At 63.5% G+C, this 53,687-nt stretch carries 64 protein-coding genes (1 of these 64 cut by a window edge); 31 read left to right on the top strand and 33 right to left on the bottom strand.

From position 1 onward, the window contains the following. Nucleotides 1-1,295: the 3' portion of a cisplatin damage response ATP-dependent DNA ligase gene (locus K3152_RS10980; RefSeq protein ID WP_221574144.1), read on the top strand. 298 nt of this gene lie to the left of the window's left edge; 1,295 of the gene's 1,593 nt are visible here — the last part of the coding sequence; its start codon lies beyond the left edge, outside the window; the stop codon is at nt 1,293-1,295. A gap of 45 nt (nt 1,296-1,340) precedes the next feature. Further along, on the top strand, nt 1,341-1,856 hold the full coding sequence (locus tag K3152_RS10975) for a DUF1993 family protein (protein ID WP_221574143.1): 516 nt from the start codon (nt 1,341-1,343) through the stop codon (nt 1,854-1,856). On the opposite strand, the gene K3152_RS10970 is transcribed toward K3152_RS10975, so the two are convergent. The 6 genes from K3152_RS10970 to K3152_RS10945 are packed head-to-tail and all read right to left on the bottom strand — an operon-like array spanning nt 1,853 to nt 6,423. After that, a complete protein-coding gene (locus tag K3152_RS10970; RefSeq protein ID WP_221574142.1) occupies nt 1,853-2,134 on the bottom strand; it encodes a DUF167 domain-containing protein in 282 nt (93 codons plus the stop codon). The two genes, K3152_RS10975 and K3152_RS10970, sit on opposite strands and share 4 nt — an antisense overlap. 3 nt (nt 2,135-2,137) lie before the next feature. Continuing rightward, nucleotides 2,138-2,701, bottom strand: coding sequence for a gamma carbonic anhydrase family protein (locus K3152_RS10965; protein ID WP_221574141.1), 564 nt, complete (start codon nt 2,699-2,701; stop codon nt 2,138-2,140). Next, nucleotides 2,698-3,255: a GNAT family N-acetyltransferase gene (locus K3152_RS10960; protein WP_221574140.1), complete on the bottom strand. Its 558-nt coding sequence runs from the start codon at nt 3,253-3,255 to the stop codon at nt 2,698-2,700. Before K3152_RS10960 ends, K3152_RS10965 begins: the two co-directional genes overlap by 4 nt. Continuing rightward, a complete protein-coding gene (locus K3152_RS10955) occupies nt 3,248-3,799 on the bottom strand; it encodes a GNAT family N-acetyltransferase (RefSeq protein ID WP_221574139.1) in 552 nt (183 codons plus the stop codon). Before K3152_RS10955 ends, K3152_RS10960 begins: the two co-directional genes overlap by 8 nt. Then, nucleotides 3,792-4,790: a porphobilinogen synthase gene (gene hemB, locus K3152_RS10950; protein WP_221574138.1), complete on the bottom strand. Its 999-nt coding sequence runs from the start codon at nt 4,788-4,790 to the stop codon at nt 3,792-3,794. The genes K3152_RS10955 and hemB overlap by 8 nt, the downstream gene beginning before the upstream one ends. A gap of 49 nt (nt 4,791-4,839) precedes the next feature. Beyond that, nucleotides 4,840-6,423, bottom strand: a complete 1,584-nt coding sequence (locus tag K3152_RS10945) for a M23 family metallopeptidase (protein WP_221574137.1) — start codon at nt 6,421-6,423, stop codon at nt 4,840-4,842. A 193-nt stretch (nt 6,424-6,616) separates the two neighbouring features. Here K3152_RS10945 and K3152_RS10940 point away from each other — a divergent pair, with 193 nt between their 5' ends. The 7 genes from K3152_RS10940 to K3152_RS10910 all read left to right on the top strand — a co-directional run bounded on the left by K3152_RS10940 (nt 6,617) and on the right by K3152_RS10910 (nt 12,660). Next, entirely contained in the window at nt 6,617-9,130 is a 2,514-nt protein-coding gene (locus tag K3152_RS10940) for a helicase-related protein (RefSeq protein ID WP_221574136.1), read from the top strand. Nucleotide 9,131: 1 nt separating this feature from the next. Further along, entirely contained in the window at nt 9,132-9,389 is a 258-nt protein-coding gene (locus K3152_RS10935; protein WP_221574135.1) for an RNA-binding S4 domain-containing protein, read from the top strand. Nucleotides 9,390-9,438: 49 nt separating this feature from the next. Further along, a complete protein-coding gene (fdxA, locus tag K3152_RS10930) occupies nt 9,439-9,777 on the top strand; it encodes a ferredoxin FdxA (RefSeq protein ID WP_040964444.1) in 339 nt (112 codons plus the stop codon). Between the two features lie 13 nt (nt 9,778-9,790). Continuing rightward, the gene (locus tag K3152_RS10925; RefSeq protein ID WP_345719801.1) at nt 9,791-10,615 is read left to right on the top strand and encodes a YihY/virulence factor BrkB family protein; all 825 of its coding nucleotides are present in this window, start codon (nt 9,791-9,793) and stop codon (nt 10,613-10,615) included. 179 nt (nt 10,616-10,794) lie between these two features. Further along, a complete protein-coding gene (locus K3152_RS10920; protein ID WP_221538178.1) occupies nt 10,795-11,328 on the top strand; it encodes a CarD family transcriptional regulator in 534 nt (177 codons plus the stop codon). Nucleotides 11,329-11,465: 137 nt separating this feature from the next. Next, nucleotides 11,466-12,269 (top strand): head GIN domain-containing protein, encoded by an 804-nt coding sequence (locus K3152_RS10915; protein ID WP_221574133.1) that lies wholly within the window; start codon nt 11,466-11,468, stop codon nt 12,267-12,269. A gap of 61 nt (nt 12,270-12,330) precedes the next feature. Continuing rightward, a complete protein-coding gene (locus K3152_RS10910; RefSeq protein WP_221574132.1) occupies nt 12,331-12,660 on the top strand; it encodes a hypothetical protein in 330 nt (109 codons plus the stop codon). Here the strand turns inward: K3152_RS10910 and K3152_RS10905 are convergent. Beyond that, entirely contained in the window at nt 12,657-13,595 is a 939-nt protein-coding gene (locus tag K3152_RS10905) for an L-threonylcarbamoyladenylate synthase (protein ID WP_221574131.1), read from the bottom strand. The genes K3152_RS10910 and K3152_RS10905 overlap by 4 nt on opposite strands. A 47-nt stretch (nt 13,596-13,642) precedes the next feature. Between K3152_RS10905 and K3152_RS10900 the strand changes: the two genes are divergently transcribed. Then, a complete protein-coding gene (locus K3152_RS10900; protein WP_221574130.1) occupies nt 13,643-15,382 on the top strand; it encodes an acyl-CoA dehydrogenase family protein in 1,740 nt (579 codons plus the stop codon). Between the two features lie 9 nt (nt 15,383-15,391). On the opposite strand, the gene K3152_RS10895 is transcribed toward K3152_RS10900, so the two are convergent. Continuing rightward, entirely contained in the window at nt 15,392-16,852 is a 1,461-nt protein-coding gene (locus K3152_RS10895; protein WP_221574129.1) for a PQQ-dependent sugar dehydrogenase, read from the bottom strand. Between the two features lie 91 nt (nt 16,853-16,943). Between K3152_RS10895 and K3152_RS10890 the strand changes: the two genes are divergently transcribed. Then, nucleotides 16,944-17,426 (top strand): GAF domain-containing protein, encoded by a 483-nt coding sequence (locus K3152_RS10890; RefSeq protein ID WP_221574395.1) that lies wholly within the window; start codon nt 16,944-16,946, stop codon nt 17,424-17,426. 3 nt (nt 17,427-17,429) lie between these two features. Here the strand turns inward: K3152_RS10890 and K3152_RS10885 are convergent, their stop codons facing one another. From K3152_RS10885 to K3152_RS10860, 6 genes are all read right to left on the bottom strand, one after another. After that, on the bottom strand, nt 17,430-18,368 hold the full coding sequence (locus K3152_RS10885; RefSeq protein ID WP_221574128.1) for a ParB/RepB/Spo0J family partition protein: 939 nt from the start codon (nt 18,366-18,368) through the stop codon (nt 17,430-17,432). Next, the gene (locus K3152_RS10880; RefSeq protein WP_282098369.1) at nt 18,365-19,153 is read right to left on the bottom strand and encodes a ParA family protein; all 789 of its coding nucleotides are present in this window, start codon (nt 19,151-19,153) and stop codon (nt 18,365-18,367) included. The genes K3152_RS10885 and K3152_RS10880 overlap by 4 nt, the downstream gene beginning before the upstream one ends. Nucleotides 19,154-19,155: 2 nt before the next feature. Further along, nucleotides 19,156-19,782, bottom strand: a complete 627-nt coding sequence (rsmG, locus tag K3152_RS10875; protein ID WP_221574126.1) for a 16S rRNA (guanine(527)-N(7))-methyltransferase RsmG — start codon at nt 19,780-19,782, stop codon at nt 19,156-19,158. Next, nucleotides 19,779-21,632, bottom strand: a complete 1,854-nt coding sequence (gene mnmG / locus K3152_RS10870; RefSeq protein WP_221574125.1) for a tRNA uridine-5-carboxymethylaminomethyl(34) synthesis enzyme MnmG — start codon at nt 21,630-21,632, stop codon at nt 19,779-19,781. Before mnmG ends, rsmG begins: the two co-directional genes overlap by 4 nt. A gap of 73 nt (nt 21,633-21,705) precedes the next feature. Next, entirely contained in the window at nt 21,706-22,980 is a 1,275-nt protein-coding gene (mnmE, locus tag K3152_RS10865) for a tRNA uridine-5-carboxymethylaminomethyl(34) synthesis GTPase MnmE (RefSeq protein WP_221574124.1), read from the bottom strand. A 12-nt stretch (nt 22,981-22,992) separates the two neighbouring features. Next, nucleotides 22,993-23,256 carry a DUF6489 family protein gene (locus K3152_RS10860; RefSeq protein WP_221574123.1) on the bottom strand — a complete coding sequence of 88 codons (264 nt, stop codon included), beginning with the start codon at nt 23,254-23,256 and terminating at the stop codon, nt 22,993-22,995. A 100-nt stretch (nt 23,257-23,356) separates the two neighbouring features. Between K3152_RS10860 and K3152_RS10855 the strand changes: the two genes are divergently transcribed. The 3 genes from K3152_RS10855 (at nt 23,357) to K3152_RS10845 (ending at nt 26,078) form a co-directional block, all read left to right on the top strand. Next, nucleotides 23,357-24,055 carry a dienelactone hydrolase family protein gene (locus K3152_RS10855; RefSeq protein ID WP_221574122.1) on the top strand — a complete coding sequence of 233 codons (699 nt, stop codon included), beginning with the start codon at nt 23,357-23,359 and terminating at the stop codon, nt 24,053-24,055. A gap of 71 nt (nt 24,056-24,126) precedes the next feature. Further along, entirely contained in the window at nt 24,127-25,686 is a 1,560-nt protein-coding gene (locus K3152_RS10850; RefSeq protein WP_425594680.1) for an FMN-binding glutamate synthase family protein, read from the top strand. Continuing rightward, on the top strand, nt 25,674-26,078 hold the full coding sequence (locus tag K3152_RS10845) for a nuclear transport factor 2 family protein (RefSeq protein ID WP_221574120.1): 405 nt from the start codon (nt 25,674-25,676) through the stop codon (nt 26,076-26,078). The genes K3152_RS10850 and K3152_RS10845 overlap by 13 nt, the downstream gene beginning before the upstream one ends. On the opposite strand, the gene K3152_RS10840 is transcribed toward K3152_RS10845, so the two are convergent. The 4 genes from K3152_RS10840 to hemE all read right to left on the bottom strand — a co-directional run bounded on the left by K3152_RS10840 (nt 26,070) and on the right by hemE (nt 29,522). Next, nucleotides 26,070-26,594 carry an AAA family ATPase gene (locus tag K3152_RS10840; RefSeq protein WP_221574119.1) on the bottom strand — a complete coding sequence of 175 codons (525 nt, stop codon included), beginning with the start codon at nt 26,592-26,594 and terminating at the stop codon, nt 26,070-26,072. The two genes, K3152_RS10845 and K3152_RS10840, sit on opposite strands and share 9 nt — an antisense overlap. Before the next feature lies 1 nt (nt 26,595). Then, nucleotides 26,596-27,861 (bottom strand): transcription termination factor Rho, encoded by a 1,266-nt coding sequence (gene rho / locus K3152_RS10835; RefSeq protein ID WP_040964460.1) that lies wholly within the window; start codon nt 27,859-27,861, stop codon nt 26,596-26,598. 160 nt (nt 27,862-28,021) lie between these two features. Further along, nucleotides 28,022-28,465, bottom strand: a complete 444-nt coding sequence (locus tag K3152_RS10830) for a CopD family protein (RefSeq protein ID WP_221574118.1) — start codon at nt 28,463-28,465, stop codon at nt 28,022-28,024. 31 nt (nt 28,466-28,496) lie between these two features. Continuing rightward, entirely contained in the window at nt 28,497-29,522 is a 1,026-nt protein-coding gene (hemE, locus tag K3152_RS10825; protein ID WP_221574117.1) for a uroporphyrinogen decarboxylase, read from the bottom strand. Nucleotides 29,523-29,895: 373 nt separating this feature from the next. On the opposite strand from hemE, the gene K3152_RS10820 reads away from it, so the two are divergent. The 9 genes from K3152_RS10820 (at nt 29,896) to K3152_RS10785 (ending at nt 35,773) form a co-directional block, all read left to right on the top strand. After that, nucleotides 29,896-30,687 (top strand): pyruvate, water dikinase regulatory protein, encoded by a 792-nt coding sequence (locus K3152_RS10820; protein WP_247713350.1) that lies wholly within the window; start codon nt 29,896-29,898, stop codon nt 30,685-30,687. After that, nucleotides 30,684-31,280, top strand: a complete 597-nt coding sequence (locus K3152_RS14165; protein WP_247713349.1) for a Maf family protein — start codon at nt 30,684-30,686, stop codon at nt 31,278-31,280. The genes K3152_RS10820 and K3152_RS14165 overlap by 4 nt, the downstream gene beginning before the upstream one ends. Further along, nucleotides 31,277-32,128, top strand: a complete 852-nt coding sequence (gene aroE / locus K3152_RS10815; protein WP_345719800.1) for a shikimate dehydrogenase — start codon at nt 31,277-31,279, stop codon at nt 32,126-32,128. Before K3152_RS14165 ends, aroE begins: the two co-directional genes overlap by 4 nt. After that, complete coding sequence (gene coaE, locus K3152_RS10810; protein WP_221574115.1) at nt 32,125-32,739, top strand: dephospho-CoA kinase; 615 nt, start codon at nt 32,125-32,127, stop codon at nt 32,737-32,739. The genes aroE and coaE overlap by 4 nt, the downstream gene beginning before the upstream one ends. Before the next feature lie 30 nt (nt 32,740-32,769). Further along, entirely contained in the window at nt 32,770-33,459 is a 690-nt protein-coding gene (dnaQ, locus tag K3152_RS10805; RefSeq protein WP_221574114.1) for a DNA polymerase III subunit epsilon, read from the top strand. A 71-nt stretch (nt 33,460-33,530) separates the two neighbouring features. Further along, nucleotides 33,531-34,103 (top strand): ribosome hibernation-promoting factor, HPF/YfiA family, encoded by a 573-nt coding sequence (hpf, locus tag K3152_RS10800; RefSeq protein WP_221574113.1) that lies wholly within the window; start codon nt 33,531-33,533, stop codon nt 34,101-34,103. 24 nt (nt 34,104-34,127) lie between these two features. Further along, nucleotides 34,128-34,586 (top strand): PaaI family thioesterase, encoded by a 459-nt coding sequence (locus K3152_RS10795; RefSeq protein WP_221574112.1) that lies wholly within the window; start codon nt 34,128-34,130, stop codon nt 34,584-34,586. Next, nucleotides 34,583-34,924, top strand: coding sequence for a DUF1491 family protein (locus tag K3152_RS10790; RefSeq protein ID WP_221574111.1), 342 nt, complete (start codon nt 34,583-34,585; stop codon nt 34,922-34,924). Before K3152_RS10795 ends, K3152_RS10790 begins: the two co-directional genes overlap by 4 nt. A gap of 201 nt (nt 34,925-35,125) precedes the next feature. Then, nucleotides 35,126-35,773 carry a cell wall hydrolase gene (locus K3152_RS10785; protein ID WP_247713348.1) on the top strand — a complete coding sequence of 216 codons (648 nt, stop codon included), beginning with the start codon at nt 35,126-35,128 and terminating at the stop codon, nt 35,771-35,773. A gap of 60 nt (nt 35,774-35,833) precedes the next feature. Here the strand turns inward: K3152_RS10785 and xth are convergent, their stop codons facing one another. From xth to K3152_RS10770, 3 genes are read right to left on the bottom strand one after another with little or no spacing between them, the layout of a single operon-like run. Continuing rightward, nucleotides 35,834-36,619, bottom strand: a complete 786-nt coding sequence (gene xth / locus K3152_RS10780) for an exodeoxyribonuclease III (protein WP_221574110.1) — start codon at nt 36,617-36,619, stop codon at nt 35,834-35,836. 38 nt (nt 36,620-36,657) lie between these two features. Then, nucleotides 36,658-36,987, bottom strand: a complete 330-nt coding sequence (gene erpA / locus K3152_RS10775) for an iron-sulfur cluster insertion protein ErpA (RefSeq protein ID WP_040964471.1) — start codon at nt 36,985-36,987, stop codon at nt 36,658-36,660. Nucleotides 36,988-37,018: 31 nt separating this feature from the next. After that, entirely contained in the window at nt 37,019-37,450 is a 432-nt protein-coding gene (locus K3152_RS10770; protein ID WP_221574109.1) for a CBS domain-containing protein, read from the bottom strand. A gap of 110 nt (nt 37,451-37,560) precedes the next feature. Between K3152_RS10770 and K3152_RS10765 the strand changes: the two genes are divergently transcribed. Next, a complete protein-coding gene (locus K3152_RS10765; RefSeq protein ID WP_221574108.1) occupies nt 37,561-37,857 on the top strand; it encodes a hypothetical protein in 297 nt (98 codons plus the stop codon). Here K3152_RS10765 and K3152_RS10760 read toward each other — a convergent pair. From K3152_RS10760 to K3152_RS10740, 5 genes are read right to left on the bottom strand one after another with little or no spacing between them, the layout of a single operon-like run. Further along, a complete protein-coding gene (locus K3152_RS10760; RefSeq protein ID WP_221574107.1) occupies nt 37,854-38,228 on the bottom strand; it encodes a (2Fe-2S) ferredoxin domain-containing protein in 375 nt (124 codons plus the stop codon). The two genes, K3152_RS10765 and K3152_RS10760, sit on opposite strands and share 4 nt — an antisense overlap. Beyond that, nucleotides 38,221-40,329 (bottom strand): alpha/beta hydrolase family protein, encoded by a 2,109-nt coding sequence (locus tag K3152_RS10755; protein WP_221574106.1) that lies wholly within the window; start codon nt 40,327-40,329, stop codon nt 38,221-38,223. Before K3152_RS10755 ends, K3152_RS10760 begins: the two co-directional genes overlap by 8 nt. A 42-nt stretch (nt 40,330-40,371) precedes the next feature. Further along, entirely contained in the window at nt 40,372-40,872 is a 501-nt protein-coding gene (locus tag K3152_RS10750; RefSeq protein ID WP_221574105.1) for a DUF2497 domain-containing protein, read from the bottom strand. A gap of 52 nt (nt 40,873-40,924) precedes the next feature. Beyond that, complete coding sequence (locus K3152_RS10745) at nt 40,925-42,433, bottom strand: TolC family outer membrane protein (protein WP_221574104.1); 1,509 nt, start codon at nt 42,431-42,433, stop codon at nt 40,925-40,927. Nucleotides 42,434-42,436: 3 nt separating this feature from the next. After that, nucleotides 42,437-43,033, bottom strand: a complete 597-nt coding sequence (locus K3152_RS10740) for a protein-L-isoaspartate O-methyltransferase family protein (RefSeq protein WP_221574103.1) — start codon at nt 43,031-43,033, stop codon at nt 42,437-42,439. Between the two features lie 159 nt (nt 43,034-43,192). Between K3152_RS10740 and K3152_RS10735 the strand changes: the two genes are divergently transcribed. The 3 genes from K3152_RS10735 (at nt 43,193) to K3152_RS10725 (ending at nt 46,757) form a co-directional block, all read left to right on the top strand. After that, nucleotides 43,193-44,710 carry a fumarate hydratase gene (locus tag K3152_RS10735; protein WP_221574392.1) on the top strand — a complete coding sequence of 506 codons (1,518 nt, stop codon included), beginning with the start codon at nt 43,193-43,195 and terminating at the stop codon, nt 44,708-44,710. 99 nt (nt 44,711-44,809) lie between these two features. Next, complete coding sequence (locus K3152_RS10730; RefSeq protein WP_221574102.1) at nt 44,810-46,027, top strand: sensor histidine kinase; 1,218 nt, start codon at nt 44,810-44,812, stop codon at nt 46,025-46,027. Then, the gene (locus K3152_RS10725; protein WP_221574101.1) at nt 46,020-46,757 is read left to right on the top strand and encodes a LytR/AlgR family response regulator transcription factor; all 738 of its coding nucleotides are present in this window, start codon (nt 46,020-46,022) and stop codon (nt 46,755-46,757) included. The genes K3152_RS10730 and K3152_RS10725 overlap by 8 nt, the downstream gene beginning before the upstream one ends. Nucleotides 46,758-46,841: 84 nt before the next feature. Here K3152_RS10725 and K3152_RS10720 read toward each other — a convergent pair whose 3' ends face one another. After that, nucleotides 46,842-47,147 (bottom strand): UrcA family protein, encoded by a 306-nt coding sequence (locus tag K3152_RS10720; RefSeq protein ID WP_221574100.1) that lies wholly within the window; start codon nt 47,145-47,147, stop codon nt 46,842-46,844. Between the two features lie 297 nt (nt 47,148-47,444). Next, nucleotides 47,445-47,771 carry a UrcA family protein gene (locus K3152_RS10715; RefSeq protein WP_221574099.1) on the bottom strand — a complete coding sequence of 109 codons (327 nt, stop codon included), beginning with the start codon at nt 47,769-47,771 and terminating at the stop codon, nt 47,445-47,447. 176 nt (nt 47,772-47,947) lie between these two features. On the opposite strand from K3152_RS10715, the gene K3152_RS10710 reads away from it, so the two are divergent. From K3152_RS10710 to K3152_RS10695, 4 genes are all read left to right on the top strand, one after another. Further along, a complete protein-coding gene (locus K3152_RS10710) occupies nt 47,948-48,250 on the top strand; it encodes a hypothetical protein (protein WP_247713347.1) in 303 nt (100 codons plus the stop codon). A 53-nt stretch (nt 48,251-48,303) separates the two neighbouring features. Next, nucleotides 48,304-49,161, top strand: coding sequence for a diacylglycerol/lipid kinase family protein (locus tag K3152_RS10705; protein ID WP_221574098.1), 858 nt, complete (start codon nt 48,304-48,306; stop codon nt 49,159-49,161). Beyond that, complete coding sequence (locus K3152_RS10700) at nt 49,151-50,011, top strand: metallophosphoesterase family protein (RefSeq protein WP_221574097.1); 861 nt, start codon at nt 49,151-49,153, stop codon at nt 50,009-50,011. Before K3152_RS10705 ends, K3152_RS10700 begins: the two co-directional genes overlap by 11 nt. A 66-nt stretch (nt 50,012-50,077) precedes the next feature. After that, nucleotides 50,078-50,275: a hypothetical protein gene (locus K3152_RS10695; protein ID WP_040964484.1), complete on the top strand. Its 198-nt coding sequence runs from the start codon at nt 50,078-50,080 to the stop codon at nt 50,273-50,275. Between the two features lie 79 nt (nt 50,276-50,354). Here K3152_RS10695 and rpsI read toward each other — a convergent pair whose 3' ends face one another. The 5 genes from rpsI to K3152_RS10670 all read right to left on the bottom strand — a co-directional run bounded on the left by rpsI (nt 50,355) and on the right by K3152_RS10670 (nt 53,591). Continuing rightward, complete coding sequence (gene rpsI / locus K3152_RS10690) at nt 50,355-50,879, bottom strand: 30S ribosomal protein S9 (RefSeq protein ID WP_221574096.1); 525 nt, start codon at nt 50,877-50,879, stop codon at nt 50,355-50,357. Next, entirely contained in the window at nt 50,879-51,358 is a 480-nt protein-coding gene (gene rplM, locus K3152_RS10685) for a 50S ribosomal protein L13 (RefSeq protein ID WP_221574095.1), read from the bottom strand. The genes rpsI and rplM overlap by 1 nt, the downstream gene beginning before the upstream one ends. A 175-nt stretch (nt 51,359-51,533) precedes the next feature. Continuing rightward, complete coding sequence (locus tag K3152_RS10680; RefSeq protein WP_221574094.1) at nt 51,534-52,253, bottom strand: hypothetical protein; 720 nt, start codon at nt 52,251-52,253, stop codon at nt 51,534-51,536. Beyond that, nucleotides 52,240-52,572 (bottom strand): divalent-cation tolerance protein CutA, encoded by a 333-nt coding sequence (cutA, locus tag K3152_RS10675; protein WP_221574093.1) that lies wholly within the window; start codon nt 52,570-52,572, stop codon nt 52,240-52,242. The genes K3152_RS10680 and cutA overlap by 14 nt, the downstream gene beginning before the upstream one ends. Then, nucleotides 52,569-53,591 (bottom strand): COX15/CtaA family protein, encoded by a 1,023-nt coding sequence (locus K3152_RS10670; RefSeq protein ID WP_221574092.1) that lies wholly within the window; start codon nt 53,589-53,591, stop codon nt 52,569-52,571. Before K3152_RS10670 ends, cutA begins: the two co-directional genes overlap by 4 nt. Nucleotides 53,592-53,687 lie beyond the last annotated feature (96 nt).

The following is a 53,687-nucleotide window of genomic DNA, read 5'->3' as shown; positions in this document are numbered from 1 at the left end:
TCAGCGAGACGGTGGAATTGCTTTCGGCCATGAACCGCAAATCAGTGGTAAAAGAACTTCCCAAGCTCTTGGACAGGCTCGATTCTTCGGGGCGTTACGCGCTGCTCAAGTTGGCCACCGGCGGTATGCGGATTGGCGTCAGCTCGCGGCTCGCCAAGACGGCTTTCGCGCAAAGTTTCGACGTCTCGGTCGAGGATGTGGAGGAATATTGGCACGGCCTCACCCCGCCCTACGCTGACCTCTTCGCCTGGGCCGCCGATGGTGCCGCGCCGCCCGATATCGAGAACCTGCCCACCTTCCGCCCTTTCATGCTCGCCCACCCGCTCGAGGAGACGGTTGTCGACCTTGGCGATTACGCCGCAGAATGGAAATGGGACGGGATTCGCGTGCAATTGGTACGCGCAGGCGGCGAAACGCGCCTGTTTTCCCGTTCCGGAGACGATATTTCGGCCACTTTCCCCGAATTGCTGGGCGTCTTGCCGATGAATGCGGTGCTCGACGGCGAGTTGCTGGTGCGCGGCAATGTGCAGGGCGGCGAAGCTGGCGGGGCGGCGAGCTTCAACGCGCTCCAGCAAAGGCTGGGGCGCAAGACCGTCTCGAAGAAGATGCTGAAGGATTATCCCGCATTTGTAAGGCTTTACGATGTGTTGCTGCTCGAAGGCGAGGACTTGCGCCCGCTCCCGTGGGAACAGCGGCGCGGACGGCTCGAAGCGCTGGCGTCACGGCTTCCCGCATCTCATTTCGATATCAGCTCCGTCGTCGAAGCGACTGATTTCGAGCACCTTTCGCAAATCCGCGAAGGCAGCCGCGAAGACGCCATCGAAGGGCTGATGCTCAAGCGCAAGGACAGCCCCTATATCGCCGGGCGCCGTGTGGGATACTGGTACAAATGGAAGCGCGACCCGCTGCTGGTCGACTGCGTGCTGATGTATGCTCAGCGCGGCAGCGGCAAACGCTCGAGCTTCTTTTCCGACTACACTTTCGGCTGCTGGGACGGCGACCCCGACGAGGGCGCCGACCTGCTGCCCGTCGGCAAGGCCTATTCGGGCTTCACCGACGAAGAATTGAAGAAACTCGACCGCCATGTGCGCGGCAACACGGTCAATCGCTTCGGCCCGGTGCGCGAGACCGACAAGAGCCTCGTCTTCGAAGTCGCCTTCGACAGCGTTCACGAGAGTAAGCGCCACAAGTCCGGCCTCGCCATGCGTTTTCCGCGCATCCACCGCATCCGCTGGGACAAGCCCCCGCACGAGGCCGACCGTATCGAGGCCCTGCGCGCCCTCATCGCCGATTGACGGCAGTGCCTCATGCGCTAGGTGCGGCGCGGTACACGGGAGAGAATGATGACCCACAAGGATTTGCTCGTCGCCACGCACCTCCAGATGCTGGGGACGCTCGACGGACTGCTCAAGAAGGCTGCCGAGCACGGCAAGGGCGATGCGCTGCTCGCCGAGAAGCTGGCCGAAGACATGCTGCCCCTTTCCACGCAGGTCCGGTTCCTGGTGAACATGCCGGGCGAAGCCATGGCGCGGCTCATCGGGCTCGACTTCAAATCCACCGAGCAAGACCCTGAAACCCTTGCCGAAGCGCGCAAGATGGTGGCGGAGCGCAAGGCCGATGTCGAGAAATGGTCGGCGCACAATTTCCTCGCGGAAAACGAGAAGATCGAACTGGTCATTCCCAATGGCATGACCTTCGACCTGACCGCGGGCGAATATGTCCGCGACTGGGCCGTTCCGCAGTATTATTTCCACGCAACAACGGCTTACGCGATATTGCGCAAGGAAGGTCTCGACATCGGCAAGGCCGATTTCGTCGGCTACATGTTCCGCTACATCCGCCAGCCGGCGAGCTAACGGGAAATCCGCAGCACCTTCTCGCGCGAAGTCTGGCCGCGTAACAACGCGACGAACGACGGCGCGATGCCCAGCGCCTTGGCGACCACGGCCATCACCGCTTCATTCGCCGCGCCATCCTGCGGTTTTGCCCGTGTCTTCACGGCAAGCTGGCCTTCGAAAAGGCTCACATCGTCCACCCGCGCACCCGGCGTGACGCGAACCCGCAGCTGGCCCCGCTCGTCGATCAGGGCTTCGATTGCGCTCGCATCGGGAAGGGCCTGTTTGGGTCGACCCATCCGCTAGTCGAGCGCCGCCGCAACGGCTTCGGAATGATGTTTCGCGTTCTCGGCATAATGCGCCACGCCGATGCGCATGCCCGCAATGGCGGCATCGTCGAGGTCGCGCATCTTGCGCGCGGGACGGCCGCCCCAGAGCTCGCGCGCGCCCATGACCTTGCCTTCGGTGAGCATGGCGCCCGCCGCCAGCATGGCGTCGCTGCCTATGACCGCCTTGTTCATCGCTATGGCGCCAAGGCCGACGAAGCCGCGGTCCTCGATGATGCAGCCGTGGACCATCGCCATGTGGCCGATGAGAACGTCGTTGCCGATGATGAGCGGGCTGCCGTCGGGGTCGCCCGGGCGCTCGGGGTCGCAGTGGAGCACACTGCCGTCCTGCACATTGCTCCGCTCGCCGATGACGATGCGGCTGACGTCGGCGCGCAGCACGCAATTGTACCAGACCGAGCTCTCCGCCCCGATGGTGACGTCGCCGATGATGGTGCAGCCAGGCGCGATGAAGGCGCTCTCGTGGATTTTCGGCGTCTTGCTGTGGATGGGGATGATGTTGACGCCGGGGCGGTTCATTGCGCGTGCTCCCATTGGTCTTTCGTGAGCGAATACTGGATGACCGGATTATCCTCGGGGGGATATTCGGGATCTTCGAAATCAAGGTCTTCGCGGCGGACCATGCCGAGTTTTTTCATGAGTTTCCAGCTCGCCACATTGGCCTCGCTCGTCAGCGCGACGACATGCGGCGCATCGACCCGGGTGAAAGCCCATTCGAGCACAGCGCGGACCGCCTCCTCGGCATAGCCCCTGCGCCAGCGATCTTCGCGTATCAGCCAGCCGATTTCATGATCCCCCTGATTCTTGGCCAAGGGATTGTCGACCAGCTTGATGCCCGCATGGCCGACAAGTTCGCCGCTCTCCTTTTCGATGAGCATCAGGAAGCTGAAGCCGCGCTGGGCGTACCACTGCATCGCCTTGGCGTGCTTCGCCTCGATCTCGTGCAGTTCCTTGGGCCCACCCAGCCGTGCCATGACTGCAGGAGTGTTGAGCACGCGGTATTGTTCGGCCGCATCGGGTTCATCGATGGTCCGGAGGATAAGCCTTTGCGTTTCGGCGATAATGTCAGCCATCGAGGTCCGTCCAGGCGCCGCGTTCAATGCCATAGACGATAATGGTGTCGGCCCCGAAGTCGCTGTTCTGGAAATCGAGGTCCTCGCGGTGCCGCATGCCGAGACGCTTCATCAGTCCCCAACTGGCCACATTGGGTTCGACGGTCAGCGCGACCACCTGCTCAGCTCCGAAGCGCTCGAACGCGATGTCGAGCGAGGCGGCAGCGGCTTCCTTGGCGTAGCCCTTGCCCCAGGCATCTTCGCGCAGGCGCCAGCCGACTTCCATCTCGCCAACCGGCCCGCCTGCCTGGTTGCAGCGCTTCAGCCCGCAGAAGCCGAGGATGACGCCATCCTCCTTACGCTCGACGGCCCAGAAGGTGTGACCATCCTGTGCCTGATAATCCAGCAGTCTTTGCTGGGCGGCAGCGCGCTTGGCGTCATCGCATACGCCGCCCAGCCACTCCATGACGGCAGGCGTGTTGGTGGCTTGCCAGAACGGCTCCCAGTCCTCCTCGCGCCAGTCGCGCAAGACGAGGCGGTCGGTTTCGTGGCGGAACTCAGGCACCGAGCAGGCTCGCCGCCACGGGGGCGTGATAGGTGAGGATTCCCGAGCAGCCCGCGCGCTTGAAGGCGACGAGCTTTTCCATCAGCAGCGCCTCGCGGTCGGCAATACCGGCGGCGGCTCCTGCCTCGATAAGCGCATATTCGCCGCTGACCTGGTAGGCGAAGACAGGAACGCCGAAGCGCTCCTTGGCGCGCCAGATGACGTCGAGATAGGCGAGGCCGGGCTTCACCATGACGCTGTCAGCGCCCTCAGCGATGTCCATGGCAATTTCGCGCAAGGCCTCGTCGCCATTGGCCGGGTCCATCTGGTAACCCTTCTTGTCGCCCTTCAGCAGGCCGCCCGAGCCTACCGCATCGCGGAACGGGCCGTAGAAAGCAGAGGCGTATTTGGCGGCATAGGCCATGATTTGGACATTGGGCTGCCCATCCATTTCCAGCGCCAGGCGGATCGCCTTTACGCGGCCGTCCATCATGTCGGAGGGCGCAATGATGTCCGCGCCGGCCGCCGCCTGGTTCACCGCCTGGTCGACGAGAATGGCGACGGTTTCGTCATTGAGGACATAGCCCTGCGCATCGACCAGTCCGTCCTGCCCGTGGCTGGTGTAGGGGTCGAGTGCGACGTCGGTGAGGATGCCGATGTCGTTCCCGCAGGCATCGCGCACAGCCTTGATGGCGCGGCACATGAGATTGTCGGGGTTGAGCGCCTCGTCCCCGCCCTCGCTGCGCTTGTCGGCAGGAGTGTTGGGGAAGAGCGCGATGCACGGAATACCGAGCTCGACCGCTTCCTTCGCGCGTTTGGCGATCCCGTCGACCGACCAGCGCGAAACCCCCGGTAGGCTCTGGACCGGTTCTTCCACACCGGTGCCGCTGGTGACGAAGAGCGGCCAGATAAGGTCTGCGGGGGTGAGCACGGTCTCGCGGTGCATCGCGCGGCTCCAGGAATGGGCGCGCGTGCGGCGGAGGCGAGTGGCGGGGTAGGCGGCGTCTGTCATGGGGCGGAGCCTTGCCGTAAAGCGAAGGCTCACGCAATCCGGGAGGAGGTCAGCCGATGGTCTTGGGCTTGTCGAGCTTGTCGATTTCGCGGGCCGGTTCTTCTTCGGCGGTTTCCTCGGCGGTCGGGGCCAGATCGGCAAGTGCCGCGCCTTCCTCGACATCGCGCAGCGTACCCATGGCGGAACGGAAGCGTTCCAACTCGCTGCCCGAGAGTTGCTTGCGGGTCACGAAGCTGACCGAAGCCGGATTCACGGCCTTGCCGCCGCGATACATCTCGTAATGGAGATGCGGGCCGGTCGAGAGGCCGGTCGAGCCGACATAGCCGATGACCTGCCCCCGCCGCACGCTCGCCCCGCGGTTCACCGCGATGCGGCTCATGTGGCAGTAGCGCGTGTCGATGCCGTTATTGTGCCGAATGCGTACGGCATTACCGCAGCCGCCCATGCGACCGGCGCCGGTCACACGGCCATCGGTCACGGCGACGATGGGCGTTCCGTGCCGCGCCCTGAAATCGACACCCGAATGCATGCGGCGATAGCCCAAAACCGGGTGACGGCGCATGCCGTAGCGTGACGTCATCCGACCGGGGACGGGGGCGACTAGGCCGCCCTTTTCCTCGCCCGTGCCGTCGGCGTCGTAGAAATCGCCTTCTTCGCCCCAGCGCATCAGGTTCACCCCGCCGCGCGAGCCGCGTTCGAGGCCTGCGAAGAGCAGCTTGCCTGCCTGACGCTCGCCCGTGGCGGCGCGGCGGTGCGACACGATCATGTCGAAAGTGTCGCCTGCACGAACATCGCGTTGGAGGTCGAGCTGCGTGCCCAGCGCCTTGATATAGGCCTGCACCGCACTTGCGGGAGCGCCTGCGGCACGCGCCGAACGATAGAGGCTGTCGCCCACCTGCCCGCGAATGCGCAGCGGCGTCTCGTCGACACGGATGATGCGGCGGGTCAGGTTGAGCGGGCCGTCATCGCCCTGCCGGTCGACCTTGAGCTCAAGGTCGAAACGCGCGCGGAAATTGAGCTTGTCGAGCGGGCGCTTGGCACCGGCTTCGGGGCGGCGGCCCAGCGTGATATCGATCTGCGTGCCCGGCTCGAGGTCATCGAGCGAAACGGCGCTGCCGATAAGCTTTGTCACCTCGTCCGCTTCGCCGCGCGCGAGGCCCGCGCGCATCAGTGTGCGCTCGAGGCTGTCACCACGGCCGAGCGTGGCGAGCAGCTGCATCTGCGGGCGCTCGGGCGCTTCGGCGAGCGGGCGGACCAGCGCGGTCGGACCCATGCGGCGGCCCGTATCGGCGCCAAGGCCCAGCGGCATGATCATCTGGCTGCGGTATTCGCTGCGCACCTGTGCATCGTCGGGCAGCGGCGAGGCCGCTTCGAGCGGGGCGAAGTCGGGCCAGAAGGCCAGCGCCACTACGGAAAGGCCGACGAATGTGCCGAGACCGCGGAACCAGCGCTTCGAACCGATATCCGCGCCAAGGTCGGGTGCGATGTCGAGATTCTCGATCCGCGAATAGACGCGGTCGCGCATATCGCTGAAGGAAGCGGCGCGCGCAGGTTCGGCAATTGCAGCATCGCCGCCGAGACCGGCAACGACCTGCTTTTCGCCTTTTGCTTTCCTGTGCGTGGAAAGACCCACTTGTGCCCCTCGTCTTTCGATTGTCCGACAAGACCCTGCCCGTCGCACGTTTCGTCCTGATTGCCCGAATTGATAGACAAACAAAGTGAAATTCGTCTTAACCGTCGACAGGGCGAGTCTCCTGAGCGACGAACCGTGGGCGGATTTCGGCGGATGGTTGCACCTTGCAGCCCGCGCTGCCACCTAGGCAAATGTGAACGACGCCTCCGTCAAGGCGGTCCTCGGACCCACCAACACCGGCAAGACCCATCTCGCCATCGAACGCCTTTGCGCGCATTCGAGCGGGGCGATGGGCTTTCCGCTGCGCCTGCTCGCGCGTGAAGTCTACGACCGCGTGGTCGCGATCAAGGGCGAGAAGCAGGTCGCGCTCATCACCGGCGAACAGCGCATCGAGCCACCCGATGCGCGCTATCTGTGCTGCACCGTCGAGGCGATGCCCCGGAGTGCAAACGAGCGCGCCTTTGTGGCGCTGGACGAGGCGCAGCTGGCCTCGGACCGCGAGCGGGGCCATGTCTTCACCGACCGGCTGCTCAATGCGCGGGGCCGCGAGGAGACCATGCTGCTCGGCTCTGCGACACTGGAGCCGATGGTGAAGGCGCTGATACCGGGCGTCGAGGTTTCGGAGCGACCGCGTTTCTCCACCCTCACCCATATCGGCCCGCGCAAACTATCGCGCCTGCCGCCAAGGAGCGCCATCGTCGCCTTCAGCGCGGAGCAGGTCTATGCGGTTGCGGAAATGCTGCGGCGGTTCCGCGGCGGGGCGGGCGTGGTCATGGGCGCACTTTCACCGGAAACGCGCAACAAGCAGGTCGAACTGTTCCAGAATGGTGAGGTGGACTATATCGTCGCCACCGATGCCATCGGCATGGGGCTCAATCTCGACATCAACCATGTCGCCTTTGCGGGCCTGTCCAAATTCGACGGCGTGCGGATGCGGCGGCTGTTCCCGGCCGAGATGGCGCAGATTGCCGGGCGCGCAGGTCGCCACCAGCGCGACGGGACCTTCGGCACGCTTGCTGGCGCGGGCGGCAAAGCGGGTCCCGCCCCCGAATTCACCGACGAGGAAGTCTACGCCATCGAGGAGCATCGTTTTGCTCCCATCACCAAGCTGTTCTGGCGCGAGCCGGAGCCGGGCTTCGATTCGCTCGGGGTCCTGATTGCGGACCTCGAAAGCCCGCCGGAGCATGAGGCATTGCGCCTGGCGCCTGAGGCCATCGACCTCGCCACCCTCAAACGCCTTGCCGACGAGCCGGTTGCCGCCAACGTCCGCGGGCCGGGCATGGTACGACGCTTCTGGGAGACCTGCTCGCTCCCCGATTTCCGCGCGCGCGGCCCCGACGTGCACGCCCGCTTCGTCGCACGGCTGTGGCAGGATCTGAGCCAGGGCTATATTGGCGCAGATTACGTGGCCGCGCGCATTTCCGAACTGGACAATGTAAGCGGCGATATCGACACCCTGCAGGGGCGAATTGCCGCCATCCGCAGCTGGGCCTATATCTGCCAGCGGCCCGACTGGGTGCTCGCCCGTGACGAAATGGCGGCGCGCGCCCGTGGGGTTGAAGCCAAATTGTCGGATGCGCTCCACGCGCGGCTGACCGAAAGATTCGTGAACCGAAGGACTGCCATACTGATGAAATCGCTGGGACAGGACGCCTCCATGCTCCCCATCACGCTCGCCGAAGACGGCACGCTGCTGGTCGAGGACGAGGCGCTGGGTAAGGTCGAGGGCTTCCGCTTCGAAGTCGACCCGGCGGCAAACCATGCCGACCGCAAGATGCTGCTTGCTGCGGCCGAAAAGGCCCTTCCGCGCATCCTTGGCGAAAAGGCGGAAAAGCTGGCGGCATCGGACCTTGCCGATATCGAGCTTTCCCGCGGTGCCATCCGCTGGAATGGCCAGATGCTGGCAAAACTGCAGCCGCGCGACGGGCAGGTGAAACCCGCGCTCGAACCTTCGCGCGAGGTGCTGCTCCTTCCGGACAATGCGAAGAAGGCACTGATGGACGCGCTCGACGCATGGCTCGACAAGACGCTCGAGCCGCTCGAGCCCCTACGGCGCATGCATATCGCCTCGGCCAATCCTGAGGCAGGTAGCCAGGCGCGCGCGCTGCTCTTGAACCTCATTGCCGGACACGGCTTCGTGACCCGCGAAAAGGCGGGCATCGAGCATTTGCCCAAGGAAATGCGCCCGTTCCTGCGCAAGATTGGCGTGACCTTCGGCGCGCTCGACATTTTCGCGCCCATGCTGCTGAAGCCCGCCCCGCGCCAGCTCCTCAGCCAGCTCGGCATCGACCGCCGCCCGCTGCAGGAAGCGATGCTGCCGGTCATTCCCGACGCGAAGAAGCTCCCCGCCGGCTATCGCCATGCAGGCTCGCAGGCCATCCGGCTCGACCTCGCCGAGAAAATCTTCCGCGCCGCGCACGAGGCGCGCGCCAAGGCCGACAAGAGCCGCAAGTTCCGCCTCGACCTCGCGCTGCCCATCTCCATCGGGCTGGAAGAGAAGAACGCCGAGCGCCTGCTCGGCCAGGCCGGTTTCCGCGTCCAGCGCGCAAAGCCGCTTGCCGAGGGCGCTTTCGGTCCGCCCCGCCCCGACAGCTGGGAATGGCGCCCCTCGCGCCGCAAGCAGGAACGGCAACAGCCTGCCCGCCAGCAGGCTCCGCGCGAAGGCAGCGCCTTTGCCGGTCTCGCCGACTTGATGAAGCAGGGGTAAGTTGAGGCTCGACCGCCTGCTCTGTTTCCTGCGCTTCGTGCGCACCCGCAGCGCGGCCCGCAAGCTCATCGAGGAAGGCCATATCCGCAAGAACGGCGAACGCGTGCTCCGCGCCAGCCGTGATGTCGCGACGGGTGATGTCCTCACCCTACCCATCGGGAACGGGGTCAAGCTGGTCGAAGTGCTCACCCTGCCCGAGCGCCGCGGGCCACCGCGCGAGGCGCAAGAATGTTATCGGGAACTTGACCCCGGCGCATGAATAGCCATAGCAGCGCAGCACAACACTTCTGAGAGGGACACTTCGCTCCATGACCTATGTCGTCACCGACGCCTGCATCAAATGCAAATACACCGACTGCGTCGAGGTCTGCCCGGTCGACTGCTTCTACGAGGGCGAGAACATGCTCGTCATCAACCCGTCGGAATGCATCGATTGCGGCGTGTGCGAACCCGAATGCCCGGCCGAGGCTATCCTCCCCGATACCGAGGACAATCTCGAGAAATGGCTCGAGCTGAACACCAAGTTCAGCGCCGAATGGCCGAACATTACGAGCCAGAAGGAACCGCCCGCCGATGCCGACGAGCACAAGGGCGAAGAGGGCAAGTTCGACAAATACTTCAGCCCCGAACCCGGCGAAGGCGACTGATCGCGCCGGACGGGTGCTATCCGACCTGAAAGCCGCCTGGGCCGCTGGCTCGGATGATAACATCTCGCTGATTGCTGCAGGCATCGCGCATTACGCGCTGCTCGCGCTGGTCCCTGCGCTCGGCGCGCTAGTGCTGGGCTATGGCGTGTTTGCCGACCCCGAAACGGTGGCGGGACATATCGAGGCGCTTTCCGCCAACCTGCCCGCCGCGGCCGCTGAGATAATTGGTGACCAGCTGCGCAATGTCAGCGAAGGAGCTGCCGGGGCACAGGGGCTGGGCCTGCTCGTCGCCCTGGGCATCGCGCTTTGGGGCGCACGCAATGGGGCGCGGGCTTTGATGATGGGGCTGAACATCGCTTTCCATGCAGGCGAGGCGCGCGGCTTCGTGAGGGGGAATCTCGTTGCGCTCGCCATCACTCTCGCTGGTATTATCGGCCTCGTCGCCCTCGGGGGAATCAGCACGACGCTGGCGGTCCTTGCTGGGCCGATAGGCGCGCTCGCAAGCTTCCTAGTCCTCCTTCTCGCGGCGACCGGCGGCGCGGCGCTGCTCTACCGCTTTGCGCCCAATAAGCCGGAACCCGCTTGGCGCGTTATCCTCCCGGGAGCGCTGCTGTTTGCCGCCGGTTGGCTGGCGGCCACCGCTGCCTTCGCCTTTTATGCGGCGAATTTCGGGAGTTACAACGCGACCTATGGCTCGCTCGGCGCTGTCGTGGTGCTCATCACATGGTTCTACGCCAGCGCGCTGCTGCTCCTGCTTGGCGCGGAATACGCGGCCGTGAAAGCTTCCGGTAAGGACGAAGAGGGGCCGGAAACTGCGAAGACTCGCAATAATCGCTAGGTTGTGCTATATAATGCAACAACTGCACCGGTCCCTGCCGGCGCAGATGTGAGAATTGAAAGGGCCGTCAAGCTAGCAGCACCACAAGAAGACATCTCCCGCGCACCGAATTCGGGGCGCGGACAGGAAGTTTTGTGACGCTGCATCCCCCCGCACGGCTCCGACGAAAGGATTGATGCATGGCGAGCAAGGCAGACGCCTTCGACGTTGGCGATTATGTTGTCTACCCCAAGCACGGCGTGGGCCGTGTCATCGAACTGCAGAGCGAGGAAATCGCCGGTATGCAGCTCGACCTCTATGTCCTCCGCTTCGAGAAAGAGCGCATGACGCTGCGCGTACCGGTCAACAAGGTCGAATCGATCGGCATGCGCAAGCTGTCCTCGGACAAGACCCTGAAGGAAGCGATGGAAACCCTGAAGGGCAAGCCCAAGGTCAAGCGCACGATGTGGAGCCGCCGCGCGCAGGAATATGAAGCGAAGATCAATTCGGGCGAAATCGTCCTGATTGCCGAAGTGACGCGCGACCTCTTCCGCCCCGATGACCAGCCCGAACAGAGCTATTCGGAGCGTCAGATTTTCGAAGCGGCCTCCAGCCGCCTCGCTCGCGAATTGGCCGCGATGGAAAAGACCGACGAGCCCACCGCTCTCGAAAAAATCCTCGACGTGCTGCGCGAACATGCGCCGCAGTATTACGAGAACACCGAAGAAGCCTGAGCGACAAACCGCTTACAGCATTCGACGAAGGGGCCGCTCCGCAAGGGGTGGCCCCTTTGCTGCGGGTTGAACTTAGGTGCGTGCCGTATTATGTCACCAATACGCCAAGCCAATTCGGCGACAGGAAAGGACAAGGCATGATCCACAAGGTATTGAAGGGCGTGGCCCCGCTCGCGGCACTGGCTGCAGGCGCTCTCCTCGCCGGATGCAACGGCAACATCACCATCGGCGACAGCAAGGGCGTTCCCCTTGCCGAACTCGACCAGGGCGGCGAAGCGCCGAGCGAAATCGTCCTCGCAGGGCCTGACAATGTCGTCGTCACTCGCGGCGATGCCCTCACGATCGACGTATCGGGCGACCAGGAGGCCGTCGACGCGCTTCGCTTTACCCTCGATGACGGCGCTCTCGGTATCATGCGCGACCGCGATGCCGACCGGAATATCGGGACGGCTACGGTGCGCCTTACCATGCCCAGCCTGACCGCCATCGTCCTCGCCGGATCGGGCACTGTCGAAGCCGACGCGATGGATGGCCAGTCCGATGTGACCATTGCAGGCTCGGGCTCTGCCAAGGTCGGCACGATCACTGCCAACCAGCTCGACCTCACCATCGCCGGCTCGGGCAATCTGGAAGCAGGCGGTGAAGTCGACCGTCTCGACCTCACCATTGCCGGGTCGGGTTCGGGCCGTCTGGCTGCCCTCAAGACCGGGCGTGCAGATGTCACGGTCGCAGGCTCGGGCGACGCCGAATTCGCTTCGGACGGCCGGGTCGAGGCGTCGATCATGGGCTCCGGCACCGTCACCGTTATTGGCAACGCGGATTGCACCGTCCAGTCGATGGGCTCGGGCAAGTTGAGGTGCCGCGGTGGCTCGACTGCCAAATCTGACAAGGCAAGCGCTCCGGAGACGCCCGAAGCACCGGATGCACCCCCGGCCCCCTGAGCCGGATTAATCGAGTTTTCACACCAACAGGGCTAGGTGGCCGCACGAAAGGAATTCCCCCGTGCGCCGCCTGGCCCTCTTTTTTGTACCCGCTTCCGCTTTTCTCGTCTCCGGCTGTATCAGCACTGTCGCCGATGTCGTGACCGCGCCGGTAAAGGTCGTCAGCAAGGGCGTGGACCTTGCCACCACCAGCCAGTCCGAAGCGGACGAGAAGCGTGGCCGGGAAATTCGCCGCCGCGAGGAGCAACTCGCCAAGCTCGAGCGCCAGTACGACAAGCAACTCGACAAGTGCCACGAGGGCAATCGCCGCGCCTGCGACGAAGCGCGCGAGACCTATGCGCAGATGCAGCAAATCATCCCCACGATCCCGGTGGAGCCGGAGGACGGTTAACCTGCCGGCGTGGCAGCGCGCCTGAGGCGATCGTTGATGGCCCGGCCCAGCCCCGAATCGGGGACGGGCGCGATGGCGATGCGCGGCTTTTCGGACTGAGCCCCCAGGTGCAGGCAGGCATAGAGCCGTGACGCCGCCTCCTCCAGATTGCCTTCGAGCGAGAGCGAGCAATCGCCCGCAACTTCCCCGAAACCAATGTAAAATTCGTCCTCCACACTGCGGATGACGTCGAGGCGCACCGGCTTGCCCGGCGCGTAATGGCTCGCAAGCTGCCCCGGCGCCTCGATCCGGCCTCCTTGTGTCGCCGCCTCGGAGAGGCTCTCGAAGTCGAGCGGCCCCGGGCGCAGTTGCTCGAGCGCTCCACCCTCGCGCACCGCGATAATCGTCGATTCGAGGCCGCGTTCGCACTCTCCGCCATCGATGACGGCATCGATGCGCCCGTCGAGCGACGCCAGCACATGCGCGGCGCTGGTAGGACTGATGAAGCCACTGCGGTTGGCCGATGGCGCCGCGAGCGGAAAGTCGAGGCTGCTCAAAATTTCGCGCATAACCGAATGATTCGGCATGCGAATTGCCACGGTGCCCAGCCCTGCCGTCACGGCTTCGGCCAGCCTGGCGTCCTTGCGGCGCGGCAGGACGAGCGTCAGCGGCCCGGGCCAGTACTCCTGTGCCAGTCGCTCCGCCTCTGGCGAGAAATCCGCAAGCTGCCTCGCCGCATCGAGCGAGGAAACGTGGACAATCAAAGGGTTGAAGCTTGGCCGTCCCTTGGCCTCGTAAATACGCGCAACCGCCGCATCGTCATCGGCACGCGCCGCGAGTCCGTAAACCGTCTCGGTCGGGACGGCCACCAGCCCGCCGCCCCGCAGGATTTCGCCTGCACGGGCGAGGCCCCCTTCGCCGCTGCCGAGCGTTTCCGTAGCGTATTTGCCGCTCATGCCTGCGCGCTATATCTGCGGGCAGGTAAAGCCAAGAGGATATCCGCGTGACCTACACTCCCGCCACCCAGGACCAGTTGCTCGCCATCCGCGTGAACGCCGGCATCGAAGAGCTTGCCGCGTCCGAGAAATTCGCTGCCGCCGAGCCCGATATGGTCGAAGCCATCGTCGAAGGCGTAGGACAATTCGCAGCCGGTGAATTCGCGCCGCTCAACCGGGTGGGCGACCTCGAGGGTGCAAAGCTGGAGAACGGCGTGGTTCGCCTGCCGGACGGCTTTGCCGAGGCCTATGCGCATTATGTCGAGCAGGGCTGGAACGCGATCGCCTCCCCCGAAGAGTTCGGCGGGCAGGGTCTCCCCTTCACGCTTGCCTGCAACGTGCTCGAAAACCTTGGCACCGCGAATATGGCGTTCAACCTGCTCCCGATGCTCAGCGTCGGCGCGATCGAGGCGCTGGAGCACCATGGTTCGGAGGAATTGCAGCAGAAATACCTCCCAGACCTCGTAAGCGGGAAGTGGTCGGGCACGATGAACCTGACCGAGCCGCAGGCCGGGTCCGACGTCGGCGCGCTGCGAACCACGGCGAAACCCATCGAAGATGGCGAGCATGCGGGCAAATACCTGATAAAGGGACAAAAAATCTACATAACTTGGGGTGAGCACGAGCTGGCGGAGAACATCATCCACCTCGTCCTCGCACGCCTGCCCGATGCGCCCGAGGGCAGCCGCGGGATCTCGCTCTTTACCGTGCCCAAGTATCATGTGAAACCGGATGGGTCGCTCGGCCCGCGCAACGACGTCCGCTGCGTCAGCCTCGAGCACAAGCTTGGCATCAACGCATCGCCCACCTGCGTGATGAGCTACGGCGACAACGACGAGTGCATCGGCGAACTGGTCGGCGCGGAGAATCGCGGCCTCGCGGCGATGTTCACGATGATGAACAACGCGCGCATCAACGTCGGAAACCAAGGGGTGCAAATCGGCGAGCGCGCCACGCAGCAGGCGATGGATTACGCGAAGGAGCGCGTGCAGTCGGCGCGCGCAGGCTCACCCGACAAGAACCCTGTGTCGATTATCGAGCATCCCGACGTGCGCCGCATGCTCCTGCGCATGAAGGCACTGACCGAAGGCTCGCGCGCGTTGCTCTATTACACCGCCGGTCAGGTCGACCGCGGCGTGCTGGGCGACGAGAACGCCAAGGCCCGCGGCGAGGTCCTCACGCCGCTCATCAAGGCCTGGGGCACCGATATCGGCATCGAAGTCGCCAGTCTCGGCGTGCAGGTCCATGGCGGCATGGGCTTTGTCGAGGAAACCGGCGCGGCGCAGCACTGGCGCGATTCGCGCATCGCCCCGATTTACGAGGGCACCAACGGTATCCAGGCCGCCGACCTCGTCACCCGCAAGCTCGGCCTGCACGATGGCGAGGCAATCGGCAGCCTGATTGCCGATATCGAGCGCGAATGCGGCGGTGAGGCGCACCTCCTTACCTTGGCGCGCGATTGTGCCGACGTCGTCGCATGGATGCGCAACGAGGCCAGCCTTGACGACCGTCTTGCCGGGAGTGTGGCCTTCTGCACCATGCTGGCGGTGGCAACGGCCGGGTGGCAGCTGCTGCGCCAGTTGCGCGCGGTGGAGAGCGGCGACGCGCCTGCATTGGTCAAGTCCAAGCCCGCCAGCGTACGCTTCTTCCTCGACCGTATCGTGCCTGAAGCGTCAGGCCTCAAGGCCTCGGCCATGGCGGGCGGCGAGGCGCTCTACGCGATCCCGACCGAAGCGCTCTTGGGCTGAGTCCTCACCTTATTCCGGCGTGACGTACCGGGCGTAATCGTCGTCCTCGTCCTGCCCGAAGGTCGCCGCTTGTCCGCGCAGTTCGCGCTGCGGCGGAAGGCGGTCGCCTCGCACGCGTTCGATGGCCGATTGCGGAGTGGCGCCGGGTGAGGTGACGCGCCAGATGATGCCGGCCGTGTCGTCGCTCACGAGCAGCGAGCCGTCCCCCGCCCATTCGACCCATGTCGGGCGGCCCCGCGTATCGCCGTCATCCTTGAGGAAGCCGGTGAGAACCGGAACAGGCTTGCCGGTCGGATTGCCGCGCGCGTCGAAGGCGACATAGACGACGTCGTAGCCCGAGGGCGGCTTGCGGTTCCACGAGCCGTGGCGGGCGATGAAGGCGCCGCTGCCGAAGGCCTCGCCCAGCGCCGCGCCTTCCCTGCTGAAGACGAAGCCCAGCGCCGCGACATGCGGGCCGAGCGCGTATTCGGGCTTGCGGATGTAGTTGATATATTGCGGCGTCGGGTGCTTCACGCGGCGATCGTAATTGTCGCCCCAATAAACCCAGGGCCAGCCATATTGCGCGCCAATGGGCACATTGGTGAGGTAGTCGGGCACGAGGTCGCTGCCGAGCATGTCGCGCTCGTTGACCGTGGTCCAGAGTTCACCCGACCACGGGCTGAAGTCGAGCCCGTTGGGATTGCGCAGCCCACCTGCAAACTGGCGGCGGCGGCCGCTGACGAGGTCGAACTCCCAGATGAGCGCGCGACCCTCTTCGGCCTCCATGCCCTTGTCGGCGATATTGGTATCCGAACCCACCGCAACATAAAGACGTTGCCCGTCGGGGTGGATTTCGAGGTTGCGCATCCAGTGCCCGCCCCCTGCGGCAAGGTCGGCCACCTTGCGCGGCTCTGCCGTCACGCGGTCACCGCCGAGTTCGTAAGGGAAAGCAAGCACTTCGTCGTGATTTGCGATGTAGAGTGTATCGTCGGACCAGGCGATGCCCGAGGGAGAATCAAGTCCGTCGACCAGCACGCTGCGGGTCTCCGCCGTGCCGTCACCATCCTCGTCACGCAGCAGCACGACCTGGTTCGCGGACGGGCCATTCGCGCCCGCCTTTGTCATCAGCTTGTTGGCAATCCAGCCCATGATGCCGCCACCGCCCTGATTGGGCGAGCGCGTGAGCGAAACGAGGATATCGCCATTCGGCAGCGCATAGAGCGTACGCGGGTGGTCGAGGCCTTCGGCGAAGCGATTGACCGCAAGGCCTTCCGCCGCGACCGGCTTCTCGGCCTCGGCCCAACCCACCGGGTCGGCAATTGCGACCGTCGGGAAAGTCTCGGCATCGGCCTCTTCGAGCGTCGGGTCGGTCCCGCTGACCTCGGCTACCGATAGCCCTGCGGTATCGCCGCGCGTCACAAAATAGGCGAATATCGCTAGGAGGAGGAGAATGACGAGAAGGGCAATGCCCAGCTTCTTGAGAATGCTCATGGAAGCAAGGGATAGGCGAGCCCCGCCCTGCCCGCAATCATCTAGTCGCATCAGCCCTTGCGCGCGCTCGCGGCGGCCCTAGATGGACGCCATGTTCGATTTCCGACCCGCAGACGACTGCCCCAAGCCCGAAGCCTATCGCCAGCTCCACGAAGCAGCCGAGGCGCTCACCGCTGGCGAACCCGATGGCGTGGCCAATATGGCCAACGTCGCCGCGCTCGTGTGGGATTTCCTGCCCGATTTGAACTGGGCCGGCTTCTATCGCATGGTCGAGGGCGAACTGGTTCTCGGCCCCTTCATGGGCCGACCTGCCTGCATTCGGATCCCGCTCGGCAAGGGCGTGTGCGGTACGGCAGCCGCCGATGCAGCAACGCAGCTGGTGGAGGACGTCCACGCCTTCCCCGGCCACATCGCCTGCGATTCGGAGACCAATTCGGAGCTCGTCGTGCCAGTGATGCGCGGCGGCGACGTCGTGGCGGTTATCGACCTCGACAGCCCTTCGAAAGCGCGGTTCGACGAGGAAGATAAGGCGGCAATTGAAAGACTTGCCGAGATTATCTCGGAAAGAATCTAACTCTTAGATATCACCGCCGGTCAATCGCTGGCAAATCAGGTCGAGCTGGTCGAGCGTACGGTAACCGATGGTCACCGTACCCGTGCCGGGCGCGCCTTCAGTCTTGATCTTGACTGGCAGGCCGAGGAACTCTTCGAGATGACCCTGTACCGCCGTGATATCGGCATCATCGGTTGCGTCGACGACCGACGTAGTTCCGCCCGAACGCGTGGCTTTCGGCTTTTCGCCACGCGCCAGTTTTTCCACCTGGCGAACCGAGAGATTGTCATTCACCGCCTTGCGGGCAATGTCGCTCGCATCGTCATTGCCGATAAGCGGGCGGGCATGGCCCATGGTGAGCCGTCCGTCGGCCAGCATGTCGAGCACGTCGTTGGGAAGCGCGAGCAAGCGCTGGAAATTGGCGACGTGGCTGCGCGATTTGTCGACCAACTGGGCGATTTCCGCCTGCGTCATGCCCTCTTCTTCGGACAGCTTTTGGTAAGCGCGCGCTTCTTCGAGCGGGTTGAGATCCTCGCGCTGGAGGTTCTCAATCAGCGCCAGCGCCATGATTTCGCGCTTGTCGAGGTCGCGAACAATGGCAGGAATGGCGTGCAGGCGCGCGCGCTGGGCCGCACGCCAGCGCCGCTCACCGGCGACGAGCTGGTACCGTCCGTCGCCTTTGGCGGTGACGATAACAGGCTGGATAACGCCCCGCTGCGCAATCGAGGCCGCAAGCTGGTCGAGCGCATCGTCGTCGAAATGCGTGCGAGGCTGGCCCGGGAGAGGCGAAATGTCGGCGACCGGGATGTCGCTGAGGCCCGTAGCCGACGGAGCCACTGCATCGCCCGACTGGTTACCTTCGTTACTGGATTCGCGAACCAGCGGCTCTTCGCGCTGGATCTCGCCCATCAGCGCGCCAAGGCCGCGGCCGAGTTTCTTCTTGCGGTCTACTGCAGCGCTCATGCGGCTTTCCTCTTTTCTGGCAGGCGCCCGATCAGTTCGCGAGCCAGGCCGATATAGGCGCGGCTGCCGGGGCAATTATGGTCGTAGATAAGCGCAGGCATGCCGTGGCTGGGAGCCTCGGACAGGCGCACATTGCGCGGAATAACGTTTTCAAACACGAGGTTACCGAGGCAATCGCGCACGTCGTCGGCAACCTGGTCGGTCAGCTTGTTGCGGCGGTCGAACATGGTGAGCGCGATGCCGACTATGCCCAAATCGGGGTTGAAGCGTTGCTGCACGCGCTCGACCGTCTGGAGCAGCTGGCTGAGCCCTTCGAGCGCAAAGAACTCGCACTGAAGCGGGACCATCAGCGTGTCCGCTGCGCCGAGCGCATTGAGCGTCAGGAGACCAAGTGAAGGCGGACAATCGATGAAAGCAACATCGTAACCGGCGAAACCATTTTGCGGAGCAGCCAGCGCCTTCTGCAGGCGATGGGTGCGGTCCTCGACCGAAACAAGCTCAACCTCGGCGCCAGAAAGGTCCTGCGTCGCAGGCACGATGTCGAGACCGGGAATTTCGGTATTCTGTGCAGCCTGCGCGAGCGTAGCGTCGCCCACCAGCAAGTCATAAGTGGTGAATTCGCGCGCGGCATTGTCGATGCCGAGGCCGGTCGAGGCGTTACCCTGCGGGTCGAGATCGATCAGCAGCGTGCGCCATCCCGATGCTGCCATGGCCGTGGCGATGTTGATGGCCGTCGTGGTTTTCCCCACCCCGCCCTTCTGGTTTGCAATCGCGATGGTAATCATACTCAAGCCTCTACCTTGCCCTGACCGACGACGATTCCGGCTTCGTCATCCGTAATGGAGTGTTCCACGTGGAACATTTTGCGCTGCTTGCGCGGTAGTTCTTCCACTTCCTGCGCTGCGGAACGCCCTTTGGGCAACACCCAGTGTGTACGTGCTGTGGAGAAGCGTGCGGATAAACTGAGCAGTTTGGGTAGCGGAGCAAAGGCTCGGGCCGAGATTACCGCCGCTTTTCGCGTGTCGGCGAGCTCGAGACGTTTTCCCTCGATTTCGCAATTCGCGAGTTCGAGTTTGCGCGCCATCGCTTCCAACCATTCGATTCGGCGCTTCCGTGATTCGATCAGGACCGTCGGCTCGTCGGGGCGGAGGATGGCCAGAACCAGCCCCGGAAAGCCCGCACCGCTGCCGAGGTCGAACCAGGCTCCGCGTGTTTCACGTGGAACATGCGGGATGAGCTGGGCCGAGTCAGCAAAGTGTCGGACCCACACCTCCTCCAGCGAACCCTTCGATACGAGGTTCTGTCTAGCGTTCTCGGCCCTCAAGTCTTCGGCAAGCACTTCCAGCTTGGCGATGGCTTCGGCCCCGCCGAGCCCTGCGATGAAGCTCCGCGCGTCAGTCTCGTTGGAAATCACGCTGCTTTTTCCTCCAACCGCCGGGCATGGACGAGAAGCGCAGCAAGGGCTGCGGGCGTAATCCCGGGCACACGTCCAGCGGCGGAAAGCGTCTCGGGCCGTGCCCGGCCAAGACGCTCCACCATCTCGTTTGATAGTCCTGGCACGCGGTCGTAGGGGAAGTCGGCCGGGAGCTTCAGCTGCTCCCCTGCCTTCAGGTCCCTCAGCTCGGCCTCTTGGCGGGCGAGATAGGGTTCGTAGATGGTGTCCTCGACCATTTCGACCGTGAGTGCGTCCTGCGGGTCTATGCCGCCAACGATACCCGCAAGCTCGTCGATGGATATCTGCCCACCCCTCAGCCACTCGCGCAGCTTTTGTGAGCCGCGGTCCGCCTTGGCCTTCAACCCGCCATCGATGAGCGCATGGGCATGAACCTCCTCGTCAAGCCGATTATCGATGACCGAACGTCGCGCTTCACGTGAAGCGAACCAGTCGGCCCTCTCATCCCCAACCAACCCAGCCTCGATGCCAAGACCGGTGAGGCGCGTATCCGCATTCGCGGCACGCAAACGAAGACGGTACTCGGCACGCGCCGTGAGCATGCGGTAAGGCTCGCTGACGCCCTGCAGGGTGAGGTCATCGACCATGACAGCGATGTAGGAATTGGCTCGGTCAAGACCGACAGGATCCCGGCCCAGCACACTGGCCGCCGCATTCATGCCAGCAACAAGGCCTTGCGCTGCAGCTTCCTCGTAACCGGTGGTCCCGTTGATTTGTCCGGCGCAGTAGAGGCCCGGAATGGCTTTCAGTTCAAGCGTCGAGCGAAGGGCTCGCGGGTCGATATGGTCGTATTCGACCGCATAACCGGGGACGGCCATCTCCACCCGTTCCAGCCCCTTCATCGCGCGCAGCATATCGTGCTGGACATCAACAGGGAGCGAGGTGCTGATCCCGTTGGGATAGACGAGATGCGTCGAAAGCCCCTCCGGCTCGAGAAAAATCTGGTGCCCCTCCCGATCGCCGAAACGATGGATCTTGTCTTCGATGGAGGGACAGTAACGAGGGCCGGCTGCCCCGATGGCTCCCGAAAACAGCGGCGAACGGTCGAGATTGGCACGAATAATATCGTGCGCCTCGGTGTTGGTCCTTGTGATGGCACAAAAGACCTGCGGGTTCGTGCGCCGAGCGGTGATGGAGGACATCGTCCAGCTTTCGCCATCGCTCGGCTGCTCTTCGAGACCGGCCCAATCGATTGTACGCCCGTCGAGGCGTGGAGGTGTCCCGGTCTTGAGTCGAGCCATCGGCAGTTCGGCATCGCGCAGCTGCGATGCAAGGACACGTGCCGCATCCTCGCCAATGCGCCCTCCCTCGAACCGCTCTTCGCCGCGATAAAGCGTCCCGCCGAGGAATGTGCCGGTGCAGAGGATGACAGCCGAGGAGCGCAGGACGCTATCGTCGGCGAGCTTGATACCACAGACGGCATCGCCCTCCATGGTCAGTGCCGCAGCCTCACCCTCCACCAGCGAAAGGTTCTCTTGCGAGGACACGATGCCCTGCACCGCACGATGAAACAGCGCCCGGTCAGCCTGGACGCGAGGGCCCCAGACCGCACTCCCCTTCGAGCGGTTCAGCATCCGGTAGTGAATGGCAGCCGCATCGGCAGCGCGCCCAATCACACCGTCGAGCGCATCGACTTCCCGAACCAGGTGCCCCTTACCCAATCCGCCGATCGCCGGATTGCAGCTCATGGCACCGATCTTCGAGAGATCGAAACTTACCAGCGCCGTCCGCGCGCCCATCCTTGCCGAAGCGCAAGCCGCCTCGACGCCGGCATGTCCGCCGCCGACCACAATGATGTCGAAATCCTGCATGGCTGCGCCGATACCGCAAACGACGTTGGCGGCAAAGCGCTAAGGTTGTTCCACGTGGAACATTCTCATGAAGTTACTTGCCGATACAGAACCGACCGAAGAGCGCGTCGAGCATGTCCTCGGTGGACTGGCGTCCTAGGAAGCGATCGAGAGCAACCCTCGCCAAGCGCAGCCGCTCTGCCGTCAGGAGGAAATCCGCATCAGTCTCGATGCCACTCAACGCCTCCATTGCCTCACTAAGCGCATCACCCTGACGGGCATTCAGTGCCGCGGTCCCCGGCTTGGGCAAGAGGCCCCTTGCGCGCTCGAGCAACCCGGCGACCAGACTTTCCACTCCGTCACCGGTTACGGCGGAAACTACATAATCTGGCTCAGCTTTTTCTTCGTTGTTCAGATCAGAACGCGATGCCACTTCCAACGCGCCCTCCGGTCCACGGCCTTCCTCGCCGAGCCAGAGAACTATGTCCGCCCTCCCCAATTCGCCGAGCGCACGTTCGATACCGATACGCTCGATATCTCCTGCTCCTTCCTCACGCAGGCCAGCCGTGTCGACCAAGAGGAACGGCACGCCCCCCAAAGCGACGGGCCGCTCGATGACATCACGCGTCGTACCTGCTTCCGCCGAAACAATGGCTGCCCCCTCATCGAGGATGGCGTTGAAGAGCGACGACTTCCCCGAGTTGGGCGGGCCGGCGAAAACTACACGGATGCCATCACGCAATCGCTCCACCCTTGGCGTTTCGATAGCCTCTCGCCACTCCTTGAGGAGCTGTGAAAGTTCCACGTGAAACATTTCCGGCAAACCGCCGACATCGTCTTCATCGCCAAAATCGAGCTGCGCCTCCACAAGTGCCGACAGCCGCAATACCCGTTCGCGCCATTCTTCGACCTTCCGGGACAACCCGCCACCCGCAGCTTCCTGCGCGGCGCGACGCTGCAATTCGGTTTCGGCTGCAAGTAAATCGCCGAGGCCTTCTGCTTCGGCCAAATCAATGACGCCGTTGGCAAAGGCGCGGCGGGTGAACTCGCCCGGCTCCGCTCGCCGCACTCCGTCTATCCGGCCGAGTGCCCGCTCGACAGCCGCAATGACCGCCCTGCCCCCGTGACAATGGAACTCGGCCAAATCTTCCCCTGTCGCGGTCCGCGGGCCGGGGAACCACAGCACCAAGGCCTTGTCGAGCGCGTCGCCATTTTCATTTCGCAAGGTGCGAAGACTTGCATGTCGCGGCTCGGGCATCCCGCCGCACATCGTCTCGACAACTTCACCGGCCTTCGGTCCGCTAATCCGGACAACGCCGATGGCAGCCGGAGGCGCTCCGCTGGACAGGGCGAAGATGGTGTCGGTCATGCGGGGAAGAGCTCAGTCGTCGGAAGCGTCGGGCTTCTTGGGGGGAGTGCGCGCCGCCTGCGCGCCTTCGATGAAGCTCTGGAACAGCTTGAAGCCGGCTTGGCCCATCGGCGCGAGCTGCTTGGCATATTCCTGCAGCTGGTCGGTGTTCGACACGCCCTTCATCGCCTTCGACATCATGTCGACATAGATGTCGTTCGCCTTGCCCACGTCGGGCAGGCCCATGAAGGTCCGCGCCTCCTCCGGCGTACAATCTATCTCGATATGGACCTTCATCGCGTTTCCTCCGTTAGGACTTGTAAGCGCCTATCTGGGGCTGCATGCCGCGTCATGCAAGCATAAGACAGTTCGAAGACCTGCGAGGGAGAATTCACCGATGAGCGAGACCGTTACGATTGCCACCCTGTCCGGCGATGCGAAGTTCGATGCCTATGTCGCAAGACCCGCCGATACTCCCAAGGCGGCAATCCTCGTCATCCAGGAAATCTTTGGTGTAAATGCAGGCATCCGCCGCAAGTGCGACAAGCTCGCCGAGGAAGGTTATCTCGCGGCTGCGCCCGACCTCTTCTGGCGGCTTGAGCCCGGTGTCGAACTCGACCCCGATGTGGAACCCGAATTCCAGCGCGCGCTCGACCTGATGGGCAAGTTCGACCAAGACCAAGGCATCCGCGATATCGAGGCGACCATCCATCATATCCGCCGCGAGGAAGGCGTCGCCAAGGTGGGCTGCGTGGGATACTGTCTCGGCGGCCGCCTCGCCTATATGACCGCCGCGCGTACCGACGTGAATGCTTCTGTCGGATATTACGGCGTAGGCATCGACGGCCTGCTGAACGAAAAACACGCCATCGCGCACCCGCTATTGCTCCACGTGCCCACCGAGGACGGTTTCGTCGACAAGGACACGCAGAAGGCAATGCACGAAGGTCTCGACGACCATCCCAAAGTCACGCTCTACGATTACGAAGGGCTGGACCATGGCTTCGCCACCGAATTCGGCAAGCGCCGCCGCGAAGAGGCAGCGAACCTTGCCGATAGCCGCACGGCCGACTTCTTTGCCGAGCATCTCGCTTGATTCCCAACAAGGCGAAGTGGCGCGATTCCGCTGAACTGGCGGTACGCTACGGAATACCGGTGGCGCTCTTGGTGCTGTCGGTATTGTTCTGGATTGCGCCGTGGGGATGGTTGAAGTGGGGACTTGTCCTCACCCTCCCCTTATTTGTCATCGCAATCTGGGATTTCTTTCAGCGTAAACATACACTTAGGCGGAATTACCCGCTCGTTGCCCGTATCCGCTGGATCATGGAAGACCTGCGCCCTTTCGCCCGGGCCTATGTGGTCGAGGGAGACCTTGAAGGCCGGCCTTTCAACCACGACGAGCGCAGCCTCGTTTACGCCCGCGCCAAGGGGCAACTCGATTCGCATCCCTTCGGGACCGAACTCGATGTCTATTCGGACGAATACGAATGGCTGGCGCATTCCATCGTGCCGAACGAGGATGCCCCTCCCGAATGGCGCGTCGATGTCGGGTCGAGCCAGTGTTCGCAGCCCTATTCGGCCTCGCTGTTCAATATCTCGGCGATGAGCTTCGGCTCGCTCTCGGCCAACGCCATCATGGCGCTCAACAAAGGCGCGGCGGCGGGCAATTTCTACCACGACACGGGTGAAGGCGGGCTGTCGCGCTATCACCGTTCGCATGGCGGCGACCTCGTATGGGAAATCGGCAGCGGATATTTCGGCTGCCGGAACGAGGACGGCACATTCAATCCCGACAAGTTCGCCGAGACCGCGACCGACCCGCAGGTCAAGATGGTCGAAATCAAGCTCAGCCAGGGTGCCAAACCCGGCCATGGCGGCGTCCTGCCCGGGCCAAAGGTGACCAAGGAAATCGCCGAAACGCGCGGCGTGCCGATTGGTCGGGACGTGATTTCACCCCCTGCCCACTCGACTTTTTCGACACCTGTGGAATTGCTCGAATGGGCGGCGCAATTGCGCGATTTGTCGGGCGGCAAGCCGGTCGGCATCAAGCTGTGCGTCGGCAAGCCGCATGAAGTCTTCGCCATTTGCGAGGCGATGCTCGAAACCGGGATCAGGCTCGATTACATCGTCGTCGATGGGGCCGAAGGCGGAACGGGCGCTGCGCCGGTCGAATTCTCCAACCGCGTCGGTATGCCGCTGCGCGAGGGGCTGATCCTCGTGCGCAATGCGCTCGTGGGGACGGGCCTCAAAGACGAGATCAAGATCGCCGCAGCGGGCAAGGTGCATTCGGGCGCTGGTCTTGCGATGAATTTCGGTCTCGGAGCGGATTGGTGCAATGCAGGCCGCGCATTCATGTTTGCGCTTGGATGCATCCAGTCGATGAATTGCCACACCGACCGCTGTCCCACTGGCATCGCGACACAGGATGCCACCCGCCAGCGTGGCCTCGTCGTCCCTACGAAGGCCGAGCGTGTCACCCGCTTCCAGCGCCATACCCTTCATGCGCTTCGTGAAATGGTCGTCGCCATGGGCCTCGATAATCCGTGGCAGATCGAGCCCTGCCACATCTCTGAGAGGCAAAATTCCGCCCGCAGCGACAGCATCGACAATATCTACAATTTCCTGCGCCCCGGCGAGCTCCTGGAAAGTCCCGAGGGCACCCAATATGCCAAGGCGTGGGCCGCCGCGCAGTTTGATAGCTTTGGAGAAGCCACATGTCGGCAATAAGGGGCCTCGAAAACTGGCACCATGTCATCGAAAACGGCAGCAAGGCGGCAGAGCTTGCTGGGATCATCCATGAAGATGCGGTCTTCCACTCGCCCGTGGTCCATACGCCGCAGAAGGGTCGCGACCTTGTCGTCGCCTATCTTTCGGCGGCCGGGCAAACGCTCGGCAACGACAGCTTCAGCTATGTCCGCGAACTGGTCGACGGCGACAATGCCATGCTCGAATTCGAGACACAGATGGACGGCATCCATGTCAATGGCGTCGACATCATCCGCTTCGACGAGAACGGCACCATCGTGGACTTCAAAGTCATGGTGCGACCATTGAAGGCCGTGAACAAGGTCTGGGAGCAAATGGCCGCGATGCTGGAGGCGATGAAGGGCTCAAATTAGGGCGAGAACGAACTCCGCTCGTCCCGCCGGGTCAAGCGAGGGAAGGTCCACTATCGTGTAGCCAGCACCTCTCCACGCCGATGTAACGGCGAGATCGCTCGCCACAGCCTCGTCCCAGCTCTGTGTGCGCTCGGCATCGCGGCAATAGATCTCCTCCCAGGCAGGTGCTCGAAAAACTACGGGTTCGTACCGACAGGCTTGTAGCTGACGCTCGATCTCTGCCTTCAGGGAACGGGACGAGACGGGCATGGCAGCCAGGTCACCCAGCCCGCGATCGTAGAACATCGGACCCTCCCAGCCCGCAGCCGCCGCATGACGGCATATCTCGCGCTTCAGGATTGCCGCAGCAAACCCGTCCGGATCGTTTGCCCGCAGTCCGGGCCCGCCCTCTCCACGCAAAACGGCCCGGGCCGCTTCCGGAACCGTCCGAAAGCCGCGCCGGGCCAGCTCTGCAAGCAATGTCGTCTTTCCCGCGCCGGGTCCTCCTGTGAGGACAAACCGCTGCGGTCCCGCCACCTTACTGGTTCATATTGGCGAAGAAGTCTTCGTTGGTCTTGGAATCCTTCATCTTGTCGAGGAGGAACTCCATCGCGTCGACTGTGCCCATCTGCATGAGGATACGGCGCAGGACCCACATCTTCGACAGCTGGCCCTGGTCAACCAGCAGCTCTTCCTTGCGGGTGCCGGACTTGCCGACGTCCAGAGCCGGGAAGATGCGCTTGTCGGCGACCTTGCGGTCAAGGACGATTTCGCTGTTACCCGTGCCCTTGAACTCTTCGAAGATCACCTCGTCCATGCGGCTGCCGGTGTCGATCAGCGCGGTCGCGATAATCGAGAGCGAGCCGCCTTCCTCGATGTTACGTGCGGCACCGAAGAAGCGCTTCGGGCGCTGCAGCGCGTTGGCATCGACACCGCCGGTCAGCACCTTGCCCGAGCTGGGCACGACGGTGTTGTAGGCGCGGCCGAGACGGGTGATCGAGTCGAGCAGGATGACGACATCCTTCTTGTGCTCGACGAGACGCTTGGCCTTTTCGATCACCATCTCGGCGACCTGCACGTGGCGATTGGCCGGTTCGTCGAAGGTCGAGGAAATGACCTCGCCATTGACCGAACGCTGCATGTCGGTGACTTCTTCCGGACGCTCGTCGACGAGCAGGACAAGCAGGAAGACTTCGGGGTGGTTATCGGTGATCGCCTTGGCGATGTTTTGCAGCAGCACGGTCTTACCGGTGCGCGGCGGCGCGACGATCAGCGCGCGCTGGCCCTTGCCCTGCGGTGAGATGATATCGATGACGCGCGCCGACTTGTCCTTCACCGTCGGGTCGACATTGTCGAGCGTCAGCTTCTCTTCGGGATAAAGCGGCGTGAGGTTGTCGAAATTGGTCCGCGTGCGGACGTTTGCCGGGTCCTCGTAGTTGACCGAGGTCAGGCCGGTCAGCGCAAAATAGCGCTCGCCTTCCTGCGGGGCGCGGATCTGGCCTTCTACGGTATCGCCGGTGCGCAGGCCCCATTTGCGGATCTGGTTGGGCGAGACGTAGATATCGTCGGGGCCGGCGAGATAGTTTGCCTCGGGGCTGCGCAGGAAGCCGAAGCCGTCCTGCAGCACCTCAATGGTGCCAATGCCCATGATTTCTTCATTGTACTCTTCATCATCCGCGAGCTCGCGAAGGATGCAGAACATGAGATCCTGGCGGCGCATGGTGCCGGCCGCCTCGACACCCAGTTCCTCGGCCATTGCCACGAGGTCTGCGGGTGCTTTTGCTTTCAAGTCTTTGAGATGCATTATGTTTCTCAGGGATAGAGTGGGAATGGCCGGCAGGTCGGTATGGGCTTGGAGAAAGCGGACCTGGCCCCGTCAGATGCGCGGGGCCTCTAGCCGGTAGGTGGGGTGCAAATAAATTCGCGCGGCGTCCGCGTCAATTCACAAAGCGACAGGCGGAGTGTCAGAACGGCCTGACCACAACCATGATGACGATGAGCGCGAGCAATATGCCGGGAATCTCGCCGAACATGCGCAGCTGTTTCTCGCTGAGCGGACGTTCCCCCGCCGCCATCTTCTTCGACTGGGCGACCATAAGCCCGTGGAAGCCGCTCAGAAGCACGACAAGCAACAATTTGGCGTGCAGCCACCCCTCACCCCACACTTGCAGCGTTTGGGCCAGCAGCAGGCCTAAAATCCACACCACGATGATGCTTGGGGTGAGGATGACCTTGCGCAGCAGCCCCATGCGCTTGGTCCAAAGCGCGGATTCTTCCGATTCCGGCGCCGCGGGGTGAAGGTAAATCATCTGCCGCGGGAGCATGAAGAGCCCCGCCAGCCAGAAGACCATGAAGATGATGTGGCCGGCCTTCAGCCAGAGGTAGGTCATGACAAGCACATCCTGCATGCGCGCAACTTAGGAGGCCGCGCGCAGATTTTCACCCCTGCCATCCGCGCACGGCGGCAATCAGCCGCTCGACATGCGCAATCGGCGTGCGCCGGTCGATGCCATGGCCGAGATTGAAGACATGCGGACGGCCCGCAAAGGCTTCGAGGATGGCGGCGACACGCTTTTCAAGCTCGTCCGAGCCTGCGAGCAGCAGCAACGGGTCGAGATTGCCCTGCACCGGCATGCCATCGGGCAATTCGCGTGCGACCCAGCGCGGGTCCAGCGTCTCGTCCACCCCGACAGCCTTCACGCCCGTCTCGCGCGCATAGGCTGGAAGCTTCTCGCCCGAACCCTTGGGAAAACCGATGACCGGGGTATCGGGATGCATTTCGGCCAATGCAGCGATGATCCGCGCATTGGGAGCAATGACCCACTTCTCGAACTCGTCCGGTGCAAGGCTGCCCGCCCAACTATCGAACAACTGCACTGCTTCGGCGCCGGCCTGAATCTGGCCGGAGAGGTAGGTAATGGTCTGCTCGACAATCGCATCGATAATCGCCTGCAGCGCGGCCGGGTCGCGATAGGCAAGCGCCCTCGCCTCGTGCTGGTCGCGACTGCCTTCGCCTGCGACCATGTAGGTCGCCACGGTCCAGGGACTTCCCGCAAAGCCCAGCATGGTCACACCTTCGGGCAGGCGCTTGCGGCACAGGCGCACGGTTTCGTAAATCGGCTCGTAGCACTCGGGTGCGGGAGCGAGCGATTCAAGCGTGGCATCGACAAGCCGCGGCGAGAGCTTGGGCCCCTCGCCCGCCAGGAATTCGAGCTTCTGGCCCAGCGCGTGCGGGACAATCAGGATATCCGAAAACAGGATCGCCCCGTCGAAGCCGAAACGGTCGATCGGCTGCAAGGTCACCTCGCAGGCTGCCTCGCTGTCATAGGCGAGTTCGAGGAATCCGCCCTTGCTCGCGCGCAGCTCGCGATATTCGGGAAGGTACCGACCTGCCTGGCGCATGAGCCAGAGAGGGACCTTGGCGCTTGGCGCGCCGTTCAGCGTGTCGAGAAGGAGACCGGGCATTCAGGAGTCCAATAATACCTAGTTATTTAAAGGATTGATGGAGTCTGTTGGCCCTGTGGATATCGGGCACAAGTGGCCCCTGCCCGAAAAGTTGGCGCGATGGAAGCATTTCGGGTCATTTGCGACTCGTGGATTCAGTTGAGTCGAGTCAAACTTGTCCCCACTGTTCCCAGCCGCTGTAAAACTCAGGCCTTGCTGTGCGGGAATCACCCCCGAAGCTGACTCGTAACGGGGAGGGAATTCATCACCGAACTTGTCGCCAGACCTGTCCCGTGGTTTATCCCGAAGCTGTCCACAAGCCCGAGACGAGGCCCTCATCCCCGATCGTATCCACCTCCATTTGCTCTCCGACAGCACCGGCGAAACACTGGAAATGCTTGCCAAAGCAGCGCTCGCGCAGTTCGACGATGCCCATGTCGTGCGCCATTTCTGGCCCATGGTCAGGAGCAAGCAGCACCTTGACCGCATCGTCCCCGAACTCAAGGCTAACCCGGGTCTTGTCCTCTTCACACTGGTGAATGCCGAGGCACGTGCGCGGCTGGAAGAGGTGTGCGCGCAGAACGGCCTGCCGGCCGTGCCCATCCTCGACCGCGTGACCGAGGCGCTGGAAAAGGCTTTGGGGCAGGAAGCGCATGGTCGCCCCGGTCGCCAGCACCAGATGGACAAGGCCTATTTCGAGCGTGTCGAGGCCATCCAGTTCACCATCGCGCATGACGACGGGATCGGCTGGGAAAACTGGGAGGAGGCCGATATCCTGCTCGCGGGCGTCTCGCGCAGTTCGAAAACGCCGACCAGCATCTACCTCGCCAACCGCGGCTACAAGGTCGCCAATATCCCGCTGGTGGTGGAAAGCCCGCCGCCGCCCAACCTTTACCAGCTGAGAAACCCGATGGTCGTCGGCCTCACCACAGCGCCCGAGCGGCTGGTGCAAATCCGCCGCAACCGCCTGCTGACGCTGAACGAAAAAGCGCAGACCGCTTATGTCGACAACGAACGCGTGAAAAGCGAGGTGGCCTTCGCCCGCCGCATGTTCGCCGACAATGGCTGGCCGGTCATCGACGTGACCCGCCGCTCGATCGAGGAGACGGCCGCGGCGATCATTCGCCTCTACCAGGAGCGGCAGTCGAAAGAGGGCGGCGATTTCGAGGGAGTGAAGGCGATATGAGTGCATTGTCGGGCAGCGGCATCGTGCTCGCGTCCAATTCCGCCTCGCGCAAGGCGATGCTGGAGGCCGCGGGCGTGGCCTTCGAAGCGCGCGGCGCGGATGTCGACGAGCGCGCGCTCGAGGCTGAAATGGACGGGGCCGAGCCCGCCGAAGTCGCGCAGGCGCTGGCGGCGGCGAAGGCTGCGGCGGTTTCGGACAGCCGCGTTGTGCTCGGCAGCGACTCGCTGGTCGAGGTCGACGGGCGGCGTTTCGACAAGCCCGCGAACCGCGAACAGGCGGCCGAACATTTGCGCTTCTTCTCGGGCAAGGTGATGACGCTCCACAGCGCGGCGGCGCTGGCGCGGGACAGGCAGATTGTGTGGGTCGGCTCGGATTTCGCCCGCCTCAGGGTGCGCGAATTGAGCGAGGAATTTATCGAAACCTATCTCGACGCGGAATGGCCCGAAGTCTCCTATTGCGTCGGTGTCTTTCGCATCGAAGGGCCGGGCGTGCAATTGTTCGAGAGCATTATGGGCGACCAGTTCACCGTGCTCGGCATGCCGCTCTTGCAGGTGCTGGATGCCCTGCGCGAGGAAGGCGTGCTCGCCTCGTGACGATTTACGCGGAAGTTATCGGCGATCCGATTGCGCAGTCGAAATCGCCTGCCATTCATACCTTCTGGCTCGAGAAGCTCGGGCTCGATGCCGAATACCGCGCGCATCATGTGACCACCGACGGGCTGGCGGAATATATCGCCGCGCGCCGCGAGGACACGGAGTGGCGCGGGTGCAATGTCACCATGCCGCACAAGCAGGCCGTCCTTGCCTTGGTCGACCGGCTGGAGCCGCTGGCGAAGCGCGTCGGCGCGGTGAACACCATCCACCGTGCGAAAGACGGCAAGCTCGTCGGGCGCAACACCGACGTCGCGGGTTTCCTCGAACCTCTGCAGCAGCGGCTTCGCAAGCAGCACTATTTCCGCATGGCGCGCGTGCTCGGCACGGGCGGCGCAGCGCGGGCGATTGTCGCAGGGCTGAGCGCAGAAGGTTTCACCCTCGTGCTCGCTGGCCGCGATCCGGAAAAAGCACGCGAGCTGCTCGATGAACTCGCCGAGGGCGAACACCACACTGCCCCCCTCGCCCACTTCGCGAAAGCCACCGATTTCGCCTTCGACGACCGCGAGGGCTGCTGCGACCTTGTCGTCAACGCCAGCCCGCTAGGCATGCGCGGACAGCCTCCGCTCGCCTTCGACTGGAGCCATGCCCCGCCCGGCTCCATTGCTTATGACATTGTCACCGACCCGGTGGAGACCGACTTCCTGAAATCGGCGCGCGAGGCGGGCTTCGAGACCATCGACGGCCTTTCCATGCTCATCGGGCAGGCCGCTGCGGCCTTCACCCACTTCTTCGGCGAAGAGCCACCGCGCGGACATGATGACGAATTGCGCGCGAGGCTCATGGCATGACAAAACCGCTCATCATCGGGCTCACCGGCTCCATCGGCATGGGCAAATCGACCGTCGCGGCGATGTTCGAGGCAGCGAGCGTGCCGGTCTTCGATGCCGATGCCGAGGTCCGCGCAATGCAGGGAGCGGACGGCGAGCTGGTCACGGCCATTGAGGCGGAATTTCCGGGCAGCACCGACGAAACCGGGGTTTTGCGCGACAAGCTCGGCAAGCAGGTCTTCGGCGACAAGGAGGCGCTCGCGCGGCTCGAAGCCATCGTCCATCCCGCCGTGGCAGCGAAACGCGAGGCCTTCCTGCTCGAACATTTCGGCGCGCCCTTCGTCGTGTTCGATATCCCGTTATTGTTTGAGAAAGGCGGCCATGCGGCAGTCGACCGCGTCGTGGTCGTCTCCGCCCCGGCAGAGGTCCAGCGCCGGCGGGTGCTCGCCCGGCCCGACATGACGCCCGAGAAATTCGCCCATATCCTCTCGCTGCAGACGCCCGATGCCGAAAAGCGCGAACGGGCCGACCACATCATCGATACCGGCCAGTCGCTTGCCGAAACCGAGGACGAGGTGCTCTCCCTCATAGCATCCCTGCGCGAGGAAATAGGGAATCCAACCCCCTTGTAATCTGCCGCATTGAGTCCGATAGATTACGCAATGCGCGAGATTGTTTTCGACACCGAAACCACCGGCCTCGACCCCAAGACGGGGGACCGGATGGTCGAAATCGGCTGTGTGGAAATGGTCAACCTCGTGCCCACCGGCGCGACATTTCACGCCTATTACAATCCCGAACGCGACATGCCCGCAGGCGCGGAGGCCGTGCATGGTCTTTCCGCCGCCTTCCTGTCGGACAAGCCGCTGTTCCGCGATACCTTCCAGGAATTGCTCGACTTTATCGGCGATGCGCCGCTCATCGCGCACAACGCCGGCTTCGACTTTGGCTTTCTCAATGCCGAGCTGACGCTGTGCGGCAGCGAGCCCGTCTGCATGACCCGCATGGTCGACACGGTGCAAATCGCCAAGAAACGCCATCCGGGCGCGAAACTCTCGCTCGACGCGCTGTGTACACGCTATGGAATCGACCGCAGCCACCGTGTGAAGCACGGCGCGCTGCTCGATGCCGAATTGCTGGCGCAGGTCTATGTCGAACTGAAGGGCGGGCGCCAGATCGGGCTCGAACTGGCAGCCGAGGCGGCCGCTGCCGAAGCCCCGAAGGAGCTCGTCGCCGTGCGCAAGGCACCAGAGGGTCCCCGGCGCGAGGCAAGGCCGCATTCGCCCACGCCGGACGAGCTCGCACGGCACAGGGAATTCATGGCCGGGATAGAAAACCCTCTCTGGGGGTAGATGTCCCGCGCACATCATCCGGCAGACGGGGCTGGCCATGTTTAGGGCGCGATTGTAAGGAGAGATACTTCATGGATATCCGTGTTTCTGGCCATCAGATCGACACCGGCGCAGCCTTGCAGACCCATGTCGAAGACCGAATGCAGGGCATCGTCGAAAAGTATTTCAACCGCGCCATCTCCAGCCACGTCACCTTCGGCAAGGCGGCTGGCGGGGCTTATTCCTCCGACATCGTCGCCCATGTGATGCAGGGCCTCATCCTCAAGGGGCATGCCGAGGCGCATGACGTGCACCAGGCCTTCGATGCGGCGGCGGCGAAAATCGAAAAGCAGCTTCGCCGTTACAAGCGCCGCATCAAGGACCGCCACGAACAGGCCGACCACGCGATGCGCGAACAGGAAGCGGCCTACACCATCTTCGCCGCGCCCGAACCCGATACCGAGGAGGAGGTCGATCACGACAGCCCCCCGGTGATTGCCGAAACCAGCGCGCTCATCCCCGAATGTTCTGTCGCCGATGCGGTGATGCTGCTCGACCTGCAGAACGCCAATGCGCTGTTTTTCAAGAACGGGGCTACCGAAGCGCATAATATGGTCTATCGCCGCGCCGATGGTTCGATCGGCTGGGTCGAACCGCGCGGTTAGGCAAAGGACGGACGGATTTCAGCGATGAACGGGGCGGCAAGCAGCGGAGCCGAGACGCACTGGCGCGCATTGGAAAGCCTTTATGCCTCCGCCCCGGTCAATGCGATGTTCGATTCCGCGCTGGAAGTGACCGGTGAGGGGCGCTCGCGCATTACCTTCGAAGTGACCGAGAGCGCCTATCATGCGGCGGGCGCTGCGCATGGCACGATCTATTTCAAGATGCTCGACGATGCCGCTTTTTATGCGGCGAACACGTTGGTGACCGACCGCTTCCTGCTCACCACCAGCTTCAACCTCCATTTCACCAAGCCCGTGCGCGAGGGGAAAGTGGTCGCCGAGGGACGCTGGGTGAGCGGCCGCCGCCGGGTCTTCGTTGCAGAATCGCGGCTGGTCGATGCCGAGGGCGATGAGATCGGCCGCGGAACCGGCACCTTCATGAAATCGCGCATCCCCCTCTCCAGCCTCGATGGGTATTCCGCATGAGCGAGGAGGGGCGGCTGCCTGCCCACCTTGAAGTCGGAGGATTGTTGAAGCTGGTTCAGGGCCTCGGCGGCTTCGGAATGGTACTCCAAAAGGGTGAATACGATGCCGGGAGCATCGTGATATTAACCACTCATAGTGGCAATAATACCCGGTTTTGGGAGCGCATGCCGCAACTCGACGGCTCCCGCCGCTACACCTGCACCCGCGAGCAAGATGTTGAAAATCCGCAGGAATTTGACGAATATGTGGCGCGGCGGCAACGTCAAGACCCCGACTGCTGGTTCGTCGAACTCGACGGTCCCGATGTGGAACGGCTGATAGATTCATCCTCGCGTTAACTTGACGCGGTTTCAAATGTGACTATTTGCAGCCCCAGCTTCGATGCGCAGGCGGTCCGATTGGCAATGGGGTCGATGGACTAGCACGCAGACGGGGAGCAAGCGGCAGGCCCGCTAAAGGAACCAAGTTCTACCAGACGCCAGTAACGCGCACCGGTTCCCAGCCTGCGACAGCTACTCACCGCCCAATAAGCGGAAAACATGCGAAAGTCTCTGATTGGTATCGCGGCAGGCGCCGCGACTATGATTGCAAGCTTTGCCGGTGCGGAAGAAACCGGCGCAGAGGTGGCCCAGGCCGCCGCCCAGACACAAGAACTGACTACCACTGAAGACGCACCGCTCACCACCGAGGTGATGCCCGTCTTCGTCAGCGAAGAAGTGGTCCAGGAGCTTCCCGAGGAAGCCAACCCAGAAATTCCAGCCCCCGAGGCCAATAGCCTGCGCGAACTCGTCGCGGCCATGCCTGCTGCGGGTGAGCTTTCCGACGAGATGCGCTGCCTTGCAGGCGCCGTCTATTTCGAATCGCGCGGCGAGCCGCTGTCGGGCCAGCTGGCCGTGGCGCAGGTCGTCATCAACCGCTCGGAATCGAGCCGTTTCCCCGAAAGCTATTGCGGCGTGGTTTACCAGCGCGCGCAGTTCAGCTTCGTGCGTGGCGGCACCATGCCGCGCATCAAGACCGGCACCGACGCATGGAAGCGCGCGACCGCAATTGCCCGCATCGCCCATCAGGGCCTGTGGGACAGCGAGGCGCAGGATTCGCTTTATTTCCACGCAACCTACGTAAAGCCGGGCTGGGCGCGCAAGAAAACGCGCCGCGCGGCGATCAAGACACACATCTTCTACCGCTGATACCGGCTGGATGGAGTTCGGGAGGGCGTCGCGTCGTGCGGCGCCCTCTTTCGTTGTGGGTCAGTCGCGGATTTCGACCCAGACGGGCGTGTGGTCGGAAGACTTCTCGCGCCCGCGATATTCCTTGTCCACACCAGCCGCAGTCATCCGGTCGGCCAGCTCGGGCGAGAGCAGGAGGTGGTCGATGCGGAAGCCACGGTCGCGTTGCCATGCACCGGCCTGGTAATCCCAATAGGTCCACACGCCGCCGCGAGGGTTTAGCGTGTCGATGGCGTCGGTCCATCCGTCCGCCAGCATGCGCTTGTAGGCATCGCGGCTTTCGGGCTGCATCAGCGCATCGCTCGCCATGGCCTTGGGTGACCAGACATCCTTGTCTTCGGGAATGACGTTGAAATCGCCGAGCACAACGGCGGGCACTTCCTCGGCCCAGATGTCGTGCATGCGCGCGCGCAGCTTTTCCATCCACGCCAGCTTGTAGTCGAACTTGGGCCCGGGATGCGGGTTGCCGTTGGGCAGGTAGAGGTTGCAGATGCGCAGGCCCTTCACCTCGGCTTCGAGATAGCGTGCCTGCTCGCCCTCGCCGTCCCTGGGGCCGTCGATACCCAGTCCGCGCTGGATTTCCTTCGGTTTCTCACCGTCGGCAAGGATGGCGACGCCGTTGAAGCTCTTCTGGCCGTGCCAGATGGCGTGATAGCCGATTTTCTCGAATTCCTCCGCGGGAAAGCCCTCGTCCATCGTCTTGATTTCCTGCAGGCAGGCGACGGTGGGCCGGGTTTCCTCGAGCCATTCCAGGAGACGCGGCAAGCGCGCCTTGATGCCGTTGATGTTGAAGGTTGCAATACGCATGGAAGGACCCATGCCCCAAGCAGCCGCCCGGGTCTAACTTAAATCCCGAAACTCGAGCCGCAGCCGCATCCAGCGGCCGCATTGGGATTCTCGACGCGGAATGCCGCACCGCCCAAAGATTCGACGAAATCGACCACGCTTCCTGCCACGAGGTCGAGGCTGACCGGGTCGACCACCAGCTTCACGCCATCGGTATCGCTCACCGAATCGTCACCCTCGGCGCTTTCGGCGAGGTCGAATTTGTATTGAAAGCCGGAACAGCCCCCGCCCTCCACCGACAGGCGCAGGATGGCGGGTTTCGCCTGTTTCTCGGCGATGGCGGCAACGCGCTTGGCGGCTGCCTCGGTCAGGGTGAGCATTTCGGCCATGGTGGCGATGTAGGGAGCGCGGGCGCGCGGCTCAAGCGTGGGCGATGTAATCGCGCATCGCATCGGCCTCGTGCTGCACCTCGTCCATGCGCGATTTGACGAGGTCCCCGATCGAGATGAAGCCGCACATCGCGCCGCCTTCGACGACGGGCAGGTGACGGATACGACGCTTCGTCATCAGCGCGAGTGCCTGGTTGGCCGAGGTCGTCCGGTCGACGGTAATCGCGGGAGAAGTCATAACCTCGCCAAGCGGCCGATCGAGGCACGACTGGCCCTCTTCCGCCAGCCGATAGATGACGTCGCGTTCGGAGAAGATACCGGCTACCTGGCCGCCCGCCATCACCGGGAGGGCGCCGATGCGTTTCGAGGCCAGCAAGCCGACCGCCTCGCGCACGGGCTGGTCGACATTGACCGAGATAATATCCGAACTGGCGCGGCCTTCTATGAGCTTGCCGATCTGCATGCTGCCTCCTCTTCGCAAGACAGGAAGAATGCCATTTTTCCCGTGAAATGGCGAATCCGTTGTGTGGCGCGGTGTTGAAAGCCGCCGCGCACAGGCGCATGAGGGCGCCAATGGTCAGCAAATCCCCCCTCGACGACCCCGAAGCCGCTGCCTTCGCCTGGGCCCGCTTCCGTCGCATCATGCGTTTCATGTTCCTGCTCACGGTGGGGATCGTGGCGATTGCGATGGCACTTCTGTGGAAGTTCGAGGAGGTTTCGGTCCACTTCTACATCGCGACCGCGCTGGGTATCGGTTTCACCATGCTGCTGGCGAGCGCGCTGATGGGGCTGATGTTCCTCTCGTCAGGCACGGGGCATGACGATGCGGTCGACAACAAATTGCCCGACAATTCGGTGGACGAGGACTAGGCGTCCTCCATCCCGCGCAGACGGTATTCCTCGACCGGCACGCCGCCGATGAGGTGGCGCTGGATGATGGCTTCGAGCACTTCCTCGTCGCAGGAATGGTACCAGACGTTCTCCGGCCAGACGACGGCGATCGGGCCATGCGCGCAGATCTGCAGGCAGTCGGCCTTGGTCCGCTGCACCGTGCCGCCACGCCCGACAAGCTTCAATTCCTTGAGCCGCTTCTTGAGGTAGTTCCACGCAGCCTTTCCGTCCTCGCGTGAGCAGCATTTCTGCTTTTCGCTAACCGCGCAGAGGAAAATCTGCCGTTCCACCTCCTCGCCGCCAATCTTGGCGAGGGCTTTTTGCGCCTTTTCGAGGCCCTTCTTACTCATCCGGCTTCAGCCAGCGGTCGAGCCAGGTGAAGACCGTGTTGTGCCACTGCAGCGAGTTCTTCGCACCGAGCACCCAGTGGTTCTCCTCGGGAAAGACGAGCAACTGCGCAGGCACGCCCTGTTCCTGCAACGCGGTGAAGCTGGCGAGGCCCTGCGTATAGGGCACGCGGAAGTCCTTCTCGCCCGCAATCACGAGCATAGGAGTCTTCCAGTTCTCGACGTAATTCACCGGGTTCCAGCGCTCGTAGCTGTCCGGGTTCTCGGCATAGCTGCCGCCGAAGTCCCACTTGGGAAACCACAGTTCCTCGGTGGTGTAGTAGAAGCTGCGCATGTCGAAGAGGCCGTCGTGCTGGACGAGGCAATCGAAGCGGTCGGGCCAGTTTCCGGCGATCCAGTTCATCATGTAGCCGCCGTAGCTCGCCCCCATGGCGCAGGCGCGGCTGCCGTCGATCTGCTCGTCACGCTCGAGCGCGGCGGCGAGGCCCAGCTTCAGGTCTTCGAGCGGCTTGCCGCCCCAGTCGCCATTGATGCTGTCGGTGAAGGCCTGCCCGTAGCCGGTCGAACCGTGGAAATCGACCGAGATGACCGCATAGCCCTGGCTGGCAACGACGCGCGGGTTCCAGCGGCTTGACCAGCCGTCGTTGAAGGAACCCTGCGGCCCGCCGTGGACGTAGAGGATGGCGGGCATCTGGCCCTCGTGGCCTTCGAGCTTGGTAATCTGGCCCCAGACCGTGTCGCCATTGGCGCCGGCAAAGCTGAAGCGCTCGACCACGACGGGGGCGAACTTGCCGATGGTGGGGGTCGCGACCTGTGTCAGCGGCTCGGCCATTTCCCAGTTCTTCGAGAGGAAGAGTTCGCTCGGCGCGCCGATGGAATCGCGGGTGAAGAGCACATCGCCGCTCGCCAGCGGGGTGATATTGCCGAGATGCGCTTCGTTGCCCGCCATCAGGTCGAGGCGCTCGACTTCGCCGCTGCGCGGGTCGATGCGGAAGGCGGGCGTGTCGAGCACGTCCTGCGCCGTGCCGACCAGCCAGCGCGAATCGGGGGTCCAGGCGAGGCTGCCGAAGCTCCGGTCGAAATCCTGCGTCAGAGCGGTGGTGACGCCGCTTTTGAGGTCGCGCAGCATGACCACCTGGCGGTCCGCCTCGTAGCCCGGCCGCGCCATCGCGACATAGGCGAGGTACTGTCCGTCGGGCGAAGGCGTCGGCAGCATGTCGAGCGCTTCGTTGGCTTGCGTTAGATTGACCGGCGCACCTCCCGACAAATCGCTCCACCAGATGTCGAAATTGACATTGTGCGGCTCGTTTCCGTCCGCTTCGCGCGCCGCGAAGTAGAGGCCCGAGCCGTCAGGCGCCCAGGCGATGTCCTCGCCCCCGCCAAAGGGTGCGCTCGGCGTGTCACCGCTCGGCCCGCCTGCGCCCAGCGGGCCATCGACCGCGATTCCCTTGCCGGTGGCGCGTCCGTTCTCGAGCGGGAAGGCGAACACCCGGCTGTAGGTGCCGGGAGTTTCCCAGCTGTCCCAGTGGCGGAAGAAGCCGTCCTCGGAATTGAACAGGCGGCCATCGCCCGGACCCGGCGCATAGGCCTTCGCGCTATCGTCGCAGTCGATTTCGAGACAGCTGCGCGCAATATCGGTCCAGATGGCGATTTTCGTGCCATCGCGCGGTACGTGATAGCCGTTTACGCCGCGCGCAATGTAGGTGACCTGCGATTTTCCGCTGATCGAGCCATTCGCGCCGACCTTGGCGCGCCAGACCTGCGAGGCGTCGCTGCCTTCGCCCGGCGCAATGAAATAGAGCCAGCCGTCGCCGCCGAAGCTGGTCGAGGAACCCTTGAGGTCGAGCGCGACAGGCTTTGCGTCCGTGTCGGCGAGCGAGCGGACATAAAGCTGGCCCGAGCGCGCGTAGGTTTCGCTGTCGGTGGTGGTCACCGAATAGACCGCCATCGTCCCGTCGGGCGAGACCGTCGGGCTGCCCAGCCGCGGCATGGTGACGAGGTCTTCCGCCTGCATCGGCGCACGCGCCTCTTCGGCGGCGAGCGGGGTGGCAAGGAGCGCGAAGGCGCTGGCGAGCGGGGCGGCGACCCGGATGCGTGCTGTCATGGCTGCGCGGTGTAGCGCGGCATGCTGGGCTTGATAAGAGTTTTAGCGCTTCTTGCCCGCAATACGCGCGATTTCGGCCTTCACCAGTTCCTCGACCATGCCCGGCAGGTTTTCGTCGAGCCATTTGGCGAGCATCGGGCGCAGCATCTCGCGTACCATGCCTTCAAGCGAGGTTTCGCCCTGACGCACGATTTGCGGCTGCTTGCCAGGCTTGGCGAGCATGGTCAGCGCGGCGAAGTTCTGCTGCATCGCACTGCGGGTGGCATCGGCGATGAGGCCCTCTTCCTCGATTTCGTCTTCGCCCGGCTCTTCTCCGAAAGCGGCATCGAGGCTGGCATCGTCTTCGAGGATGAGTTCTTCGCCCAGCCCTGCGCCCAGTTCGAGCACGTCTTCGGCTTCGTCGGCATCGGCAGGTTCGGCACCGCCGGCAATCAGTCCGCGGCGGCGCTGCGTGGCCTGCGTGCGCACTTCGCTGTCGCGCGCGATAACCTTCTTGATGGAGTCGAGGATCTCTTCGACCGAGGGTTCGCCGTGGTGTTGCATGCCGTTTACGCCCTGCCTGTTGCCCAATCCCGAATCGGGACTGCGACCAGTGCTACGGCGTAACGGTCTGTTCTTCAATCGCCGGAATGCTCGCGTCCTGTGCAGGGACGTCGACCGTGCGCGAGGTGCTGGCCTCGGGTGCCGGGTCGCGGTCCCAGTCCCAGATGCTGCCGCTCACGCGCTCGTAATTGTCGATAGGGTCGTAGAGCACGCCTTCGCCCGCAAGACCAAGGTCGCGTGCCTCGGCGCGGCCCATGGCGGCAAGCAGCGAGAAACCCGCGACATAGGCATTGCGGCGAGCGGTCACGAGCTGGACGCGCGATTGCAGCAATTCCTGCTCTGCATTCAGCACGTCGAGAATGGTGCGATTGCCGATGGAATTCTCCGCCCGAACGCCTTCGAGGCTGAGTTCGGCGGCCGATACGGCGGTCTGCGAGCTTTCGATGATGGCAAGGCTCGCCTGCCAGCTCGAATAGGCCGAGCGGACCTGCGCAATGACGTCGCGCTCTGCCGCAATCACCTGCTCGAGCGCTGCCGTGGCGCGGGCAGTCGCCTGCCGCTGAAGGGCTGCTGGGCGGCCGCCCTGGAAAAGGGGGACTCGCAAAGATACGCCGGCCGAGGCGGCAGTGGCAGACTGGTCGCTCGGGACGACGGGACTGGTTGGGTCCGACGGATCGAGAGGGCCGTCGGCTATCGAGCCGAGGTAATTGTCGTAGTCATATCCCGCGAAGACCGAGACCCGGGGGAGGCGGCTGGAGCCTGCAACCTCGATATCGTAACCGGCTGCAGAAGCGCGTTCGCGAGCGGCGATGAGGTCGGGATTGTTTTCCAGCGCAACATCGACAGCTTCTGCGGCGCTGTCGGGCAGGCCCGGAAGCGGCGGTGGCGGCTGGAGGTTGGTCGGCGCCTCGCCGACAAGCGCGATATAATCCTCGCGCGCGGCAATGAGATTGGCCTCGGCGCTGCGCAAATCGCCCTCTGCCAGCGCAAGCCGCGCCTGCGACTGGGCAACATCGGTGCGGGTAAGGTCGCCGATTTCGAAACGGTCGCTGGTCGCCTGCGCGTTCACGCCGAGCACATCGACCTGGTTGGTGGAAAGCGAGACCAGCGCTTGGCCGCGCAGCACGTCCATATAGGCCGCAACGACCTGCGTGAAAATGGCGCTTTCCGTGCCGCGCAGGTCTGCACGGCCCGCCTCGACGCGTTCCTTGGCGGCGGCGACCGAGTTCTTCACCGCGCCGCCAGAATAAATCGGTACGCCGAGGTCGACACCTGCGGTCAGCGCGCGCTGCGGCGTGAAGAAGCTGGTCGAGCGCTGCTTGATGAACTCGGTGACGGCCGCCGTGCCTTCGACCGAAGGAAGGCCCGAGGCGCGCTCGATTTGCACGTTCTCGTCGGTCGCGCGCTGGCCTGCACGCGCGGCTTCGAGGATGGGATTGTTGTAATAGGCATCGGTCAGCGCTTCCTGCAGCGTGTCCGCATGCGCCGGAGCGGCAGCCAGGCCCAGGCCGAGCGCGCTGCCCGACAATGCCAGTATTCGAACGACCCCGCTCTTACCCATCAATCAGAAGCTCCAGCTCTCCGGCTTGTCGAATGCGCCCATGCGCGGCACGCCCATTTCGGCGAGCGGCAGGAGGGCAAGCGCCTTGCCCGACTTGCGGCCCGTGGCGAGACGGGTGACGCCGCGCTCTACCAGGCCGGTGACGATGCGGCCGCCCTCGGCGACCAGCTTGGCCATATTGGCCGGCACATGTTCGATCGCGCCGTCGACCAGCACGAGCGTATAGTCGCCTTTCTTGGCCTGAAGTGCATCGCTCGGGGAAATCGTCTTCACCGACGCAACCAGCGGCTCGACCAGTGCGGTCAAGTATCCGCTGCCGCCATCAACCACGAGCACCTTGTCTTCGGCAGCCGGACGCGCTTCGGCCAGCATCGCGCCGTGGAACAGCGGTGCCGGCAGCGAGCCGCCATCGGCGAGGCGGATGGCGCGGTCCATATAGGCCGTGCCCTTAGACGCTTCCGGCACGAAATCCTCGCGCGCGACAGCGCCCATGCGTTCGAGCACGAAAGGCTCGTTCACGCCGCTGGTGCGCAACTGGCTGTCGATCATCGCCTTGCGGGCGGCAGCGTAATCGGGGCGGGTCTGGGTCGTGGTGGTCATAAGTATCCGGTGCTGTATTACATCGATAACACGGCTTTGCAAGCTGTCAGTTCACTTAGGCGCAAGACCCGTTGCTTCCAAGCGCTTTGACCGATGGCGGCAAACACGCCTATCGGGGAGCGCAAATCTGCAACATGGGAATAAGCAGCGATGAGCGACATGGTGGTCATCAAGGAAGAAGACCTTATCGAGAGCGTGAAGGACGCGCTCCAGTATATCTCTTACTACCATCCGATGGATTACATCCGCGCGCTGGGCGAGGCTTACGAGGCCGAGCAAGGTCTGGCAGCAAAGGATGCCATCGCGCAAATCCTCACCAACAGCCGCATGTGCGCAGAGGGGCATCGCCCGATTTGCCAGGACACCGGCATCGTCAATGTCTTCGTGAAGTGGGGCATGAACTGCCGCCTCGACACCGCGCGCTCCTTGCAGGAAGTGGTCGATGAGGGTGTGCGGCAGGCCTATAACCACCCCGACAACAAGCTGCGCGCCTCGATTCTCGCCGACCCCGCCTTCACCCGCCGCAACACGCGCGACAACACGCCTTGCGTGCTCTCGGTCGAGATGGTGCCGGGCAATACGATCGATGTCGATGTAGCGGCCAAGGGCGGCGGCAGCGAGAACAAGTCCAAGTTCAAGATGATGAACCCGAGCGACAATATCGTCGACTGGGTAGTCGAGCAGCTACCCAGCATGGGCGCAGGCTGGTGCCCGCCGGGCATGCTCGGCATCGGCATCGGCGGCACGGCCGAACATTGCATGAAGCTTGCCAAGCTTTCGCTGATGGACCCGATCGACATGGGCCAGCTGAAGCAGCGCGGCGCGCAGAGCGACATCGAACAGCTGCGCATCGACATCTTCGATGCGGTCAACGCGCAGGGTATCGGCGCGCAGGGGCTGGGCGGCCTTTCGACCGTGCTCGATGTGAAAATCCTCGACGCGCCCTGCCATGCGGCGGGCAAGCCGGTGGCGATGATTCCCAACTGCGCCGCGACGCGCCACGCGCATTTCACGCTCGACGGATCGGGGCCTTCCTATCTCGAAGCGCCCAATATCGACGATTATCCCGCGGTGACGTGGAAACCCGATGCGGCGGCGAAGAAGGTCGACCTCGACAATCTCACGCCCGAAGAAGTGGCGAGCTGGGAGCATGGCGACCGCCTGCTGCTTTCTGGCAAGATGCTCACCGGACGCGATGCGGCGCACAAGCGTATCCACGACATGCTCGAAAAGGGCGAGGAACTGCCGGTCGAGTTCAAGGGGCGCGCCATCTATTATGTCGGACCGGTCGACCCGGTAATGGGCGAAGTCGTCGGCCCGGCTGGCCCGACCACCGCCACGCGCATGGACAAGTTCACCGAAATGATGCTCGACCTCGGCCTGCTCGCCATGATCGGCAAGGCCGAGCGCGGGCATGACGCTGTGGAAGTCATCAGCCGTTTCAAGGTCGCTTACCTGATGGCGACGGGCGGGGCCGCCTATCTCGTCAGCCGCGCCATCAAGGGCGCCGAAGTGGTTGCATTCGAGGACCTCGGCATGGAGGCCATCTACGAGTTCGAGGTCCAGGACATGCCGGTCACCGTCGCGGTCGATGCGGCGGGCAACAATGTCCACACGCTGGCGCCCGCCAAATGGCGCGAGAAGATTGCCAGGGGCGAAGTCGAACCTGCCGAATAACATCTCCGCTCGACCAACAGCCCAGCGCCGTCGATGGCGGCGCTGGCTTTTGCGCGGCCAACGCTCCACATAGAACCTGTTTTGGACAGTGAACCCCAGATGAATGCAACCGTGCCGCGCGTGCCGGCCAAGGTGGTGCTTTTTTCCATCCTCGGCCTGTGGGTGGCCTATTTCCTGCTGATTACCGCCCGCGGTGCCGTGGTCGGCCTCGAAATGCAGGACGAACTGCTATGGCGTCGCCTGCTCGTCTGCGTTGCAGGCGCAGGCGTGACCGTCCTCCTGTGGCTGTTCCTGCGCCTGTTCGATCATCGCAGCCTCGCGCTGAAAGTCGGCATTGCCATCATCGCTGCCGTACCCGCCTCGCTCGCTATCGCGCAAATCAACACCATGGTCTTCGCGCCGATCGAGGACCAGGTTCGCCAGAAAATCGGCGAGCAGCGCGGTCTCAACATCCGCCGCGACGAATCGGGCAATCTCCTGCTCGACATCCCGGGACAGATGACCGCCGACGGGGTGCAGGAAGGCGGCGCTGCCGCCCAGACCCCGCCCGCTTCGATCGTCATCGAACCCGCCCCTACGCTGGCGGATTACTGGCGGCGGCTGACCGATCTGGCGCTGAGCCGCTATTTCCTCCTGCTGGCCTGGGCGGCGCTTTATCTCGCCATCGTCGCCGGTGCCCGCGCCCGGGCGGCCGAGCGACAGGGAGAGCGTTTCCGCAGCGCTGCAAAGGCCGCGGAGCTGCGAAGCCTGCGCTACCAGGTGAACCCGCATTTCCTGTTCAACACGCTCAATTCGCTCTCCGCGCTGGTGATGACCGGCAAGGAAGACCGCGCAGAGCAGATGATCCAGTCGATCTCGCGCTTCTACCGCCATTCGCTGGCCGAGGATTCGACCGGCGACGTCAGCCTCGAAGACGAGATCGACTTGCAGGAGCACTATCTCGAAATCGAGGCGGTGCGCTTCCCCGAACGGCTCAAGGTCCGCGTCGACCTGCCGCAGGAACTCGCCCAGCTGAAAGTGCCGGGCATGATCCTCCAGCCGCTGGTCGAGAATTCGGTCAAATACGGCGTCTCGGCGAGCAACCGCCCGGTAACGATCTCGATTGTCGCGCGCGAGGAATATGGCCGGCTGGTGCTGCGCGTCAGTGACGACGGCCCCGGCCTGCCCAGCGGCCATTCGGGCGGCTTCGGCATTGGTCTCGCCAATGTCCGCGACCGCATGGAGGCACGCTTCGGCAACGAAGCCACGATTACCTCGGGCCAGTCGCTCGAGGGATATGAAACCGAACTCAGGCTACCGATGGTGAAACATGGCTGAGGATACTGGCGACAAGCTGCGCACCCTGATTGTCGACGACGAACCGCTCGCGGTCGAACGCATGCAGGTGATCTGCTGCAAGATGGACGCGCTTCACGTGGTAGGCACCGCGAGCGACGGTGCGCAGGCCCTGCGGCTCATCGAAGCGCTCGAACCCGATCTGATCCTGCTCGACATGACCATGCCCGAGGTGGACGGCCTCTCGGTCGCCAAGACATTGGCCAAGCAGGAAACCAGCCCGGCGGTCGTCTTCGTCACCGCGCATGACAATTACGCGGTCGAGGCGTTCGACCTCGATGCAGTCGACTATGTCCTCAAGCCGGTGAAGCCCGAACGGCTCGAACGCGCCATCCAGCGCGCGCTCGCCCGCCGCGGCGAGGGCGGGGGCGAGACGAGCAAATGGCTCGAGGAGCTCTGGATACCGCATCGCAGCGAGCTCATCCGTATCGACACCGAGGAAGTCTCACGCATCGATGCCGAACGCGATTACGTCCGCCTCCATGTCGAAGACCGTAGCTATCTTCTGCTACAAACCATCGCGGGCCTCGAAAAACGGCTCGACCCGGCCAAGTTCATCCGCATTCACCGCTCGACCATCCTGCGCAAGGACCGCATCAAGGGCCTGCGCCACGATGGGCTGGGTGTCTGGTCTGCGGAAATGGAAGATGGCGAAGCGCTGCGCATCGGGCGCACCTACCTGCCCAAGGTGAAGGCGATGGCTGGTCGCTAACGCTCTTCTCGCTTTTCGATCGCCAAAGAAAAACCCTGACCGCGCACACCGCGGCCAGGGTTTCTCGCTAGTTTAGTTGGTGACTTAGCCGCCCTTCGCCTGTTTCCCGGTAAGGGTTGCGAACTGCTGGTTGGCCTTGGCGACCAGTTCGTCGACGCACTTGCTCGCCTTGCGCGAAGGGATGCGACTGCCGGTCGTGACCTTGCCGTATCCGCATGCCTTGCGCGCGGCCTGCTCGATACGCCGGTCGAGGATTTCGATCCCCTCTGCCGTCTGCAGGTTGAGGTCCGCATATTCCACTTCGAAGCGCACCTGTTGGGCGCTCGCGGGAACAGCCGCTACGGTCAGCAGGCCGAGGGCGGTAGCGGAAGCTGCAATAAGAAATTTCATGTTCAATCTCCTCGAGTTCGCCGGGCCTTGGTCGGGGTTGGGGGATCTTACGGGCCCGGCTCACGTACTGTATTGCCCAGCTACAACTGTAATTGCACGCCGGTTTCGACGAGGGATCGGCTCATTTGACGGAAGGGGGAGACAGCACGACGAAGCGCGATGGCGGCTCTGCGAACGACGGGGGCTGTCGTGGATTTCTGGCAGTCTGTCGGTGAACGTCACGTCTTCATTGGACAAAAAAATACCCCGGCCGGGGGACTGCAGTCCGGCCGGGGTATCAGGGCAGGCTAAGGGTCGTCAGCCGCCTTTTCCGTGGCTCTCCATCACCGCATCATAGGTGGCCAGCGCGTTGGCGCGCGCTTCGCGATAGCAGGTGCGGGCCTCGCTATCCTTGGCCCGGGTGCCGGTGCGGATTTCTTGGTAGCCGCAAGCGATCTTGGCCGCCTTGTCGAGGCGGTTCTTGAGCTTGCGCTGGTCGCTGCGCTTGTCGAGGTCGAGGTCGTCATAGGTGACGACGAGGTCGCGCGAATAGTTTGCATCGGCGGCAGCGTCGGCCTTGTCCTGCGCAACGGCCGGGGTGGCGGCGGCAAGGGCGAAAGCGGCTGTAAGGACGAGGTTTTTCATGTCGAAACTCCCTGTGCTTGGGCGGGCGTCTGGGCGGGGCCGGAACGAGTCTGGGGAACTGGGGTCAGCCCCGCCACGGCCATGTGAATGCGCCTGGCGAGTGCGATTTGCACTCGGCCATCGACGAGCGATTCCGCGATTTTGACCGAATGCTGAATTCTGCCGACGAAAGGCGATTGGCAATCTGCGAACGGCTTTCCTATCTTGGAGGAATGCTGGTCATCGTCCTGTTCTTGCTCGGAATCGGCAATTTCGCCGTCCACAAGGCAGTGCTCGAAAGCGGACACCCGATGCTCGATGCACTGCCTGCGTTCTACAAGTCTGGCGGTGGCCGCGTATCGCTCGGGTTCGAGTTCGTCCTCTTGCTGGTGGCCATGTTGCTCGCCGCGAACGGATTTCCCGGCATGGGGGTTGCTTATGGCATCTACAGCCTTTTCAATTTCGGCACGGCCTGGCTGGTGCTGACCGGACGCATCTGACCGCCTTCGGCTCCACTTCGGGAACCGCCGCGAAAACCGCGCGCTTCTCCTCCATGGCTGATGATAACCCTATCTGGCTCCTCACGAATTCACGGTCGGGCAGCAATAGCGAGCGCGCCATCGCGGCGCTCGAAACCCATTGCCGCGACAGGGGCTTCTCCATCGCCCGCAAGATAGGCTTCCCCGACGACGACCTGCCGACGGCGGAGGAACTCGATGCCGCCGGCATTGGCCGTCTCGCCATCTTCACCGGAGACGGCACGCTCAATGCAGCCATCACGCAGCTGCGCGGCTGGGGCGGGCAGATTGCCGTGCTGCCGGGCGGCACGATGAACCTGCTGAGCAAGCGGCTTCACGGCCCTGATGCCGCTTTGGAAACGATTATCGAACGAATTGCCAGCGGCGCGACGCGAGCGGTGCGCCCGCTGATGGCGCGCTGCGAAAAGGGGGACGCGCTCGCAGGCCTGCTCGCCGGACCCGGCACAAGCTGGGCCAGCGTGCGCGAGGCGATGCGCGATTTCGATATCCCCGCCATGGCCGAGGGTACCAGCGATGCGCTCGCAGAGACCACCGGCGGCTCGATGGTGCGTGTCTGCGGACCGCGCCTCGGCAAGGACGAGGGCTACCCGCTCATCGAATTCACCCCGAGCCATCGCGGTATGCAGCTCGATGCCTTCCATGCCGAGGGCGCGGGCGAACTGCTGCAGCAAAGCTGGGCCCTCTTGCGTCGAAACTTCCGCGAGGGTCCGCACACACGGCTCGGCCTGGTCGACGAGGTCACGCTGGAAACCTGCGACGGAGCACCGCTGGAAGTCCTGATCGATGGCGAACCGGCTACTTTGCCGCCGAAAGCCACATTCACGGTGGCCCCATGCGAAGTCGATCTGCTAGCGACCCATCATGGCTTCTGAAATCCGGCGCATTTTCCACCTCTCCGACATCCACTTCGGTCTCGAGAACAATCGCGCGCTCGACTGGGTGAAGCAGGAAATCGAGGAGCGCAAACCCGACGCAGTCGCGATTACCGGCGACCTCACCATGCGCGCGCGGCAGCGGGAATTCGATGCGGCGACGCATTGGATCAACTCGCTTACCGCGCCGGTGACGGTCGAGGTGGGCAATCACGACATGCCCTATTTCAATCCCATCGAGCGCTTCTTCAATCCCTACAAGCGGTTTCGCGGGATGGCGGAGAAGGTCGAGAAGGAACTGGACCTCGGCAATCTCGCTATCGTGCCGCTGAAGACAGCCGTTCGCGCGCAGCCGCGGCTCAATTGGTCGAAGGGCTGGGTAACCGATGCCGCGCTGGAAAAATGCCTCGCGGCCATCGATGCCCTGCCTGAAGGCACCCGCGCGCTGGTGGCAGTCCATCATCCTTTGCGCGAAGTGGGGACGCAAGGCACGGCGCTCACCAAGAACGGCGACAAGGCCCTGCGCGAACTCGCCCGTCGCCCGGTCCAGGCGGTGTTGTCGGGTCATGTCCACGATGCCTTCGACATCATGGAAGAGACCGTCGATGGCACGGTGCGGATGATTGGAGCAGGCACCTTGTCCAAGCGCACCCGCTCGACCCCGCCCAGCTTCAACGAGATCGAATGGGACGGCGAAAGCCTGACCGTCTGCGTGCGCAATCTCGAAGATGTCGAGACGACCGACATGCAGATCGACGACGTGCCCGAGAACGCGCTTCCGCCGCGAGAGCCGGGCGACCCGGTCGCGCCGGTCAGGCAGGTCCCGCGCGTCGACCCTCCGGTGCATTAACTTTAGGCATATGCCGAATCTCAACCACTCTTGCTGAAATTCCCCCGCGGACGCGAGGGAACGGTAATGGAACTGGTAAAAGCCATCCCGCTGGGCGGGATACTATCCTATGTATTCTCGGTGCTGATTGGCAGCCAGGGGCGCCAGGGCGGCCACCTCAACATCTTCCATGTCGATATCTACCAGTACGAACTCTGGTGGAGCTGGCCGCTGTTCTTCGCAGGCACCTTCCTTGCTTGGGGCATCATGGCGCTCCAGCGGTGAGCAATCCAAGACAGGCATAGAAAAAGGGCGGCCTGCGAAGGCCGCCCTTTTCTTGTCCGGTGTTCCGGCCCGAGGCGAATTAACGCTTCGAGAACTGGAAGCTACGACGTGCCTTGGCGCGGCCGTACTTCTTACGCTCGACCACGCGGCTGTCGCGGGTGAGGAAGCCGGCGGCCTTGACCGTGCTGCGCAGGGCCGGCTCGTACTTGGCGAGTGCCTGGGCGATGCCGTGCTTCACAGCACCGGCCTGGCCCGACAGACCACCACCCTTGACGGTGGCGATAACGTCGTACTGTTCCTGGCGCTCGGTGATGGCGAAAGGCTGGTCGATCACGAGGCGAAGGGTCGGACGTGCGAAGTAAACTTCCTGGTCCTTGCCGTTGACGGTGATCTTGCCGCTGCCGGGGACGAGCCAGACGCGTGCGGTAGCGTCCTTGCGGCGACCGGTGGCGTAGGCGCGGCCCTGTGCGTCGAGTTCCTGCTCGCGCAGGGGAACGTCGGCCTTTGCGGCGATATCTGCCGAATCGCCCTGCGGCGCGTCGGAAGCGATGTCCTTCAGATCGGCGAGATCCGAGACGGTGTCGTTCTTGGTTTCGTCAGCCATTATGCAACAGCCTTGTTCTTGCGGTTCATCGAAGCGACGTCGAGCGTCTTGGGCTTCTGGCCCTCATGCGGATGCTCGGTGCCGTTGTAGAGGTGGAGTGCACGCATCTGCGCACGGCCCAGCGGACCACGCGGGATCATGCGCTGCACGGCCTTTTCGAGGACGCGCTCGGGGAAACGGCCGCCGAGAACCTTGTTCGGCGTGGTTTCCTTGATGCCGCCCGGGTGGCCGGTGTGCTTGTAATAAATCTTGTCGTCCATCTTCTTGCCGGTGAACTTCACCTTGTCGGCATTGATGACGATGACGTGGTCGCCGCAATCGACATGCGGGGTGTAGCTCGGCTTGTGCTTGCCGCGCAGGTGATTGGCGATGATGACGGCGAGGCGACCGACGACGAGATTCTCGGCGTCGATGATGTGCCAGTCCTTTTCGACCTCTGCCGGCTTGGCCGACTGGGTCACTTTCGTGAGAGCCTTCATGGCTTGCGTATCCGTTTGCTCGAGTTATCGCGGCCAGCTTCTCGGCCGCTAAACGATTGCGCGGCCCCACGCATGGAGCCGCTAAGCGCGCGCCAAATGGCGTTAGGCACGCGATTCGTCAAGCAATTCCGCGCATCTCCGGTGGGGTAAAATAATACTCCCACCTCTGGGCTGGTCAGGCAAGGAGCGTCCAGCGCTCGCGTGCAATGCGTGAACTGTCGCCGATGCGGGTCACGATGCGGCGTTCGCTGGAGACCAGCAAACCGTCGCTTTGGCGCGCTTCGGCCTCGATGGTGATGTCGTAGGAGCCGGTCTGGCCATCAGGCAGAGCCATCTTGCGGTTTTCGGTCCGCTTGCCCGCTTCGGGGAAGAACAGGTCGCGCGGGACCTGGCTGACCACTTCGGCCGCCGTGCTCCCGACTTGCGCCAACCACGCCTTCGCATCGCGCTTGTCGCCGTCTGCCAAGGTCAAACTGTCTATGCGCGCGTCCGCAGCGCGCAGCGCCGCTTCGATACCGGTCGCGCCCCTGCCGCCCCAGTCGAAGATATGCCCTTCATTATCGAGCTTCATGGGAAAGAGGCCGGTAACTTTCCGCGAACGCTCCATTTCGGCCAGTGCGGCGAGCGCCGGTGGAGCTTTGACATCGCAACGCCCTTGTGTGCCGCGTACGGATGCTCCCGCGCCAATCTGGTCGAAACTGCATTCCCAGTTCCGGGTAACAACAATGGCCGCACCGCCGCCAAGACCGCGTTCGAGTTCCCGCCGCAGGATGAATCTTCCTTCGGGAAAGGTGATTCCACGAGGTGCTGCCGCCAGCCTGACGGGCAGGGACAGTAAAGACAGACTGGCTCCGGCTGCGATACCAGCCAGTATGGCGCGTCTATTGCTGGACATTGCTCCCATTCCCCCCGTCGAGCCCCGCCAGCCACCCGGCAGTGGCTTTCCCGGCAATGCAGGGCCAGCCCAATATTGCCGGAGCTTCGTAAGGGTGCAAGTCCTCCAGGCGTGCAATCGCCCGTTCGAGCAGCGATGCGTCGGTTTTCAGGAGTGCGGGGCATTCCTCGCCTTCGCCGTGCTCACCCGCCCATTCGAACAGTGAGTGGATAGGTGCGCCGATGTTGATGCAGCCGATAAGACCCTCGGCGAGCAGCTTCTGCCCGACCTCACGTGCCGATGCGGCGTCGGGGAAGGGGCAGTAGACGAGTGCGCTCATTCCTGCCTTCCGAGCACATGCGCCCCAACGGTGAAGGCGATAACGAGGAGCGCGCCGACCAGCTGGTGCAGCACGGCGAGGTGGAATTCGACGCCCGTCATCACCGTGGCGATGCCGAGCAGGACCTGTGTGCCGAAAGCCGAATGGATGGCGATCGAGGCCTTGCGGCTCGCCGGTTTCACCTTGCGCGCCATCACCACCAGTGCGCCGACGACCACCCAAGCCCACCAGCGATGCATCCAGTGGATGAGGAAGGGGTCATGCGTCATCGCCCAGAAAATGCCTTGCGAGGAATCGAATTCGGGGATGAAACGCCCCTGCATCAAGGGCCAGCTATCCGAGGCAAGCCCTGCCTCCAGCCCAGCGACCCAGGCGCCGAGCAGTAACTGCACGAACAGAATAACCCCTGTCCAAGCAGCGAGCGCGGTCATACCGGCTGGCTTCGGCTTGCCTGCGGCCACACGCTTGAGGTCGAAAGCGGTCCAGACGAGGCCGCCCAGCAGGACAAGCGCAGTGCACAAATGAATGGCGAGACGGAAATGGCTGACATCCGTGCGCGTCTCTAGGCCAGAGGCGACCATCCACCAGCCGAAGCTGCCCTGCAGCCCGACCAGCGCCACCAGCGCGAACAGGCGCCAGAAATAGCCCTGCGGCACCATTTTGCGCAGCGCGAAGATGGCGAGTGGCACGGCCAGCGCCAGACCGATGAGGCGGCCGAGCTGGCGGTGTATCCATTCCCACCAGTAAATCGACTTGAACGCCTCAAGGTCCATCCCCGCAGGACCGTTGATCTGCTGGTATTCGGGTATCTGCTTGTAGAGCTCGAATTCTGCCTGCCAGTCGGCATCGCTCAATGGCGGGAGCGCACCGAGGAAGGGCTTCCACTCGGTAATCGATAGCCCGCTTTCTGTGAGGCGCGTGATGCCGCCCACGGTCACGATGAGGACGACGAGCCCGGCAACGATGAACAGCCAGTTGGCAAGCAGCCCCGGGCGGGCGCTGGAAGGTGTCTCGGTCATGGTATCGTTCATGGTTGGGCGTGATTGCCGCAAGCGCCCCCAATCGCAAGTGCAATTGATTCAATCGGCATAACGGCCACAGCAAGCGACGAACTG

The sequence above is a fragment of the Qipengyuania polymorpha genome (assembly GCF_019711435.1).
GTDB classification, from domain to species: domain Bacteria; phylum Pseudomonadota; class Alphaproteobacteria; order Sphingomonadales; family Sphingomonadaceae; genus Qipengyuania; species Qipengyuania polymorpha.
This window is presented reverse-complemented; position numbering and strand designations above follow the sequence as displayed.

Excerpts from the sequence above, each read along its gene's own strand:
- hemE (WP_221574117.1), bottom strand. The coding sequence starts at position 29,522 with ATGCCCGGTCTCCTTCTCGACACGCTGAACGGCGCGCCAAGCGCCAAG.
- K3152_RS10730 (WP_221574102.1), top strand. The coding sequence starts at position 44,810 with ATGAATGCAACCGTGCCGCGCGTGCCGGCCAAGGTGGTGCTTTTTTCC.
- K3152_RS10795 (WP_221574112.1), top strand. The coding sequence starts at position 34,128 with ATGAACGGGGCGGCAAGCAGCGGAGCCGAGACGCACTGGCGCGCATTG.
- erpA (WP_040964471.1), bottom strand. The coding sequence starts at position 36,987 with ATGGCCGAAATGCTCACCCTGACCGAGGCAGCCGCCAAGCGCGTTGCC.
- K3152_RS10970 (WP_221574142.1), bottom strand. The coding sequence starts at position 2,134 with ATGGGTCGACCCAAACAGGCCCTTCCCGATGCGAGCGCAATCGAAGCC.
- K3152_RS10670 (WP_221574092.1), bottom strand. The coding sequence starts at position 53,591 with ATGACCGAGACACCTTCCAGCGCCCGCCCGGGGCTGCTTGCCAACTGG.
- K3152_RS10830 (WP_221574118.1), bottom strand. The coding sequence starts at position 28,465 with ATGCAGGATGTGCTTGTCATGACCTACCTCTGGCTGAAGGCCGGCCAC.
- K3152_RS10885 (WP_221574128.1), bottom strand. The coding sequence starts at position 18,368 with ATGAGCGCTGCAGTAGACCGCAAGAAGAAACTCGGCCGCGGCCTTGGC.
- K3152_RS10760 (WP_221574107.1), bottom strand. The coding sequence starts at position 38,228 with ATGAGTAAGAAGGGCCTCGAAAAGGCGCAAAAAGCCCTCGCCAAGATT.
- coaE (WP_221574115.1), top strand. The coding sequence starts at position 32,125 with ATGACAAAACCGCTCATCATCGGGCTCACCGGCTCCATCGGCATGGGC.
- K3152_RS10965 (WP_221574141.1), bottom strand. The coding sequence starts at position 2,701 with ATGAACCGCCCCGGCGTCAACATCATCCCCATCCACAGCAAGACGCCG.
- K3152_RS10880 (WP_282098369.1), bottom strand. The coding sequence starts at position 19,153 with ATGATTACCATCGCGATTGCAAACCAGAAGGGCGGGGTGGGGAAAACC.
- K3152_RS10820 (WP_247713350.1), top strand. The coding sequence starts at position 29,896 with ATGCTTGCCAAAGCAGCGCTCGCGCAGTTCGACGATGCCCATGTCGTG.
- K3152_RS10725 (WP_221574101.1), top strand. The coding sequence starts at position 46,020 with ATGGCTGAGGATACTGGCGACAAGCTGCGCACCCTGATTGTCGACGAC.
- K3152_RS10755 (WP_221574106.1), bottom strand. The coding sequence starts at position 40,329 with ATGACAGCACGCATCCGGGTCGCCGCCCCGCTCGCCAGCGCCTTCGCG.
- K3152_RS14165 (WP_247713349.1), top strand. The coding sequence starts at position 30,684 with ATGAGTGCATTGTCGGGCAGCGGCATCGTGCTCGCGTCCAATTCCGCC.
- hpf (WP_221574113.1), top strand. The coding sequence starts at position 33,531 with ATGGATATCCGTGTTTCTGGCCATCAGATCGACACCGGCGCAGCCTTG.
- K3152_RS10890 (WP_221574395.1), top strand. The coding sequence starts at position 16,944 with ATGTTCGATTTCCGACCCGCAGACGACTGCCCCAAGCCCGAAGCCTAT.
- xth (WP_221574110.1), bottom strand. The coding sequence starts at position 36,619 with ATGCGTATTGCAACCTTCAACATCAACGGCATCAAGGCGCGCTTGCCG.
- K3152_RS10750 (WP_221574105.1), bottom strand. The coding sequence starts at position 40,872 with ATGCAACACCACGGCGAACCCTCGGTCGAAGAGATCCTCGACTCCATC.
- K3152_RS10740 (WP_221574103.1), bottom strand. The coding sequence starts at position 43,033 with ATGACCACCACGACCCAGACCCGCCCCGATTACGCTGCCGCCCGCAAG.
- K3152_RS10745 (WP_221574104.1), bottom strand. The coding sequence starts at position 42,433 with ATGGGTAAGAGCGGGGTCGTTCGAATACTGGCATTGTCGGGCAGCGCG.
- rho (WP_040964460.1), bottom strand. The coding sequence starts at position 27,861 with ATGCATCTCAAAGACTTGAAAGCAAAAGCACCCGCAGACCTCGTGGCA.
- K3152_RS10845 (WP_221574120.1), top strand. The coding sequence starts at position 25,674 with ATGTCGGCAATAAGGGGCCTCGAAAACTGGCACCATGTCATCGAAAAC.
- K3152_RS10735 (WP_221574392.1), top strand. The coding sequence starts at position 43,193 with ATGGTGGTCATCAAGGAAGAAGACCTTATCGAGAGCGTGAAGGACGCG.
- K3152_RS10920 (WP_221538178.1), top strand. The coding sequence starts at position 10,795 with ATGGCGAGCAAGGCAGACGCCTTCGACGTTGGCGATTATGTTGTCTAC.
- K3152_RS10960 (WP_221574140.1), bottom strand. The coding sequence starts at position 3,255 with ATGGCTGACATTATCGCCGAAACGCAAAGGCTTATCCTCCGGACCATC.
- K3152_RS10790 (WP_221574111.1), top strand. The coding sequence starts at position 34,583 with ATGAGCGAGGAGGGGCGGCTGCCTGCCCACCTTGAAGTCGGAGGATTG.
- fdxA (WP_040964444.1), top strand. The coding sequence starts at position 9,439 with ATGACCTATGTCGTCACCGACGCCTGCATCAAATGCAAATACACCGAC.
- K3152_RS10855 (WP_221574122.1), top strand. The coding sequence starts at position 23,357 with ATGAGCGAGACCGTTACGATTGCCACCCTGTCCGGCGATGCGAAGTTC.
- K3152_RS10975 (WP_221574143.1), top strand. The coding sequence starts at position 1,341 with ATGATGACCCACAAGGATTTGCTCGTCGCCACGCACCTCCAGATGCTG.
- K3152_RS10915 (WP_221574133.1), top strand. The coding sequence starts at position 11,466 with ATGATCCACAAGGTATTGAAGGGCGTGGCCCCGCTCGCGGCACTGGCT.
- K3152_RS10705 (WP_221574098.1), top strand. The coding sequence starts at position 48,304 with ATGGCTGATGATAACCCTATCTGGCTCCTCACGAATTCACGGTCGGGC.
- K3152_RS10715 (WP_221574099.1), bottom strand. The coding sequence starts at position 47,771 with ATGAAAAACCTCGTCCTTACAGCCGCTTTCGCCCTTGCCGCCGCCACC.
- mnmG (WP_221574125.1), bottom strand. The coding sequence starts at position 21,632 with ATGCAGGATTTCGACATCATTGTGGTCGGCGGCGGACATGCCGGCGTC.
- K3152_RS10860 (WP_221574123.1), bottom strand. The coding sequence starts at position 23,256 with ATGAAGGTCCATATCGAGATAGATTGTACGCCGGAGGAGGCGCGGACC.
- hemB (WP_221574138.1), bottom strand. The coding sequence starts at position 4,790 with ATGACAGACGCCGCCTACCCCGCCACTCGCCTCCGCCGCACGCGCGCC.
- dnaQ (WP_221574114.1), top strand. The coding sequence starts at position 32,770 with ATGCGCGAGATTGTTTTCGACACCGAAACCACCGGCCTCGACCCCAAG.
- K3152_RS10695 (WP_040964484.1), top strand. The coding sequence starts at position 50,078 with ATGGAACTGGTAAAAGCCATCCCGCTGGGCGGGATACTATCCTATGTA.
- K3152_RS10905 (WP_221574131.1), bottom strand. The coding sequence starts at position 13,595 with ATGAGCGGCAAATACGCTACGGAAACGCTCGGCAGCGGCGAAGGGGGC.
- K3152_RS10720 (WP_221574100.1), bottom strand. The coding sequence starts at position 47,147 with ATGAAATTTCTTATTGCAGCTTCCGCTACCGCCCTCGGCCTGCTGACC.
- rpsI (WP_221574096.1), bottom strand. The coding sequence starts at position 50,879 with ATGGCTGACGAAACCAAGAACGACACCGTCTCGGATCTCGCCGATCTG.
- K3152_RS10680 (WP_221574094.1), bottom strand. The coding sequence starts at position 52,253 with ATGTCCAGCAATAGACGCGCCATACTGGCTGGTATCGCAGCCGGAGCC.
- rplM (WP_221574095.1), bottom strand. The coding sequence starts at position 51,358 with ATGAAGGCTCTCACGAAAGTGACCCAGTCGGCCAAGCCGGCAGAGGTC.
- cutA (WP_221574093.1), bottom strand. The coding sequence starts at position 52,572 with ATGAGCGCACTCGTCTACTGCCCCTTCCCCGACGCCGCATCGGCACGT.
- K3152_RS10895 (WP_221574129.1), bottom strand. The coding sequence starts at position 16,852 with ATGAGCATTCTCAAGAAGCTGGGCATTGCCCTTCTCGTCATTCTCCTC.
- K3152_RS10765 (WP_221574108.1), top strand. The coding sequence starts at position 37,561 with ATGGTCAGCAAATCCCCCCTCGACGACCCCGAAGCCGCTGCCTTCGCC.
- K3152_RS10700 (WP_221574097.1), top strand. The coding sequence starts at position 49,151 with ATGGCTTCTGAAATCCGGCGCATTTTCCACCTCTCCGACATCCACTTC.
- mnmE (WP_221574124.1), bottom strand. The coding sequence starts at position 22,980 with ATGACCGACACCATCTTCGCCCTGTCCAGCGGAGCGCCTCCGGCTGCC.
- K3152_RS10785 (WP_247713348.1), top strand. The coding sequence starts at position 35,126 with ATGCGAAAGTCTCTGATTGGTATCGCGGCAGGCGCCGCGACTATGATT.
- K3152_RS10770 (WP_221574109.1), bottom strand. The coding sequence starts at position 37,450 with ATGCAGATCGGCAAGCTCATAGAAGGCCGCGCCAGTTCGGATATTATC.